The sequence below is a fragment of the Mucilaginibacter ximonensis genome, from assembly GCF_042686265.1.
Taxonomy (GTDB): Bacteria; Bacteroidota; Bacteroidia; order Sphingobacteriales; family Sphingobacteriaceae; genus Mucilaginibacter; species Mucilaginibacter ximonensis.
This window is the reverse complement of the sequence record NZ_JBHUPD010000002.1, coordinates 1,038,089-1,095,759: the sequence shown is the minus strand read 5'-3', so window position 1 is coordinate 1,095,759 and position 57,671 is coordinate 1,038,089. Positions and strand designations below refer to the sequence as shown.

Sequence of the window (57,671 nt, the reverse complement as noted above, 5' to 3'; positions counted from 1 at the left end):
TCAACGCTGGAATATGCTTATGACGACTGGTGCATAGCCCAAATGGCGAAGAAACTGGGTAACGAAGCCATTTATAAGGAGTTTAGTAAACGTGCCGAGAATTACAAAAATGTGTACGACCCAAAATCGGGCTTTATGCACCCGCGCAATGCTGACGGTAAGTTCCGCAAAAACTTTGATCCGTTTACCACCATTAACCAGGGCTTTATTGAAGGTAACGCCTGGAACTACACGCTGTATGTTCCGCACGATCCGGCTTCATTAATCAAGTTGATGGGTGGCAATAAACGCTTTGTGACTTATGTTGACAGCCTGTTCAGCTACAACCTGCCCGACAAGTATTTTGCAGAGACTGAAGACATCACCAAAGACGGTATCATTGGCAACTACGTGCATGGTAATGAGCCATCGCACCACGTAGCCTACCTGTACGACTGGACCGACAAGCCTTGGAAAGCACAGGACAAGATCCGCATGATCTTACCTAAAATGTACAAACCAACACCCGATGGCTTAGGCGGTAATGATGACACCGGCCAGATGAGCGCCTGGTACATTTTCAGCTCATTGGGCTTTTACCCGGTAGCACCGGCGTCTGACCAGTATGCCATAGGCAGCCCCGCGGTTGACGGCGCTGTGGTTCAAGTGGGCAATGGCAAAACGTTTAATATCCACGTGAATAATCAAAGCGCCAAGAATGTTTACATCCAAAAGATAATATTGAACGGCAAACCGTTGAACAAACTGTTCCTGAGTCATGCAGATATTATGAATGGCGGCGAGATCACTTTCTTTATGGGGCCGAAACATAAATAGCGGTTATTGACATAACAAAAACGCCCGCGCCAAATGGCGCGGGCGTTTTTGTTATACATGAGTATAAAACAAGATGAACAGTACGAAAAATAAAGTGGCTCAAGAATCAATCATATCTGTTATAGAAATCAGAATTACAAAGCGAGTAATAACAGGTGGTTTTACCTTTTCTTAAGGAAATTCTTCTCCTCATCACCATATTTTGCCTGTAGCGCAGTTAAATGCTGTTTCAAAATAGCTACGGTTTGCCGGTACCCGGGCTTATCATAAACATTGGTCATTTCATGCGGATCTTTTTGCAAATCATAAAGTTCCCAACCGTCAACCGGTTGGTAAAAATGCATAAGCGCGTAATGTTTGGTGCGTATACCATAATGAGCCGTGGCATTGAATGACAGTTCGTAGTAATGATAATAAATTTCATCGCGCCATTTCTTGACAAGCGGCTGACGGGTAAGCAGCGCTTTCATCGACTCGCCTTGCATATCAGCCGGCGGTTTAATGCCGGCCAGGTCGAGTAAGGTAGGCGCAATGTCTAAATTCAGGACAAACTGATTTAATTTTAGTCCCGGCTTAATAGTGGTAGGATAACGTATCATCATTGGCGTGCGAAAAGCCTCTTCATACATAAAGCGTTTATCGTACAGCCCATGTTCGCCCAGGAAAAAGCCCTGGTCTGACATATATACCACGATGGTGTTTTTTGCCAGCCCGGTTTTGTCCAGATAGTTTAAAACGCGCCCGACGTTATCATCAAGCGACATGACGCAGCGAAGATAATCTTCCATGTAGCGCTGGTACTGAAAGCGCGTAATCTCGGTTTTAGTATGAAGCGTTTTAAAAATACTATATTGCTTTTGATAGGCGGCATCCCAGATCTTGCGCTCGGCCGGGGTAAGGCCCGACAGCTCTTTTTGATACTCACCCGGCGCCCAGGCATTTATTTTGCCAACGGCACAGGTATCGCAAGGAATCTTGCTGTCATAACGAATGTCCAGATCATTTTTTATGGTAAGGCTTTGGCGCTGCAAACCAGGCTTATTCTTGTAATCGTCATAAAAACTAAAAGGATACGGAAACTTTATATGATTAAACTTATTTAAATATTTAATAGGCGGCATTACATTACGGTGTGGCGCTTTATGGTGCACCATCAGGAAAAATGGCTGGTTCTTATTTGAGTCGATCCAGTGTATAGCCAGGTCTGTAATAATGTCCGTTACATAACCATCGTAATGCACCGTATCCCTCATATTGATAAATTCAGGATGATAGTAATTCCCCTGATCGGGCAGGATGTTCCAGTAATCAAAACCGGTAGGCTCGCTAAATAAATGCCACTTGCCAATCATAGCTGTTTGATAGCCATACTGCTTAAATAACTTAGGCAAGGTTTGTTGCGCACCGTTAAAATAAGTGCCGTTATCTTTCATGCCGTTAATATGCGAGTACTTACCCGTCAGAATCACCGCGCGACTGGGGCTACAAACGGAATTGGTCACAAAAGCCTGCTTCATTAAGGCCCCTTCGCGCGCAATGCGGTCTATATTGGGCGTTTTAATGAATTTAGAACCGTAGGCACTGATAGCCTGATACGCATGGTCATCGGCTAAAATGAATATAATATTAGGGCGGGCTTTTCGTTGCGAAAAGGAGGTGACCCTCAATGCCATTATCAAGAGCAGTAGCAAGCCAATTTTCCTTTTTATCGCCATGTGTTTTTAAAGACTTACCGTAATCAAAATGGCGTCGCTTTTTGGCTGTAAATTTACTTTTGTACTGTTTGCTAAACGCGATGTTCCGCTTTCGCAATCAAATTGCGTTACCGGGCCGGTGGCACCTTTAAAGCTCAGGTTAATAGTTTTTGCTGTGGATGTAGGGTTGTAGGCATACACAAATATTTTCCCATTGCAATTCACGCCATAAGTGATTACGTCTGCATCCGATGTTTTTACGTCAACCGCTTCAAATGATCCCTTGCCGTCAGCCAGCATTTTATCTGATATAGCGCGCACCCTTTTCAAATACTCGTCCGTTTTGCGATTGTCAAAATACTCCCACCACCAGCTCATGGGCAAAATGGGCGTGGGCGAAAACAGTCCGTACCACAAACCACGTTTGTAATCGCTGTCCATTTCGGCGGCGAAATCATCAAAGTTTTTCGACCAGTCCCATTCATAACTGTACTCGCCAATTACATATGGTTTTTTGAAATCGCGCTCGTAGCGTATAATATTAGCCGGTATTGAAGCAGTGTTTTTGTAAATATGTTTTTGGTTGAAATCCATATGAGGCAACCCGTCCATACCTTTCAAGTCGCGGTGCGATATACTGGTGGTGATCAAATGATTGTATGGGTCGATGTCTTTCAAGTACCTGCTCATTTCATCATGCCAGGCCACGATCGAATCTGCCTGAATAGGTCTGTTTTTATTGCCAAACTGCACATTATCAACTTCGTTAAAAAATTCCCAGGCGCCCAGGCTGGCACTATAACCCCATCGTGCCACAAAATAGCGCAGTCGGTTTTTATAGCGGGCCTTTGATTTTGGGTTCACAAAAAAATCGGCAGCTGACGGCGAGAAACCACCATCGCGCGGGTTGTAATTACCCGGACCTAAGGTGAGCATCACATACAAACCCAGCGAGTCGCACAGGTTAAACATACGGTCAGTTTTACGAATGGCGCTTGGGTTATAATAAGCTTCTGATTCCTCGTAGCGGGTGCTGTTAAAATTGCGGTGCCAGTCGACCGGTAAATTAAACTGGCAAACCCAGGTACGAAAAAAATTGCCGCCATGCTTTGCCAGGGCGGGTAGCATATACTCATAATCATACTTAGGCTTTTGGTGCAACTCGCTGAAAAACCTGGAGTCGTCGCTTTTGCGAGATTCCCAGCCAATATTCTCGCCTATCCCACGAAAAGGCTTGCCGTTATCAAACTGAAGCTCCCAGTTATTTTTGGGGTGAAGGAAACCATTCCTATCAGAAACCGCAGCAACAAACGTTGCAGTTTTTGAACGGGCGACGACGCTGCCTGATTTACTCAACTCAAAAGCATATTCATATTTACCTTTTTCCTGGGGTGCAAAGCGCGCCTTCCACAGTGATGGCTTACCACTTTCGCCCTCCTCATAATAGCAAGGCAGTATGATTCTTTTACCCGATGGTGCGATCATTACCATGTCTAAAGCTATATCCTCCTGCAAATACGGGTTCTGCCAATCTGCCGTAAGGCGAATATCAAATTCCGTCTTGCTATACAATTTTGGATTCGCGGTAAGCTGTTTAAAGCTCTGGATGCTTTGTGCCCAAAGCGACGTTGCCGCCAGCATCACGCTGCATATCAGGTAAAATTTCTTGCTCATTTATACTTCCTTGTTATAAAATATCCTCGTCAGCATCTTGCGCGACTCGCCATCCGGGTCATGCTGCACCTCGCAGGTATTATTAAATACCATCATGGCGCCATTGTCATCGCTAAAGGCAGGCCATTGCGGCAGGCCGCCGTGGTTCGGGTCGCCGTGGCGGGCAAAGTTGATCCAGGCATTCGCAACTTTATCTGCCAGGGCACGCGCCTCGTCGATCGCGCCGGTATAGTTCTCGGCTTTATCGGTATTGGCAAAAGCAAAAGGTAGTTCGCTGCAATGAAACGACCTGGGGCGGCCATCCAGCTGCGGCGTATGCCAGGCAAACATATACAAAAACGTAGGAGCCGCGTTTTGCGCCGCTTTGCGACTGGCCTGCAAATAAGCCATAGAGTTTTGCGCGCTTACATAGCTATACAATTCAACCGCCTTGTCGTTGGGGTGCGAAGTACGGAGCGTTTGTACCATTCTGCCTGCTTTATTTCCAAAACGCTCGGCCAGTTTAATGGCTAAGCCTGTATCGTCCAGGTTTTCAAGCGATGGGTTATTGATGCTGTATGACGCTTCATTGCGGCATGTGCCAACCATAAACGGAATACCCGCACTGATGGCCGGAGCCGTAGGGTCGAAGGGATGCACGGGCAAAATCTTGCCATCAACCACGGGCTGCAAACCCGCGCGGCCAACATCTGCCGGAACTTTGCTGCTTAGCTTTTGGTTTGCAGTATCTAACGCCGCTTGTAATCGCTCGTTGTTTACCTTGTGCAGATCGGCAATGTTATCTTTGGTGATCTGCAGATCGGCCAAAACCAATTGGGTAATTTGCCTGGCATAAGCCGGAGTTGACATTTGTACAATGGAATTACTCTGCGAAATAGCCCGGTGAAATAAACCTTTTGCCGCAGGCATGGCCATTAACGTAATTACCTTACTGCCGCCGCCGCTTTGGCCAAATATGGTGACGTTATCTTTATCCCCACCAAAATTGCCGATGTTTTTGCTTACCCATTGCAGGGCAAACACAATATCCAGCATCCCAACATTGCCTGATGACGCATATTTACTACCATAGTCTGACAGGTCGAGAAAGCCATACGCATTCAGGCGGTGATTAACAGAAACCACTACTACATTACCCAATTTAGCCAGGTTTTCGCCATCATAACAAGGCTGCTCCTGGCTTGAGCCACTTGAAAATGCACCACCGTGTATCCAGAACATTACCGGACGTTTCTTCCCGTCCAACGCGGGTGTCCAAACATTCAGCCGCAGGCAATCTTCGTCCTGGAAGCCGTCTATCCATTGGAATAAAAAGCCGTATTCCTGTGCCAGCCAACCACTGTCAGGTTTTTGAGGGCATATGGGGCCATATACTAAACAGTTGCGTATATCCTTCCATTTCTTCGGCCTTTCGGGGGGCATAAAACGGTTGTCGCCACCGGTTGGTGCGCCGTAGGGTATGCCCTTAAAAGTTAAAATTTGATTTCGGGTGTAACCGCGTACTTTGCCGTAGCGGGTATCAGCAACTGCGTTATTGGCCGAGGCAAACACTTTACCGCCTTCTTCAGCTTTTTCTGTTTTTTGTGCCGATGTGGTAGTAGCAGCTGCCGGGGCCACGTAGCTTAATCCGGCCACTGTGGTTAACAATCCGGCTTTTTGTAGAAATTGCCTGCGGCCGTTTTTTGTCATAGATTTGTTTTTAGGTAGATGGGCGATTAAGCAATAACATGCAAGGTAAAGCAATTTGTTGGGCAAATCAATTGCTCAAAGAGTATTGTCATGCTGAGCCCGTCGAAGCATGAGCGCAAAGGCCATTGAACGCGGTGCAGGCCAGCGCTCACCCTTCGACGAGCTCAGGGTGACACCCTTTTTATTTTTCATCTGGTATAGCGAAGGATCTGCCGAGCTATACAATCGCCGCTCGGCAGATCCTTCGTGTCTCAGCATGACAAATTACATTAATTCACCGCTTTCGACATCGATGGCGGTGCATCCCCCGGCTTACTGCCCCAGTTCATATTGGGCTTTGGCCCCATTACCAGCACCAAATGGCCGCCATCAACAACATCCTGATGATAGATCCAAGGTTTGGTCAGTGGCTTGCCATTAAACATGGCCGACTGCACATATTTATTTACCGCCGATGTGTTTTTAGCCTCTATAGTAAACGTCTTACCCTTATAATAGTGATTATCCAAAGTAATCGACGCTTTCGGGAACAGCGGACTGCCTATCTCATAAAAAGGCTTGACAGACGAGCCTCCGTCAGTTTCAAACAAGCCCATAGCGGCCATTACATACCAGGCGCCCATCTGTCCCTCGTCCTCGTCGCCGAGCCAGCCGTGGTATGGGGTTGAACCGTAGTATTGCGTCATGATGGCGCGAGTCCACTTTTGAGTTAACCAGGGCTTGCCCGAGTAGTTGAACAGCCAGGCCGCCTGCATATTAGGCTGGTTGCCGTGGTTTACCGGCACACGGTCATACATATCGCCATCGGCATTAAAATCAAATTGTGATGATTTTACAAAACCGGCATCAAGGCGGTTATTAAACTCGTCCTTACCCATCAGGTTAATAATGCCTTGTACATCGTGCGGTTTAAAGAAACTATACTGCCAGGCGTTGCCTTCCAGGTAACCTGGCCCGCCGAAGGCGGTGCAGCAATACGGGCTCCAGTCTTTCACCCAACTACCGTCGCGGCTTTTCATGCGGATGTATTTTACCGATGGGTCCCACACTTTTTTAAAGGCATCGGCGCGCTCCATAAACATTTTGGCCTCCCTGGTTTTGCCCAATGCCAATGCAAACTGCCCGGCGCACCAATCGTCGTAAGCGTATTCCAGTGTATTCGATACCTGCCCTTCCTCGTTAGGCACATAACCTAGTTCGAGGTATGATTTATAATATTTATTACCCGCAAAACCACCCTCAGGCGTAACTACGCCGGGTGTGGTTTGCTGATGCATAATGGCCTCAAAAGCAAGGTTTGCATCAAAATCGCGGATGCCTTTCTGGTAAGTGCTGGTGATCAAAGCAATTTCATGCGATGCCTCCATAATGCCAGAGTACTCAATGCCCGCCGGGCCTTTGGGCAGCCAACCGCCATATTTGTAAATTTGTAAAAATGAGCGTGTCCACTCACTGGCTACTTTTGGGGTAACCAGCGTCCACAGCTGGTTCAGGTTCCAAAAGGTATTCCAGAAAGCATCCGATCCTAAAATTGGGGTATTCAAATCAGACTGCCTTTCAATTTCATTCGGGTCAATCCACTTGCCATTCACATCGCTCCAGATTGTACGTGCCACGTACGATCGATACATGTTGCTGTAAAATTTCTTCTTGTTCTCTTCGGTACCACCCTCTACTTTGATCTTACCCAGCAAGTTGCTCCAAACCGCACGCGCATTGTTGTGCACCGCCGCAAAGCTCCATTTAAATGGATCCATTTCTGTTTTGAGGTTCAGGCGGGCATCTTCGATGCTTACCAGCGATATGGCGGTTTGCAGTTGAATAACTTCATTGGGTTTGGTATTAAAATCAACATAATAACCCATTTTGCCCTTGCCTTTTAATTCAGCGGCATCTTTGGTTATTTTGTTGCCTATCCATCCGCCAAAACCCTCTACCGGCCTGTCAAAACGGGCGACAAAATGTACCGTGTACTCCTGCCAGGCCCATTTTTGGTGCGAATAACCCTCAATCTCCCTGTCACTTACTTTGGTAAATTTGGCGTCAAGTATTTCGGCAGTATTTTCAAAAGGGACGTCAAGATTGAATAACACATGGGCATCCTGCGCTTTATCAGGGAAACTAAATTTAAAAAAGCCAGCACGGGTAGTAGTTGTCAATTCGGTTGTGATATCGCCATTCATCAATTTCACGGCATAATATCCCGGACTGGCTTTTTCGGTTTCTTTATAAATACGCGAGCGATAGCCGGTTTCCCAGCCGGTGGTCGGGTTATCGGCCGAACCACGTTTGATGTTCAGCACACCAACGGTAGGCATAACAGACAGGCCGGCCATCGTCCAGTCGTGAATATGGCTAAAGCCGCCAATATTGTTAATCGAATATTCATAGCCCGATTTCCATACGCCCTCCTGATTGTCGGGCGCTAATTGCACCATACCGAAGGGCATAGTAGCGCCGGGGTTCAGCATCCAGCGCGATTCTGAGGTACCCAGCAGCGGGTCGGCATAATCGATAGGTTGTTTTTTTTGTTGCGCGTGCGCAGGCAGCAGAGCCGCGCAAAATGCTGCAGCCCATAAAGTTGATTTTAGGGTCATTCCCGGTAATTTAAGTTTATAAAATGTCGCTTCTCTAAAGCAATCAGTATTTTATAACAGAAACTTTAATGTAAAAACGGATGTCACCCTGAGCTTGTCGAAGGGCGTGCGGTGGCCATCACGTGTTTCATGGCCTTTGCGCTCATACTTCGACAGGCTCAGTATGACACCTCTTTCTAATGTGCTCACTAGCACCCTAGTATTTTACAACAGAAACTTTTACAGGACCCAATAACCCCGACGATTCCAAGCCTTTGCCCATATTTGGCATCACTACAGCAGCAGCTTTACGTTCGGCCTCGGGTAACTTACTATCGCCAATTAAACGGTTAACCCAGGTGTTTACCACCTTTACCTCAATTTTATTAGCGCCCGGTTTTAAGGCACGCGTAATATCCAGCTGGTAAGGGGGCGTCCATACACCGCCTACATCAATACCGTTAATTTTTATTTTAGCAATGGCCCGGGCCAACCCCAGGTCGAGTATATAATTGGTTCCTTTTGCTAAAGTAGTAATATTAAAACTATTGTGGTAATAAGCAGTGCCCGAATAATATTTAATACTGTCATTATCGCTTTTTGACCAGTCAGTAAGCTTATTAAACACAACCGGTTTAGCCGGGCCGCGCATTTTGCTGTCAAAATTTACCGTCCAGGGTTTATTAATGGCGATGTTTTGCGTAGCGTGCGGATAGTTTGCGCGACTGGTGTCTTTCTTCATTCCCGGTTTACGGAAAACGATGAATGCACTCTCATAAGGCGCCAGCTTCATCGGCACTGTGGTAGTGCCCTTAGCCTGATAGTATGACGGCAAGGTACGGCGATCGCCATTTACGGCGTTCCATAGTTCAGGTTGCAAACCGCTGATACGGAACTTCGGCGAAATATTAACCGCACATGTTTTTTGGTTAGATATAAAATAAATGGAGCCATCTTTTAACTGCCGATGAATAAACAGAATAGAATCGCTTTGCGAAATCTTACAGTCCGGAATAACTTTTACCAGATCCAGAGCCTGCTGCATATCCATGCCCGACAGTACCATGCCCTTACCATAATGATGCACTTTTACATCATTGCCATTAATATCCCCCCAAAGCTCATAAGCCATAGCCTGTACCCGGTTATCAGCCTGCGGATACCCCTGTAAGCTCGGCGAACGTTTTGGCTTCGGCCCTAAAATAACAGCGCCTTGCGATGCCAGCTCTTTAAGCTTAGCCAATAATTCAGGACGCATGGTCTCCAGTTTTGGCAGTACCAGTATGCTGTAGTTTATACCATTCGGCAGGTAAAGTTTACCGTTTTTTACGCTAACGCGATTTTTGAGCACCTCGCCGTTGATGTAATCAAACGAATAGCCTTGGGGCAGGGCCGGGTCAACCACACCGGTCATTTTTGGGGCATCCTCACCAATAAAATAAGCAACATCAGCCGAATAAATACCTTGCTGCAACATCATATTGCAACGCTTGCTGTATTTCAGGAAAACGTCCATATCATAGAACCAGGTGTTCAAACGGTTAAACTCTACGCCGAACCAGGTATCCAGCCCTGGCCCTTTGTCGCCGGCTTGCTGTATGTAGACGTGCAGCAGCGTATTGTTAATGCCTTCAGTAAAGAACCTGTCACCGCGCTTTTTAAACATCGCCGGGTATCGCCAGAAGGCATCGCCGGCTGCCGTGAACGATTCGGCTGAAACCTTAGTCTTGCCATAAATATGTGCCGATGATGAAGCTGCTTTATTCTCGATGTCGCCCAGATCGCCCTCGCTCCAAAACTCGCCGCCTATCTCGTCGCTTTGCCCGCCATATTGCAAAAACTCACCCGGGTAGCCCCAGTGCCCATAATTCTCCAACCAGGTGGTAAGGCCATGTTTATGACTGATATCGCGTAAGCCGCCCACGTATTTATAAGAAACATCATCAGCTATCAGGCGGCGCAAATCCCACAGAAAACGGTCGGATTGATCCTCGCTGCCTACAACCTTGCCCTGCATCACGGGGATGAAAGGCACCGGGTCGTAATGATAAACCTGTTTGAACTCGTTAATCAGTTCGTCCGTCCAGTTTTGGCCGCCGGTTTCGTAGCTATCCTCTACGGTAACTTTCAGGCTCTTGCGGTCTTCGGCTGGTATACGGCGGATGATCTCGCCCAAATAAGCATCAAAATGCGAGTTAATGTGCTTTATACTCATTTTGTCCGTCTCCAAACCAGTACCTTCGGGCGTAGCCGGCGAGTTTTTAACCCCGGTAGGTGTCATGCCGCTGCGCTCTATCATCCAGTAGCCCGCCGGTACATCCCATTTCAAGGTACCGTCGGCAGCCATGTATTTGCTAATGTCGATGACTTTCGCCGGGTCAATCACCAGCGCATTATCATCCACAACTGGCTGTGACGCCCACTGGTAAGCTTCCCAGAACGGGTGAGGCGTAGGCCACATTTTCGCTTCAGTTTTTTCAATATAATTTTCAACTACAGGCGTGCCCGATAGTTTAATCTCGGCAATTTTGCAATTGTCGGAAACATGGGTAAACACAATTCTGAAATCGTTATCGGTAGTAGCGGGGATAGACACTGCTACTGGCCCAAACGGCGCAAAGCCTACATTAAGCGCGGTGTTACCCCTGTCAATTGAGAAGTGTTTAACAGTGGTGTACGCACCATTGGTTTTTACCTGGATATCAGCAGTAAAACTAAAACCCTCATGCGCCGGAATAATGGTTAGGCTGCGGGCAGTAAATTCTTTCGGCGAGCCGATGTTTACAGTAAACGGTCCGCGGCGCGGGATGGTAAATACCGTCGACTCCTTGCCATCCATCAGGTTGTTTAAATCGTCCGGTCGAGGGTCGGCATTCAGGTAAATAGTTTGCACGTCGCCAATAGAGGCACCATAATGTGCCGGCAGCGGATAGGCTATCACCCGCACATCCTGAAATATATCAATTGGCTTAGCCAGTTTCTGATTAAATTTCTGCGGACCGGTAACAACAGTTTGCGAGGAGGTTAAATAGCGCATAGCCTGCCCGGGCTTAACCCAGGGCCCGCCCGACTGGCTCCAACCGGGGCTATTGAACAAGCCGATATCGATATGAAGCCTTGTAGCGGTTTTTAAAGCCGTGTGCAGAATATCCCACCACTCGGGCGTAAATATTTTTACCTTGCCGCGTGGCATATCATCAATACCAATGTTGCCAATAAAGGCCCGGGTTATACCCACACGTTTCATGGCCTCCAAATCTTTAATTACACCCTCTTTCGAGATATTATCTGATATCCAGTACCAGTAAACGCTGGTCTGGATATTGTCAGGCACGGTGATGAAAGCACTTTCAACCGATTTAAAATTAGGCAACCGCGAGTCGGGCACGGGTACAACCTGTGCGTTAGCTATAATAGTGCCCGATAAAAGCAGGCTGGTAAAAAAGCGTTTTAAGCTCATGGATCAGATGGGTTTATGTGTGCCGGGGTGTAGCAGCATTGGTTTTAACAAACATACTATTTGTTGGAGATTAAGCTGTCATGAACTGTCTTGGTAAATCATATTTGTCATTCTGAGCATAGCGAAGAATCTGCAAACTATTCTAACCGCCCGGCAGATCCTTCGCTATGCTCAGGATGACAAAAGGAAAATAAAACCTACCTTAGCCTCAAACGCAATAACATGAATACACCTGACGAAAACTTCGCTCAAACCGGTTTGAATCTGCCGCCGGCGCCATCGCCGCTGGGGGTTTATAAACCATACCTTATAGATGGAAAGTACTTATATGTATCGGGGCACGGCCCCGTGCAGGACGACAAAAGCCTCATTATCGGCCGCATTGGCGCCGATATCGATATGGAAGCCGGTAAGCTGGCTGCACGCCAGGTAGGTTTGACCATCCTGTCGACCATTAAAACCAACCTGGGCTCGCTGAATAAAGTAAAACGGGTAATAAAAGTGCTGGGCATGGTAAACTGTACGCCTGATTTTGAACGTCACCCGTACATCATTAACGGATGCAGCGAACTGTTTGCGCAGGTTTGGGGTACCGAGAATGGTATCGGGGTGCGTAGTGCAGTAGGTTTTGGCTCATTGCCTGATAACATCCCGGTAGAGATCGAGGCCCTGTTTGAACTGGAAGATTAATACAAACATGGCCGACTGGTACCATATATCCGATATCGACGAGCTGGATACTCCCGCACTGGTGGTTTATCCCGACAGGGTTAAGCAAAACATCGCAACGCTGGTTGGTGCTATTGATGGCATAGATAGATTACGGCCGCACGTCAAAACGCATAAAAATAAAGAGGTCACGCAACTTTGCCTGGAGGCTGGTATCCGCAAATTTAAGTGTGCTACCATTGCCGAGGCCGAAATGCTGGCCCTGTGTAAAGCGCCTGATGTTTTACTGGCCTATCAGCCCGTCGGCCCTAAAATAAAACGGCTGGCCGAACTTATTATGCAATACCCGGACACGGCTTTTAGCTGTTTGATTGACAGCTACGAAACTGCCAGCGTTATAGACCAGATCGCGTTAGCAGCACAAGTACAGCTTAATGTTTATATTGATCTAAATGTCGGCATGAACCGCTCAGGCATTGCTCCGCAGAAGGCTTTTGTGTTGTATGAGCGATGCGAGTTGTTACAGGCCGTAAAAGTTGTAGGCTTGCATGTGTATGACGGTCATATTCATGACGAGGATATAAATGTTAGAAAGCAAAAATGCGATGAGACTTTCAGACCGGTTGAGGAATTAATTGCTGAATTGCGTCAGTCGGGCATTGAACCCATTGTGGTAGCGGGCGGCTCGCCGACTTTCCCGATACATGCTCAGCGCGAGGGCGTAGAATGCAGTCCCGGTACTTTTGTTTATTGGGACAGTGGTTACGCCAATGAAATGCCTGAACAGCAATTTTTGCCAGCGGCTTTGGTGGTAGCTAGGATTGTTTCATTGCCTGACGATACCAAGATATGTGTCGATCTGGGGCACAAATCCATCGCCTCAGAAAATGTGCCGGATAAGCGCGTGACCTTTCTGAATGCACCTCAATTAAAACCCGTAAGCCATAGCGAAGAGCATTTGGTGCTTGAAGCTGGTGCCAATCACCAATATAAAGCAGGCGATGTACTGTACGGTGTGCCGCGCCATATTTGCCCTACGGTAGCGCTGTATGAGCGGGCGATTACTATTCAAAATTCAAAAATTAGCGGTGAGTGGCGCACCATTGCGCGCGACCGCAAGATCAATATTTAAGCTATGTTTATCATCGATGCCCACCTCGACCTAAGTATGAACGCGCTGGAATGGAACCGCGACCTAACCCAACCCGTTGCTGCTATTAATGCCCGCGAGGTTGGCTTGAACGATAAGCCCGACCGCGCGAAAGCCGTGGTGTCACTGCCTGAGCTGCGTCGGGGCAATATAGGTTTGGTGGTGGCTACCCAGATAGGCCGCTACGTAGCACCCGGTAATCCGTTGCCGGGCTGGCACTCGCCCGAGCAGGCCTGGGCGCAAACGCAGGGTCAAGTTGCGTGGTATAAAGCCATGGAAGAGGCTGGTGAAATGGCGCAAATTCACGACCTCGAAACACTCGAAAATCATTTAAAGCTTTGGGGCGATGGCGGAGATAATACTAAAAAGCCTATCGGCTATATATTGAGTTTAGAAGGTGCCGATTCATTGGTAACGGTTGCTCATCTGGAGCGCGCTTACCAGTATGGCCTGCGTGCTGTTGGCCCTGCACACTACGGACCGGGCAGATATGCGCAGGGCACCGATGCAACAGGTTTTATGGGCCCTAAGGGACATGAGCTGCTTAAAGAAATGGAGCGTCTCAACATTATTCTCGATGCTACCCATTTATGCGACGACAGTTTTTGGGAAGCCCTCGATCACTTTAATGGCAACGTTTGGGCCAGTCATAACAATTGCCGTGCACTAGTAAATCATAATCGACAATACAGCGATGAAATGATCAAGGCACTGGTAGATCGCGGAGCAGTGATCGGCGCTGCATTGGACGCCTGGATGATGGTGCCTAATTGGGTACGCGGGGTGTCTACGCCCGAGGGCATGAACTGTAATTTAGAGGTAATGGTTGATCATATCGACCATATTTGCCAAATAGCCGGAAATACATTACACGTAGGCATAGGCTCTGACTTAGATGGCGCCTTTGGCCGTGAGCAATGCCCCTATGATCTGGAAACGATTGCCGATCTGCAAAACGTGCCGGCGCTTTTAGCTAAACGGGGGTATACTGCGCATGATGTGGAGAATATAATGCATGGCAATTTTTTGCGTTTTTTGAGGAATGCCTGGGCGTAGGCCTATTTCTATCCCCCCTAGGTCATGCTGAACGTGTTTCAGCATCCCACCTGCTGGGTAAACGAGCGATTATATGATGGGATGCCGAAACAAGTTCGGCATGACTAATTACTTTGTGATGCAGTTTACCGCTTAAACAACTTTCCCTTCAACAGCCTATCCATCACTCCTTCATAAAAACTTTGCCCCACGGTTATTTTAACCTCCCCCAAATCAAGCATACTGCCTTCAATGCTTTTAATCTTGTCCGTGTTTACAATATAGCTTTTGTGCACTTTCATGAAACTGTGGGCAGGTAGCTGCTCTTCAATGCTTTTCATGGTGAGGTAGGCCACCAGTTTTTTTTGGGTGGTATATAGTGTTATGTAGTTGGCTAAGGCTTCCACATATAGCAGGTCGTTATAGGCTACACGCTCTAGCTTGCCGTCGCATTTTACAAAAAAGTGGCCGGCAGCGGCTGCTTCTTCTTTTTCTGCCGATGTTGGTTTGCTGCGCAGGGTTTTTAACTCGAGCGCTTTTTGCGCCGCCTTTAAAAATCGCGCCAGCGAAAATGGTTTTACCAGGTAATCAACTACCGATAGCTCAAAACCATCAAGCGCGTACTGCCCGTAAGCTGTGGTCATGATCACCATGGGTAAGGTATTGCTGGAGCGCAGAAACTGCAGACCGGTCATCTTGGGCATGTTGATGTCCAGAAATATCAGGTCTATCTGGTTTTCGTTCAATAGTGTGGTTGCCTTAACCGGGTTTTCGGCGATGCCGGCCAGCACCAAAAAATCAGTCTCCCCAATGTACTCCTGCAAAAGTTTACGGGCTATGGGCTCATCGTCAATAATGATGCAGTTTAGCTTCATAATTTTTCCAGTATCAGTTCAACCTCGTAGTTTTTGTCATCATTGCTGATGTTTAATTGATGCCTGTCGGGGTATAAAATTTCTAACCGTCGCCTGGTGTTTGCAATACCCAGGCCTGACGATCCTTCGGTATGGTTAATATAGCCATCCTTAGTGTTAAATACTTTAAATATCAGCCTGTCATCCGCGTAGCGTAATTTAATGTCGACTTTGTTGGGCCGATCCTCATTAAAGCCAACATACTTAAAGGCATTCTCAATAAAAGTGATTAAAAGCAGCGGAGCAATGGTTACCTGACCGTCCACTTCATCGGCACAAAAATTCACCTCAACGCGTTCGTCAATACGGCCCTTTTGCATAGTGATGTAGTTGCGCAGGTAATTGATCTCACGGTCGAGCGAGATCTGCTCTACATTGCACTCATACAGCTGATAGCGCAGCATTTCTGAGAGTACCAGCAGCATATCGCGGGCCTCTTTGTTTGATTTGTCGATATGCCCGTAAATGGAATTGATGGAATTAAACAAAAAATGCGGATTAAACTGCGCCCGTAAAAAGTTAAGCTCGTTGGTGGCTTTTTCCTTTTCTATTTGTTCAATGTACAACTGCGAGCGCATGCGGTCGGTAACCAGTTTGGCTGCGACGATAAACACTACCCAAAAAAAGATATTGACAAACGAGTCGGCAAAAACCGTTAATGGATCAAACGGCGCATTGGACAGTTTAAAAATATGAACGGTCACCAATTTAGATACCGGTATGCGCAGTACGGCTGTGATCGCGATGCCCAAAAGCAACATCAGCCCAAATTTTACATATCTTTTTTTGTTAAGATTTTGGGGGATGTTATAAGCTGTGTTGAAATAGTAGTTGGCCGAAATAAACGCCAGATAGCAAAACTGTATGGTAAGGCTATGGGTAAATACCAGCGTGCCGTTCCTGAAAATAAAGATCCAGAACACATAGGCCAGCAGCCAGAACCCCAGGTGATATGCTATCTTTTTAGTATTCAAAATTTTAAGGCAGATAAATATATAACTATTTCTGTACACCATCCGGAAAAGGCTGGCCCTTATGGCAGGTAGTACATGATACCACCATCATGGCGTCGCCTATTCTGGGATGCTTTATTTTAAGGTACTTTTTGTTGATGCCTAGCTCCATGCGCATCATTACGCGGGTAATCTCTTTTTCGGGTTTGGCATCGCTGGCAAAGTCGAGGCCGTGGCCGTTGGCATTGTTTGCGTGGCAAAAACCACAGCTAACACCAAGGGCATCCTCAAAGTCATCGGTCATGATACTTTGCAGTTCTTTTGAGCTGATATTTTTGGGCAGCACCTTCAGGTTGGTGTATTTGGGCGGCTCGGGCCGGGTACGCAACGATGCAGCAGAAGCAACGGTGATACTCAACCCTACCCCCAAAATCACCACCAATTTTTTATTTAGTTTCATTATTTTTTTGCAGTTACGTTAAGATGAACCTCCAGCTCGTCAGATACGGTACTCGTGCCGCCTACGCCAAAGTCTTTACGCTTGATCTTGAAGTTGCCCTTAAAAACATAGGCCTCATTAACCAAATTGGCAGTAAACGGGAAGCTGATAGGTTTAGTGGTCGACTTCATGGTAAGCATCCCCGTAAAAACATATTTGCCGTTTGCGCCCGCTATTTTGTTTGACGCAAGGCGTATGCGGGGGTAGGTTTTTACTTCAAAAAACTCGTCGCGCACGTGGCTGTCGCGCAAGCTATTGTCCGTATTTACGCTGGCCGCATCAATACTCACATTAAAGGTACAGGTGGCTGGGTTTTGCGGATCGAAATTAATAACGCCATCAAAGCCTTTAAATGAGCCTTCAACATTAAAACCCAGGTTCTTAATATTGAAGGTCAGGGCTGATGCCTGCTCAACCGGTTTGTATTGAGCAAGCACCAACATCGGCAGAAAAAGTTGAGTTATAAAAGATAAGTTGCGCAGCTTCATTATTTCTGATCTGTTATAGTAGTAGCTTCAATTAAAGGCATATCGGTAATAGCCAGCGTGCTGTTGTGCTCCATATAGTTTATGTGGGTTAAGCCCAGCATGGTGCGCAGTTTTTCGGCAGGTACTTTCAATGGGCCTGGGCCGGGAGCAGTACCCGGTGCAGGCTGCGGGAAAGCGGTAGAGTTTGCAGTATGGAAGGTAATATTTCCTTCAACTTTCTGAATGGTTTGGTGAATATGACCGTTCAGTACCGATACCGATCCAAAGCGTTTCAGCAAAGCCAATGCCTGTGCGCTGTCTTCAGTTCCCCAGCCCCATTGCGGGTAAATGGCCCATAACGGTATATGTGCAAAAACAACGATTGGCGTGCTGTTTGACAATGGTTTCAAATCGTTCTCCAGCCATTTAAGCTGTTCAGAGCCAATATAGCCCAGTCCACCGTCCACGTGGTTGGTTACGTTTATTAAAGCAATAAAATGTACGCCGTTATAATCATAACTGTACCAGCCGTCGCCAAGGGTACCCTTACCGTAGCGTTCCAGGTAAAGCTTGCCGTTGTCGGTCATATCGTGTTCGCCGGGAACGTAAAATATTTTATCAGTTTTAACCGCTTTCAACGCTTCGGCCAAAGTATCAAACTCTTCGGCCTGGGCCAGGTGCGAGAGGTCGCCCGTGTGCAGCACAAATGACGGTGCCTGCGGCATATTGTTAATTTTGGCAATGGTAGCGTTAAGTGTGCCTAACACATCAGCATTAGCCGGTTTATTAAAGCCGATGTGGCTATCGCTGATCTGTACAAAGCTAAAATCAGATTTAGGCATCACCAGGCCCTCTTTGAGCTTGCCGGTGCTGCGGTCAAGCATATTGCTCATACCGAAAGATTTCATGACCCCGCCCGACATCATCCATAAAACGCCGGTACCGGCCCAGGCCATACATTCTAAAAATCCGCGGCGATCGATGCCGTCATGCTCGTTCAGTTGATCGTGGCCGTGGTGGTCGTGATCGTGGTGAAAGTGTTTTCCCATAATGTTTGTTTTAAGATTATGGTTCAAAGCAACACAACACCGGGCAAGTGGTAAATTTATTTACATGAGACGGGGGAATTTCTTGACGAACACCGATTTTAAGGTGTTTTATTGCAGGGTGACATCCGCTTTTAGCTTTGTCATCCTGAGCGTAGCGAAGGATCTTATAAAGGCGATCAGCAAAGCGCATAAGATGTTTCGCTACGCTCAACATGACAAAATTTTAGATTAATTTATTTAAACCTCCTCAAATAAGCTGCACTAATCAAATCGCCATAAGGCAAATTATTGGCCCGTACAAGACTAAACCAGGGCGAACTGTCCTTAACTACCTGAATGTTTTGCGCTGGCATAAAGCTTTGCGCCAGCAGGAACTGCTTTTGATGATGCACGTCTTCAACCACGTCCATCACTATAAAACAATGGCCGGGTGAGCCGCCGTGAATAAACACATCGCCGGTTTGCAGGGTGCTAACGTCTCTAACCGGTTCAAGCTCTTTTTCGAGCGACAGGGTGCCTGCGTAGCTAAACACCAGTTTCATGTAGCTCATAAAAGCTGCATAGCTGTAATCTTTACCGGCTTGCTTTACCCATTGCCCGTTTTTGTAACGATAACCGTTGGCGTAATGTAAATAATCGCACTTAAAGCCGCTTACAAAATTAAAGCTTATGGCATTATACTTTTTCTGCTGATACAGGTATTCGCCGCGCAGGCGCATTACGGCGTCGGCACATTGCTGCAGGTCATGTTTGCCAACGCTCATGTCTACCACGGCTGCAGTATAGGCATCGGTTCGGGCTATATCGCCATTAAAAAGCAGCGTGTGGCTGCCAGCCGGTTTTAAGGGCAGGTTTTGCAGCCAGGCGCCAAAACTACCTGTAGCGACAAATTGTTGGGTATAGCCTGACGGTGTTTTAAATCGCGTCATCACGTTATCGGCGTGTATAAAACTACAGCAGATAAGGACTGTAATAGCACCTGCTAATTTTTTCATGACAAAGGTTGGGTTTACCTTTTTAACGGCTTTTCTTAATCCGCAGTATCCTTAGCGGCGGATAGGCCGCTAAATAATACGGGTTAATCATTTCAACCTCGCAGCCAGCGGCTTTAAAAAACTTTTGGTACTCCGCCATATGCGTATGGTCAGAGATGATGGCCGTACCGTGGGGTTTTAAAACTCTGATTATCTCGGCGCAAGCCCGCGCACGGTCTGCTGCTTTGGCAATATTGTGTATACATTCATTAGTGAATACCAGATCAAAACTCTCATCATTAAAACTCATATGCATGGCATTTTCATTGAGTACTTCCACCTTATCTGCCACGCCTTCTGCGTGTGCATTTTGGTAAGTGTTGTCGGCGTTGTTGGCAGAAAGATCCTGAGCATTCCAGACATCAATGCCTGTTGCCTTACCCGTGCTTAAACGTTTAGCTATGCCTATCAGCAGCAAACCGCGCCCGGTGCCTATATCCAGTGCATGTTCATCGCCGCGCCAGCTAACCAGATTCAGCATGCGGTCGCGGTGAATATACTTGCCATAAACCGAGTAAACCAGCATCCACAAGCCGCCCAAACCTACAGAAAGGCCCATCCAGATAAAGCCGTTCGACTCAATCTGTACAGCACCCAGTTTAATAACGGCCGGGCCGAGCAAGCCAATGAGCAATGCCGCAAATGCTGCCACAAATAAATTTCTGATCACTCCGGGAGCGTCAATGCCATAATTAACTTTCACTGTTTGTTGCATGTAATTAGTTCAGGATTTTAGTTCAATAATTCGGGCCGGTATTCAAAGTGCATGGTGTCATAATGATACCATTTGCCGCCCCAAATAAAGCCGTGTTTCTCAAATATAGCTATTATAATTTGAGGAATTCTATTCTGGTAGCTAGTATTGATGTCCTCGTTAGTGCATTTGCAGGTCCACTGCCAATAGTCCGAGTACTTGGTGTTAATGTCAACCGTTATCCCAAAGCTGTGCAGGCTAAGCCGGTGCGTGCCGGCAATGTTACGCCAGTTAAAGGTGCCGCCAATGCCTGTCAGGTACTTTTTGAGTTCGGGGTGCTCATCCAGTTCGGCCGATACTTTTTGGAGTTGTTGAGCCACGCTGTTTAAGCGGGTAACTTTAACTTGCTGCCCGATGGTTTTAGGGCACCAGGTTACCGTTACCAGATTCTTTTCCACATCGGGTTTAGTTGCTCCGTATATTTTTCTGAAAAAAGCTTCATTACGCACACGCCCCGGGTCGAAGTTTTTTTCTGGCGATTGTGTTTGTGCATTCTTTGAATACGCCTGCCTGAACATGTCCTTAAGATCGGGCCTGTCCAATAACTGCTGATAAGTTTTGTTGGAAATGCCGTCATCCCATAACAATTTAGAGCCATCTTTAAATATCAGGTGGTTATCGGCATAGCCTGCAATAAAATCAGGATAACATGCTACCAGCTTTTTTGCCGAAGGCGGGACAATATCATTTTTTTGCGCCGAAAGCTTATCGGCACAGAAAAAAATAAGTAGCAATAAAGGCATAACAAACCTTGCAAATGGCATGGCTAAATATATTCATAAAAGTCTTTCAAAATCAGGCTGGTGCCTACCCATAAAATAAAAGTTTTTTAACTGCCACATAATTACGTGAATAACTATATTAGTAATCTAATTACTATTGATTGCCCCTATGTCCGCATTTTTACAACGTGTTGTTGTGGCTGTGCTTTTTGTGCTGTGTTTTGGCACAACAAAGGCGCAATTACCTGTGCAACATGCTAATAAGCGCTATACTTCGGCATATTTAGCGAATGTGAAACCCGGCAAAACCCTGAGGCTAAGCGTTAACGGAGGTGTTAAGACAGCGGAAGCCCCCGGGAGTAATAGCCCAGTAACCCCGGTTGTAAAAATGGTTTTAGTAAGCGGTAAAATTGTCGCTTGCATGGGTGTTCCGTCTGCAGCTCCAAATGTACTTCAATATACCGTTACCGGTAGTAATTTAACGTCCGATGTAGTTCTTCAAACATTATCGCCCAATATTGAAATTTCAACGGTATCATCAACAAGCGGTTATATTAATAGAATTTTTGTACCGCAAATGGGCGGGAAGGTATCATTTGTAGTTTATGTACGCTCATCTGCATCAGCTATTGCCCCTACCCTGTCCGCTGATATCAGGATTACTTCAGGAACTGAAATTGATCAAAATCAGCATATCACCGGAACGATATATACGCAAAGCAGCGTTAATAATCCGGGGCCGCAAACAGCTACGGTAAACACGGTAAAAGATATTGTTTTTACAGGGGCCGCCAGTTCATATAGCTGGACAAACGATAATACGAACATTGGCCTAGCGTCATATGGAACCGGCAATATTCATTTTACAGCGGTAAACAATGGTGACACCAATCTTAAAGCCAATATCGTGGTAACACCCTCTAATGCCAATGGCTGTACCGGCATACCTGAACATTTTACGATCACCGTGCCTACCGTTGGTCCGGCTACCATCAACGTGTCAGGTAAGGTTGCCCAGCTAAATACGGTGTATGGCACGCCATCAACATCGGGCATTTTTATTGTCTCTGGCGATAATTTGAAGGCTGGGCTAACGGTGACGCCGCCTCCCGGCTTTGAGGTTAGCGATGACGGTATTACTTTCAGAAAAACACTCACAACAGTCCCGGCGGATGCTGTACCACCAACCAATATCTACATCAGGCTGGCCAAAACTACTCCGGCAGGTATACACAGCGGCACAGTAGTAATTAGCAGTGCCGGCGCTGCTGATGCTAATATTATTTTAGATGATAATAATTTTGTAAAACAAGCGCCTTTAACAATTACTGCCGATAATAAAAGCAAGTATACCGGCGACCCAAACCCGGCGCTCACGGTTACTTACACCGGGTTTGTCAATGCTGAAACCGCATCAGCACTAGCTACACCGCCAACTTTGGTCACAACGGCCTTGCCTGGTTCTCCGCCCGGTATGTATCCCATAACAGTGAGTGGAGCAACTGCAGCTAATTATACAATCACTTTTGTGCCCGGTACACTGACTGTTAAGCCCCAGCCCGCCAATATTGTGCTAAGCAACTCGTTTTCGCCCAATGGCGACGGAATTAACGATACCTGGATTATTAAAAATATCGAGGGTTTTCCAAATTGCGTGGTGCAGGTATTTAGCCGGTATGGATCATCGGTTTTTTATTCTGTAAACTATCCTACCCCCTGGGATGGGAGACTTAAGGGAGTAGATTTACCTGTAGGCACCTATTACTACATCATCGATCTTAAAAATGGCAGCAGGCCTGCTACCGGCTGGTTAGCCATTATCAGATAAAAAGCCCGCTTCCGGTTTTCGCAGCCAAAATACCCTGTATTTATGGTTTAAAAAATTACCCCAGTCACCATTTATTCAACTAATCTATACTTATTGAGGTGTCATATAGTTTTTATCGATTACACATAGAACTAATTGATTGTGATTTGTTTTTTACATACCATAACTTTACGTAAGCAACCCTGCCGATGAGCAGCTACACCATTCAAATTATAAACTTACGAACTATGGAAAAAGAATCGAATGACATCAGTAAATGTCCGTTTCATAACGGCAGTATGAAGCATAATACCGGCGGCGGCGGCACACGTAACCGCGATTGGTGGCCAAATAATCTGAAGCTAAATATTCTTCGGCAGCATGCCCCGGCATCAAACCCAATGGGCGAAAGCTTTAATTATGCCGAAGAGTTTAAAAGCCTGGATTTGGAAGCGGTAAAGCGAGATCTGCATGCCTTAATGACCGACTCGCAAGACTGGTGGCCGGCAGATTTTGGCCATTACGGCGGCTTGTTTATCCGCATGGCCTGGCACAGCGCCGGTACTTACAGGGTAACCGACGGCCGTGGTGGTGGCGGACAGGGTTTGCAGCGTTTTGCGCCGCTAAACAGCTGGCCCGACAATGTGAGTTTAGATAAAGCCCGCCGCTTGTTATGGCCCATCAAACAAAAATACGGGCGCAAAATTTCATGGGCCGATTTGATGATCCTGACCGGTAATGTGGCGCTGGAATCAATGGGCTTTAAAACCTTTGGTTTTGCCGGCGGCCGTGAAGATGCCTGGGAAGCTGACGAATCAGTTTACTGGGGTTCAGAAACTACCTGGCTTGGGGGCGATCTGCGTTATGCACATGGCTCGCCAGGTGTTGAGGGGCGCGGTGTTTTGGTGTCTGATGACGACGCCGATGGCGATATCCACACCAGGGACCTGGAAAAACCATTAGCCGCCGTGCAGATGGGTTTAATTTATGTAAACCCTGAAGGCCCTGATGGTAACCCCGACCCGATTATGGCTGCCAGAGACATACGTGATACTTTTGGCCGCATGGCTATGAACGACGAAGAGACCGTTGCATTGATAGCGGGTGGCCACAGCTTTGGCAAAACTCACGGCGCGTCAACTGCAGACCACGTCGGCAAAGAACCTGAGGCCGTTGATTTAGAAGCACAAGGTTTTGGCTGGCATAATACATATGGCACAGGCAAAGGGGCCGATACCATAACCAGCGGCCTGGAGGTGATCTGGACCACTACGCCGACCAAATGGAGTAATAACTTTTTCGAGAACCTGTTTGGTTTTGAGTGGGAGTTAACTAAAAGCCCTGGCGGCGCCCATCAATGGGTAGCTAAGGATAGTGCAGAAATTATTCCGGATGCTTTTGACGGAGCCAAAAAACATAAGCCCCGAATGTTGACCACCGACCTTGCTTTGCGGTTTGACCCGGCATATGAGAAAGTATCCCGTAACTTCCTGAACAACCCGGATGCGTTTGCCAATGCCTTTGCCCGCGCCTGGTTTAAACTTACACATCGCGATATGGGGCCACGCGCCCGATACCTGGGCCCGGATGTTCCGGCCGAAGAATTGCTTTGGCAAGATCCAATCCCCGAACCTGACCACCAGTTGGTAAGCGAGGCTGATACTGAAAGCCTGAAAGCAAAAATACTAGCTTCTGGTCTGAGTGTATCCGAACTCGTCTCAACGGCCTGGGCATCCGCTTCCACTTTCCGCGGATCAGACAAACGAGGTGGCGCCAACGGCGCGCGTATCCGCCTGGCTCCGCAGCGTTATTGGCAGGTAAATAATCCGGCGCAGCTGCAAAAAGTTTTGAATGTATTAGAAGGCATTCAAAAGGAGTTTAATAGTGCACAAGCAGGTGAAAAGAAGGTGTCCTTAAGTGATCTTATTGTACTCGCAGGTAACGCCGGGGTTGAAAAAGCAGCCAAAGATGCCGGACAGCCGGTGACCGTTCCTTTTGCGCCGGGCCGTATGGATGCGTCGCAGGAACAGACCGATGTCGAATCGTTTGGTTACCTGGAACCGGCTGCAGATGGCTTCCGCAACTACCGTAAATCCAAAGCTCCGGTGGCAACCGAAGAACTGTTGGTTGACAAAGCAAACCTGCTTACTTTAACGGCACCTGAGTTAACTGTTTTAGTAGGTGGCTTAAGGGCCCTGGACACCAACTTTGATGGGTCAAAACATGGCATATTCACTACCCGTCCGGGCCAGTTAACCAATGATTTTTTTGTTAACCTACTGGATATGAACACTGCCTGGAAAGCGGCAGATCAAACCCGCGAGATTTACGAAGGAACAGATCGTGCAACAGGGCAGCAAAAATGGACTGCCACCCGCGCCGACCTCGTATTTGGCTCAAATGCCGAGCTGCGCGCAATTGCCGAAGTTTATGGAAGTGCCGATGGGTTGCAAAAGTTTGTAAATGACTTTGCCGCCGCCTGGGCCAAGGTAATGAACCTTGACCGGTTTGACTTGAAATAAACATTGCAGATGGTAAAAAAACCGGGCCGGTTTAATAATAACCGGTCCGGTTTTTTTATTTAGGCTGATTTGTAACATCGGTGTAATTTTCAACCTTTATTTCAAATAAACACTATTTTGAGATTAACCGCGCCCGCCCAGTTTAAATCAATAATTTTGACATCCCTAGATTACTGGCGGCAACCTATATTATGGCTTGACTGTTATTTTCGAAAAAGCATTCATCAAGCGTTAAGAGAAAACTATTAAAGGCGCAGTTAACTAATTACTTGATTATCAAAATATCAATCAGTTTCCTACTTTTAAATTTATTTACAAGGAACCAATTATCATTTTATAACCTCGGCATGAATAAAAAGTTAAGCTACCTGGCCGGCATTATGGCTGTTATTTTGATACCGGCCATCGGCTTTGCCCAAAATACTGGTCAAGCCAAAATGGATCAATTTGTAAGCGCATTAATGAAAAAGATGACGCTGGAGGAAAAGATCGGTCAATTGAATTTACCTTCGGTAGGGTTTGATGTCACCGGGCCGATACTAAGTAAGGACGTCGATGCCAAGATCAAAAAAGGGCTGGTTGGCGGCGTGTTTAATACTTATACGCCTTCGGCAGCGCGAAAATTGCAAGCGCTGGCTTTAACTACCCGGTTGAAAATCCCGCTGCTGTTTGGTTATGATGTGATTCATGGTCATCGTACGATATTCCCCATACCGCTCGGGCTATCCTCAAGCTGGGACCTGGCCTTAATCCAATCAACTGCCCGTGCTGCTGCCGAAGAAGCGTCTGCGGATGGCATTAACTGGGTTTTTTCGCCCATGGTTGACCTAACCCGCGACCCCCGCTGGGGCCGCGTTGCCGAAGGCGCCGGCGAAGATACCTGGTACGGCTCAAAAGTTGCAGCCGCAATGGTGCACGGATATCAGGGCAACAACCTGGCTGCCAACAATGCGGTAATGGCCTGCGTAAAACACTTTGCGCTGTATGGCGCCGTCGAGGCCGGTCGAGATTATAACGTGGTAGATATGAGCGAACGCAAGATGCGCCAGGATTACCTGCCACCTTACAAAGCCGCTATCGACGCGGGTGCTGGTTCGGTAATGAGCTCATTTAACGAAATTAATGGGGTGCCTGCTGCCGCCAACCAATGGCTGTTAACAGACCTGCTGCGCAAACAATGGGGCTTTACGGGCATGGTAGCTACGGATTATACAGCGATTATGGAATTGACCAACCACGGTATAGGCGACAGTACAGAAGCAGCCCATTTAGCTTTAGTTGCCGGCAATGATATGGATATGGTGAGCGAGCTTTATCTGAATAAGCTGCCTAAGCTGGTAAAAACGGGAAAACTTAACATTTCCTACATTGATCAGGCCTGCCGCCGGGTACTGGAGGCCAAATACAAGTTAGGTTTGTTTGCCGACCCTTATCGTGGTATCAGCGAAGAACGCGCTCAGGCTGAGATCATGAATCCGCAGAAATTAGAACTGGCACAGCGTGCGGCCGAAGAAAGTATGGTGCTGCTCAAAAATAAAAATGGGACACTGCCGCTTAAATCAAATGCAAAAATTGCTTTTGTTGGCCCGTTGGTGAAAGACCAACGCAACCTGATAGGCAACTGGAGTGGGGCCGGCGACTGGAAAAAGGCTACCAGTTTCTGGGATGTGGTGAACGCGCAATACCCTGGTGCACATTTTACTTACGCCAAGGGCTGTAACTTGTTAGATGATACTGCCCTGATTAATAAGCTTAATCCGCACGATGCCCAAATAGTCCTTGACAGCAAATCGGCGGAAGAGTTAATTGAAGAAGCGGTAAAAGAAGCTAAAAACGCTGATGTCGCAGTAGCTTTTTTGGGCGAGTCGTTCACCATGTCGGGCGAAGCGGCCAGCCGCAGCGATATCGGTTTGCCGGCAAATCAAAAACGATTGTTAGCGGCACTGAAAAAAACAGGTAAGCCGGTGGTTTTAGTGCTGATGAATGGCAGGCCGCTAACGCTTAGTTGGGAGGATACCCGCATGGACGCTATTGTAGAGAGCTGGTTTGGCGGTACACGTAGCGGTGAGGCGTTAGTAAATACGTTGTTTGGCCGTAGCAATTTTTCCGGTAGGTTAACGATGTCTTTCCCACGCAGCGTTGGGCAGATCCCGATTTATTATAATGAGAAAAGTACCGGACGACCATTTGACGCTAATCAAAAATACAGCTCCAAGTATCTTGATATAGCTAATACCCCGTTATATCCTTTTGGTTATGGTTTAAGCTATACCACATTTAAATATGGCCCTATAACTTTAGACAAGAAAACCATTAGAACAAAGGGTAACATTACCGCGACCATAAACGTAACCAATACCGGCCAGCGTGATGCTATTGAAACTGTACAGCTTTATATCAGGGACATAATAGGCACGGTAACGCGGCCAATGAAAGAACTGAAAGGCTTTAAACAAATAGCTATCAAAGCGGGTAATACACAAACCGTTTCGTTCACTATCAGTACAGACGACCTGAAGTTTTACAACCTGCAAAATAAGTACACTTATGAGCCCGGCGATTTTGAGCTCATGATTGGCCCTAATTCGCAAGATTTGCAAAAGATACCTTTTAAGGTAGAATGACGGCTACTTGATGCGACCATCCGGCGCTGCGTTTTTGTTACTGACCGAATCTTTTTTGCGGCTTGTGGTGTCGCTCGCTCCTTTTAAAGCTGACGTATCGGTACGTACAGTATCCGGACCTTTTTGTTCAGCCTTATTGCCATTACCTGGCGAACAAGACATGGCTAATGTACTTATTAAGATTGCAGGAATGATTTTATAGCTTTTCATAGAAACTCACTTTTAGGTTATAAAGCTTATTACGTATTAATCAACAATAGATACTGCTTACTGTTTGTCGGTTTTGTGTATTGCAATGCCTCAATTAATAATAATTTAAACCATTGGGGCATCCGGTGAGTTATTATTAAACGAAGCAATATTAAAGGCTATGAAAAATCAAATTAAAATTTTGTTAGTTTTATCAGCAATTAGCATAGGCACTTTAACCTGTAAGGGCAGTATTAATAGTGGCGACGCAGGTACTACACCGCAGGATTCTGTAAAGACCAACCGGGATATGAACACGGATACAACCGGTAGCCAAACCAACATCGTTTCAGACACAGAACGGGTTAATGGCAAAAAAGTCGACACCACCAATAAACGATAAATTATTGTCCACCTGGCAATTACACTAGATATTTTTGCTTACCGGAGACGAATAACGGCACTTTTTTAATTTGTATATTTCTGATATACATTATACAGCACATTCAGATCCAGTTGGCTTAATTGGGCGGTACTGTCATCTTGCACAAAATGCCGTTTAAATGCTATGATGGCCGCATTCAGGTCAGCAGTATCGTAACCTATAAGTTTCAGGGCAGTTTTGTAGTCAAAGTCAGGCGGGGCCACTTCCAGTACATCATCGCTCCAATAGCCAAAGCCATTTTGTGCTAATAATTTCCATGGAAACAGGGGGCCCGGATCAGGCTTACGTTTCGGAGCAAAATCCTGATGCCCCAGGAAATTCGCGGTCGGAATATTATAAGCCTTCTTGAGCTGCGCCAAAAGCTGCAACAAGCTTTTAATTTGGGCATCAGTGAATGGTTCTGAGCCGTTGTTATCCACTTCTATACCCAACGAGATGCTATTCATATCCGTAACGCTGCCCCACTTGCCTAAACCGGCATGGTTTGAGCGCAGGTAGTCGTTCACCATGTGATAAACCTTGCCATCTTTGGCCACTACGTAGTGCGCGCTCACCTCGGTACTTTTAATAGTAAAAGTGCGGATGGTTTGCTGCACCGAATCCTGGGCAGTAAAATGGATAATCACGTAGTTAGCCTTTCGGATACCGAAATTGGTGGAACCCACCCATTCAGATGGTGTCTGAATTAAGCCGGTGCTATCCATTAGTACGGCCGGCTGTTGCTGCCTTACAATGCCGATAAGTGAGTCTGTCTTTATGGTATATATACTATCCGTTTTAAAATGCGGCCCACGCACTATCGGCACTTTAAAGCCGCCCGGCGTAGTTACAATAGTAGTGCTGCCTGTTTTAGTGACCTTGTGCGAGCATGCAGCCAGCAAGAGAGCGATGGCTGATAACACAATATAATGAGATGGATATTTTTTATTTCTTACCATTTAGCTAAATTATGTTATTGGGCCCTCGCTGCACTAATCCTCGCAAGGATATTACATTTTGCGGGCCTTATCGTAATAGTCTTCCAGCCTGTACTTGTAGCTTTCCTGGCTAAACAAATCCATAATCTTTAAGAATGATTTGTAATTAGTAGTGTAAGGAAAAGCATACTCGGCACATTCTAATTTGGAATCGTCGGTTAAAAACTGGTTGAGCAGGGTTATCAGTTGATCGACAGTAAGCGCTTTATTGGTCACTTCGGTTTTAAGTGTCGTGATCTTATCCTGGTCGTTTTTACCATGACGCATTTTATTTAAAATACTATTCAGGTCGTCATCGCTCATTGGTGTCTTAGGATGAACGATCTTCTTTTTTACCGTATCAACTAAAACATTATTGTGAATTGCAGCAACCGATTTAAAACTTGCACCGGCTATGCCAGCAAGCAGCATCGAAAAACAAAGTATCTTTTTCATAATCAATCAGGGGGTTATCTTCTTACTCAAAAATACAATGCACTGGTTTCGGCGCCAAAAATTACGTCCTAATCCGCGATTTTTTTACTCAAAATTTAGCAATAATTAACCCTGCTGATATTATTGGTTAAATCTGTCGTCATCTATGTCGGTATTAGCGAAGGTGTTGCCTTGTTTAATGTCGCCGGTATCATATCCTTTTTTAAACCAATAGGCACGCTGTGCGCTGGTTCCATGCGTAAAACTGTCGGGCTCTACGTGTCCCTGATATTTTTGCTGCAGGCGGTCATCCCCTATCTGATGCGCAGCGTTCAGGGCCGAATCAATATCTGCGCGCTCAATAACTATGTTGTTATAATGATGCAGGTTTTCGTAGTGTGCCCATACCCCGGCATAAAAGTCGGCCTGTAACTCCAGCTTTACCGATAATTTATTGTACTCCTGTTCGCTCAGATTTTGGCGGGCCTCGTCCATTTTTTGCGATACACCCAGCAAGTTTTGTACATGATGCCCAACCTCATGTGCAATTACATAGGCCCAGGCCGACTCGCCCGGCGCGCTGAATTTATCCTGTAATTCCTGAAAGAAGGAGAGATCAAGATAAACCCTTCCATCCGCCGGGCAATAAAACGGGCCGGTAGCCGACGTTGTAAAACCACATCCTTCGGCATCAACGGCATCAGTAAAGGTATGTAATACAGGGTGCTGGTACGTTTTACCCATGCTGCGAAAAATACTGTCCCAAACCAAGGTAGTGCCCTGGAAAACCACACGGGCAAATTGCTTCTGCTTGGTCTCGCCACCACCGGGCACGGTATTGATTTGCTGCGAATTTGGTGAGTTATTGCCGTTACTAAACAGCTGTGCCGGGTTTATCCCCGTAAAAATATAGATCACAAAGCCAATAAGCCCCAAAGCACCGCCGCCAAATAGCAAACCCCGGCCACCGCCACTGCTGCTGCCTTCTTCGTAGTCGTTGCTTTCGTTACCGCCTTCCCATTGCATAGTTTCTCTGTTTTGATGATTTGATTAACAGCGCGTGCACGGGTATTGTTTGGCTACAAATAACTTAACCACCATTGCTTGTGCGTGCGCTTATAATTCATGAACCAACGGCACGGGAAGTATAAAATAACAACCACGCAAAGCCAAACTAAATAAACGCCGGCCAAACTAAATCCATCAGGCCCCGGCCCCGGCAACAGGCTTTGGGGTAAACTAAAGAAATATCCCAATACAATAGCCATTAAATGTATCAGGTATATATGCAGGATGTAATAGAACAACGGCACGCGACCAAAAATCACAAAAATATCAGTTATCTTGTTGCTTACACCTTCAACAAAGGCAAGGAACAACATGCCCGGCCCAAGCGTGATCAGCAGGTAATCTAACGATGGCGGGTATTTGCTTACGTCGATAAAAGACAGAATAGTACGGTGTAAATTGCCCTGATAAGTCCAGGTGGTGCGATCGCCGTAGATGCCAAAATATCTGATGATAATAAATAAAGCAATGGCCGACGAACCTAATATGATCAGTATATGTTTACGCTTTGCAGCATCAATAGTAAACAGTTTACCAAAAGCATAACCTGCAGCCATTACGCCTATCCACGGTACAAGCGGGTACAGCACAAAAACATCCATTCCAAAAATGCGGCCCATGCCTTGTACATGTAAAAATGTCCACCAATTTTTTTCGCCTGCTGACATGCCTGACATGCTTATCCCGTCTAACAAATCATGGCCAAATATTAATATCACGCCAAAGACGCCTACTACTGGCAGCGGAAGGTAGATTAACAGCCCTAAAATCATCATGCTGATACCAATGGCCCATATCACTTGCAAAAACTGACCGCCGCCCCAAGCCCAGTGTATTACGGTAAATTCTAAAAACACCAACCATAATCCGCGCGATAGCAAAAATTTAGAAGCCTCGATTTTGGTCTTGCCGCGATTGAGTGAGAGGAAAGCCCCCGTGCCGGCAAGAAAAACAAAGGTGGCAGCGCAGTAATGCGTTATAAAACGGGTTAAAAACAATGCAGTCGATGCCCGTGTAAGATCTGTAGGGTCAAAATGTTCGGCCATAAAAAAATCGCGGGTATGATCAATGGCCATGATACACATCACAATGCCACGCAAAATATCGATGGAGTCGATACGCTTTTTAGGGGATTCGGCTAATAAATTCATTGATAAGTTATGATGAAACTAACTTACGCATAAAATCGCGGATTATCATATAGTACAAATAATCAATTGGTTATAAAGAAAGAAAGCATCCTGATGGGATGCTTTCTTTCTTTATCGTAGAGACGCGATACATCGCGTCTCTTTACTGTGCATTGCACAAGACAAAAATATTGCGTCTCTGCATTACCCTATTAATTAGCCTTTGGCGTTGCATGTGCAAAATCAAACGGTACAATCACTTTAAAACTGATGTTACGGCCCATGTTAAAAATGCCACGCTGTACACCCGGTGCAGTATACTGGTTATCAAAGTATTTTAAACGGCTCATATTTGATTGATAGTTTACATCGGCCAGGTTGGTGCCTTCAATAAATACCTGCAATACTTTGCGGCCTTTTGAGTTTACCAAATCGCCACCTAAGCCTGCACTTAACAGGTTGTAGCCTGCGGTATACGTCTCAGTTCCGTAAGCCGAGAAGAAACGGTCCTGGGCGTTATAATGGTCAAGGCCCACAAAGGCATAAAAGTTTTTAACGAACCCAAAGCCTTTGGCAAAAGCTCCGCGTAATTCAGAGTGCGTATGCAATGGGGGTATAAAAGGCAAATATTTCAAACTGTCGGCAACGGGGCCGCCGTTACCCAGGTTTTTGCCATAAGTAAGCGCCATGTTGTTTTCAAAGTGTAACCATGATACCGGGTGGATATCTAAATTAAACTCGCCCCCGCTAATGCGCGCCTTACTTTGTGTATAGGTAAAAATGGTATACTGCGGATAATTAGGGTTAATAGCCGGGCTGCCGTCCGGGTTTAATACCTGCTGCTGATAGATGTAGTTCTGTATGTTATTATTAAACAACTCAACACTGGCTGACACATTTGGCAGGGTCAGGAAAGCGCCTATATCTTCCTGCACGCTAAACTCTGGTTTAAAGTTAGCATTACCGGTATGGTAGATCTGCGAACCCGGGTCTGGGCCGTTAGCCGATAACTCAGCAATGCTTGGCGCTCTGAAACCGCGCGACACGTTAGCCTTCAGTAAAAACTGAGGCGAGAAATTATAAGTGGCACCGGCACTTCCTGAAAAACCTGTAAACGTTTTATTTAGAGCCGCAAATTGTTGGGTTACGCCGTTGGCAGATGCCGGGTTAGCGGCGGTATACAGCTGCGGATATTTGTTGTTCAGGTTGTCAATGTAAGCTGCCTGCCCGTTGAATGAACGGTAATCATAACGGCCGCCCAGTGATATATCCAGTTTGCCAAAGCTCTTTTTAACTACTGCAAACGGACCTACATCGAACTGATGATAAGCCGGGATAGGAAAATCGGTAGCATCGCCAATGGTATTGTTTTGATACTGGCCATTTACACCAAAAGTAAAATCATAACCGTCGCCAAAAGTCTGGTTGTATTTAAAATCGTAAGTATAAGTGCTCAGGTGCAAATTTAATCCGGCCACATCGGCGTCCTCAGGATGGGTAAACTCACGACGGTGACTAAACTGATAGCCTAAGTTCACCAGCAAGTTAGCACCATTGCCTAAAATAAAATTGCTGTTATTATAAATGCGGTATAACTGTACGTGCTGGTGTAATACCGGAACTTTATATGCGTTTAGTTCGCTGTTTGGAACAATCTGATAGCCGCCGGCCTCGGTGGTTTGCTTGGTAAATCTGCGGCTAACTGAATCGCGCGAGCCGTCAGGTATAGCCTGCTGATCATCAAATAAGGAAGCATTGAAGTACGAATATCCCCATGATTTATTCAAGCCAACCATCAGGCGTGCGTCGCGCTCTTTGTAGTTGGTGCCGTAAACCCGGCCGTCGTGCTTGTTCTGATAGTCTTTTGATTCTTTGGCTGACAGTATTGTTCCCCATATTAAACCGTTGTTGTTGCCCTGTAACCTTAACGAGTTGTTAATGGCGCCGGCATTAGTTCCGTACGACATCATAGTGGAGCCTGCTACGGTACCTTCAGGTACCGGCGGCGGTGATATCAGGTTCACCACACCGCCAATAGCGTCTGATCCATAAGTTAAGCTGGCGGGGCCCTTGATGATTTCTACACGATCAATCGAATTTTGATCAACCTCAATACCATGTTCATCGCCCCATTGCTGACCTTCCTGTCTGATACCATCCATCAAGGTGATCACCCGGTTGTAACCTAAACCATGAATAAACGGCTTAGAGACGTTGGGCCCTGTAGTAACAGCACTTACACCGGGTACGTTGGCTATCATATCAATAACGTTACCGGCAGCGGCATGCTGGTCAATAGCCAGTTTACCCATAGCTGCCATAGGTATGGGGCTTCGTTTTATCTCGGTGGCGCGGCTAACCCCGGTTATTACTACTTCGCCTGCCTCAATAGCCGAAGATTCCAACTGAAAATTCAAAATATGCGATTTGCCGAAATCTACCCGTTGCGTGATGCCCGCATAGCCAACACAGGTAACCTGTATCAGGTAGGTTCCGCGGGATATATTGGTTAAACTAAACTTACCATTTACATCGGTAATAGTCCCCGTTTTCAGGTCGGGTATGCTGATGGTTGCACCCGCAATCGGCGAGTTATCTTTTTTGTCGGTAACAATACCGGTTATAGTAGCGGGCGCTGTATCGGCAGCTTTTAAATATATATTATTGGCCAGCAAAATAAATAGCAGGCTTAGTATTTTAGTGTAGGGCTTCATTGCAAATAAATGATAATTGGTATATCCTCTCGATTAATGATTGGCGCATACCGGTTGCTTTAAAAATGTGACTATGATAAGATTGTCGAACCAATAGATAAGTTGGGGCCTGATGGTTAACAGGCAGCGGCAACCGGGGGGGCTCGTCCGGCGGCAAGTATTAAAGCAATGCTTACAAAAGCATAATGGTAAGACTTATAAAAATGCTTTGTAACAATATTGGGACGGAAGTAATGATAATGCTCTATTACCGCATTAATGTGGTGCATTGCATCGCAAACTGAACATTTTTCCTGTATTGTACTGCGCGATGTGCCATTGTTTTGATCTTTAGCCTTTGCGGTAATGCTGGCAATAATTCTGTGCTGGTGCGTATAAATAACATACTGCCCGGCTATAAAACTGAACAATAGCGCCCATGCAAAAATTATATTTAACCTTCTTTTTTTCAAAATAAGCCGATGCATCTTCTAAACCGTGGCAAAATTAAGCATAAAAACCAAAAGTTAACAGCCAAAAGCAATATTGTTGCAAATGGTGTCATTTTTGGTGCGTATTTAGCGCCTGCTTCCACGTATATTTGTGGCCATGACACCGGCAGAGATAAACAAAAAATGGACCGAATTACAAGAGCGTATAGCTGTTGATTTTGACAGTGAAAAGCCCGATGTTAAAGTAATGCTTTTTTTAATAGGCGTACAGGAACTTGGGCAAGGCCCGCGCAAATTCAGCAAGCGCCAAAAAGAAGAACTGATGCACATTGCTACCTGCAAACTCATGAGCATGATGGGTTTTTACGAGCTTGAGGGGTTAGACCAGGATGGCTGGCCGCATTGGAAACTGGTAAAAACCATACCCAGCTATACATTACTTGAACAGGAGCTGCTTATCAAATCGCTCATTGTAAACTATTTTAACGAAGAGGTAAACTGATATATGAAAAAAATACTTACGCTGATTGTTTTGTGTATTACTACCATCGCGGTAGCAAAACCACCTAAAAACCAATACGTGCGCATTAGCACGGCGTATGGCGCTTGCATCATTCGCCTGTATAATGAAACACCTAAACATCGGGACAATTTTATTAAACTGGCAAAACAGGGTTTTTATAATGGCACGCTGTTTCATAGGGTAATACAGAGCTTTATGATACAGGGCGGCGATCCTGATTCAAAGGACACTACTAAAAACAAACCTGGTGCCGAGTTGGGTAACGGCGATTTAAAATATACCATACCTGCCGAGTTTAACGACAGCCTGTATCACAAACGCGGTGTGTTAGCCGCTGCGCGGGATGATAATCCGGCGAAGGCTTCAAGCGGTTGCCAGTTTTATATTGTGGAGGGTAAACGCTTTACCGATGCCGATCTGGATAAGCTGATTGCAGGCCGCCGCATGGGGCGCCCAATACCGGCTTCGCAACGCGAGGTATATAAGAGTATAGGCGGTTCTCCGCATCTGGATCAAAACTATACCGTCTACGGCGAGGTGGTTACCGGCATTGATATGGTCGACCGTATTGCTGCTGTTAAAAAGGATGAACGTGACCGACCGTTGGCAAACATCCCTATGACGGTGACCATGTTGTCAAAACATGATTGCAAGGAATTGGACAAGTTGTTGGGATTGGATAAGTAATGGCTCGTATAATAGTTTCAGGCTTAGAGTTAACAATTCCTAAAGCAGAGGAAAGGCTCCGTATAAGTGGACCATATACTGGCGACACTTTCCTTGGCTCTGAACTAATTGCTAAAGATTGTGTTGTAGGCAATTTTGTTTATCAAGAAAATACGGGATTCCTGTTTTTTGTAAAGTATCACGATCTAAATTACTTTACCATCAACTTTTACGATGTGAATAATAAAAAAGAGTATGAGTTTGACCGCCAGTTTAGCATTGTGCATATAGGCGATTTCGTCAGTGATACCAAGCTGCAAATCTACCCTGCCTTTCACGCCGAATTCAAAAATATTGTTCAAATATTTGACTTTGATCAAGAAAACTTCACGCTTGTGGAATAAATACAATTAATCTATCATGAAGATTATCACCTACAACGTCAACGGCATTCGTTCGGCGATTAATAAAAACTGGCTGGCCTGGTTGCAAGCCACCAACGCAGATGTTGTTTGCCTGCAAGAAATTAAGGCTACACCTGATGTGCTGACCGATTTGCATTTGGTAGAGGCCTTAGGCTATCAACACTACTGGTATCCTGCCGAAAAGAAAGGCTACAGCGGCACCGCCATTCTTACTAAACACACGCCAAAACATGTGGAATACGGCTGCGGTATTGCTGATTTTGACCGGGAGGGCCGCAACATCCGTGTTGATTTTAAGGACGTATCGGTAATGAGCGTTTACTTTCCTTCAGGATCAAGCGGCGAGGACAGGCAAGCTTTTAAATTCAGGTTTCTGGATGAGTTTGGTAAATATTTAACGCTGCTAAAAGTTGATTGCCCTAAACTGGTGATCTGCGGCGATTACAATATTTGCCACCGCCCTATTGATATCCACAATCCAAAATCAAACGCCAACTCGTCGGGCTTTTTACCTGAAGAGCGCGAGTGGATGGAGAACTTTTTAGAGTCGGGTTATATTGATACCTTCCGCCATTTAAACAAAGAGCCACACAATTATACCTGGTGGAGCTTTCGCGCCAATGCCCGCGCCAAAAACCTGGGCTGGCGTATTGACTATGCGTTAGCGAGTAAAGAGTTAGAAGAGAATATTAAGCGCGTGGCCATTCTTCCGGAAGCAAAGCATTCAGACCATTGCCCGGTATTGCTGGAACTGGAATTTTAGAAAGTAAACAATAACCGTAGAGACGCAATATTTTGCGTCTGCAATGCGCCCAAACCATAAAATAACCGGATGGTGTGGAGACGCGAAGCATCGCGTCTCTACATGAATCTTAATATAAGATTCGGGTCTGGAATATTTTGCAGCCATCTTTCTTTTTCAGAAAACCTAGCCACACCCGGGTAATCGCCCGCCCAACCTTCCATATCAAACATTAATTGAAAATGCAGGTGCGGTGGCCAATGGCCGTTCTCGTCAACTATACCGAACTCGGCTATTTGCTGATTTTTAGTGATGGGCTGACCAATGGTAATTTCATTTAAACTTTGCCGGCTCAGGTGACCGTAAAGTGTGTATAGCGTCAAGCCATCCAGATCATGTTGCAGAATCATTGTGGGGCCGTAATCACCAAAGTTATCGTTGTCTTTAAAGCTGTGGACAGTACCATCCAGTGGCGCATAAACTGGCGTGCCCGCCTTCGCCCAAATATCTACACCCAAATGCAGTCGGCGTGGTTCATCATCCGCGTCAAAAAGCGGGCTGCGGGCGTAAAGTGTACGGTGTTCCATATAACCGCCAATACCGTAACGGCTGCCAGTTTCACCGAGTTTGTTATCAATCCACCTGCTAAAGCGCGTGCTATCAGTTATGGTATCAATATCCAGTTCGATATTGGCCGATGTAAAATCGAAGGTATACAGTTTATCTGCCGACGGATTGTAATCAACCACCTTACCAATAGCTTTTTTGTTTGCTTTGATCCAGGCAACCAGTGTCTCGGGGCGGCTCATGAACTATTGAGTGCAGTGGCTACTCCTTCCGGTGCTGGCTTTCTTCGCGATGTATTTTATCGAATATCTTGTCCATACGGTCAACATACTCGCTGGTATCATCTACAAAAAACTCCAGTTGAGGTATTACCCTCACCTGGTCTTTAATGCGTGCACCCAGTTTATAACGTATCTCTGCGGCGTGTTGTTTAACGGTTTGCAGCGCTTGCATAGCGTTAGTATTGTTAAAAAAGCTTAAAAATACTCTTGCGATTGCCAGATCAGGTGTAACCCTGACTTTGGTAATAGTTACCAATGTATTCGGTAAATAGTTCATGCCCTCGCGCTGAAAAATAGCGGCAAGATCTTCCTGTATTACTCCGGCAAATTTTTGTTGACGTTTTGATTCCATAACCGTGATATTTAGTTTAACGCCAAACAGGCAATTGGGTTTGAATTTAATGTTATTGACAATATTTTACTAAAAAATGCTACTTGCAATCGGCAGGCAGGTCCTTAGTTAATTTTAAAACTTTTTTTACGACGATAGTGCTGTCGTAGGCTGCGGCATCTCCTGTGGCTGCCGACTTGATTTTGTAACCCTCAACCTCGGTATAAACCGGCGTACCCGATTGCTCAAAGGTAATTAATTGCGAATACTTTAGCTCCAGCTGTGCAGAACTATCCACCGCCCAAAACTGCTTGGTCTGGTTGCAAAACTGGAAGATTTTGGCACCCGGCGCAAAGCTGTAGCTGCCTTTAAAAGTTACCGGCGCATTGGGCTTACCACTGGCTTGGGTCGCTGTGTCAGTAGCATCCGAACCTTCTTTTACATCGGGCTGGCAGGCAGCCAATGCCGTCATCGTCAACAGTAATATTATTACAGAAATGTTCTTTAATCGCATATTAGCAAATATTATAGGTCCTGTTTAATATCGTCGAGGCCTTTTACACTAAGCCTTGCGCTTATAGCCGAGGCGATAACCGCAATAGCCATTACCGTAAAGAACACCATCACAAAATCGCTGCCTTTTAGGGCAATAGGATACGCATTGTTAGGCACACTCATACCTTGTACAGGTATCATTCCGTACGTTTGTTGCAATATACAAAATACCCATCCTAACACAATACCTACCAGGCAACCAATTACCGATATCATCAACCCTTCAAAAAAGAAAATACCCTGAATAAGGCTTTTACCTGCACCCAAACTGGTTAATATGGCGATATCCTTTCGCTTATCAATAACCAGGATAGTGAGCGAGCCTATGATATTGAATGCCGCTATCACCACCACAAAGGCAAGGATCATAAACATGGCCCATTTCTCATAACTAAGCGTGCGATATAGAGCAGTATTTTGTTGCTGCCGTGTCTTTACCGTAAAATTTTTACCCAACTTATCCTGCAACTCGTCTTGCAGAGCAGATACGTCTACACCTTTCTTCAGGTTTATATCGATGGATGAAACCTCGTCAGGTTGCTCAAACAACTGACGGGTGAATTCAATGGGCACGATCATCATGTCATCGTCCTCTTGCTGAATAGAAAACACACCCGACGGATAGATCGTCTTGGTAATGAACTCGTCGCCAGGGTTAATAGAATTCACCTTGCCGCGCCGTGGCGAGAATACCTGCATCGGGAAATCGGTATTGCCTACGTTTATCATAAGGTTGTTATGCACAATAACACCAATAACGGCCGCAGGCTCGCCGTTGGCATGTAAAGTAAACTGACCTTCAATAATGGCGCTGTCCAGGCGCTTGTTCTTCAAAAAATCATCGCTTACACCTTTAATGCGTCCTATGTAGGTTTTATCGCGATATTGAATAACTACCTTATCCTGTAATTCTTCAGTGTAAGAAAACAGGCGATCATCATGATGCAGATTAACAAAAAATGTAGTGCGCGGGTCGAAAGTTTTACCCACGCGGGCCTCAATTTTCAAATCGGGCGAAAAGTTGCTGTTTAACGATACAATCACTTTCTCCAGCCCATTAAAAACCGAAAGCAGGATGATCATGGCAGCAGTACCAATCAACACACCTAACATAGATATCCCCGAAATAATATTAACCGCATGCATTTTCTTGCTTGAAAGCAGGTAACGGCGGGCTATAAAAATAGAGGTATTCATGTTTTCTGTCGATCTGTTTGCGTGGCGGTAAAGCCTTTAGGTGTAAAAATAAGCAAAACGCTTTACGCCCGGTGTTATTACACTAAAAAAGGATTGGTCAGTTTTTCCTGCCCGATAGTAGTTGAAGGGCCATGCCCTGGGTACACCCGGCAATCATCTGGCAATACTAATAGCTTCTGTTCAATATTGTCAATCAGCGTCTTGAAATCGCCGCCAGGTAAATCTGTGCGACCAATACTGCCGGCAAACAACACATCGCCCCCAATTAAAAAGTTATCTTTTTCATTATAAAAGCATAAATGAGCCGGCGAATGCCCGGGTGCAAAAATGAGTTTCAGGGTAGTATTGCCAAAACACACCGTACCCTCGTCGCCCAAAAACACTTCAGGCACCGGCGACGGCTCATAACGTAAGCCAAACTGCGGCGCGTAGGCAACACCTGCTTCCAATAAATGCACCTCGCCTTCATGAAATTGCGGCTTCAGGCCATACATGTCAAATATAAATTTGTTGCCCAATATATGGTCGATATGGCAATGGGTATTGAGCAGCAGCGCCGGTTTCAGATTATGTTGCTTAATAAAGTTAACCACCGCATTTTGCTCGGCAGCATTATCCATACCCGGGTCAATGATTGCGCACGCTCCGGTTTCGTCATAAATAATATGTGTATTTTCCTGGAAAGGATTATTGGGGAATACTTTTACTTGAGACATTTTGATTTACGAATTACGAGTTTAGATTTACGATTTGGTGGCTTGTGTTTACGCGGTTGATGTCTTAATTCGTAAATCGAATCACTTTTTCCACTTAAAGCTGCCTATCATCACATCGATATCCTTCTTGATAAAGTTTAATACCGGCTGTATAGAATCAAGGCGGGGCGCCGTGTTAAAATACAAAGCGGCACGTAGATAGTTTTTGGTGCTGTCGGTTAAATAAAATTGTACTGACGATGCCGAGTTACCGCCAATATCATAATACACACAATACACTTTATCGGCAGGCTTGGCAATGTTTCTTTGCTCAATATCGGTTGCTTTTACCGTGTTTTTAAACGCAAACCTATGGGCATCTTCAACCAACTCATTAAATACCTTTTTTGAGGTGATGGTTTCATAACTTAAATGCAGGGTTCCATCAAACTGCGGAAACTTCATATTGAGCAAATGTGTCATGCTAGCCAGCTTGGCCGGCACGCGGGTTTGAGTGTCTTTCTGGATAACCGCGTATTTTGGATACTTAAACGTAAAGGGATAATCAGACACGTAGTCCTGGTACTCCTTTTTGGGAAACTCAATACGGAAATAACCGCGCGGTTTTGGCGCATAATCATGGCTGTCTCCACAGGCGGCCAGCAACAAAATCCCCACTATACCCAACGCAAATTTTTTCATGGATGTTTTTCTTTTGAGTTCCATATCTCCCACGATTTCTCGGCCTGCAGTACCAACATTTCATAACCGTTTTTAGGCACAGCGCCCCTTTTTGCTCCGCGAAGCAAAAACTCGGTTTCAGGCGGGTTATATACCAGATCGTACAGTAAATGCTCGTCGGTTATGGCATCATAAGGTATTGGCGGGCACTCATGTACGTTAGGATAAGTACCCAGCGGTGTGGTATTGATAATAAGCTTGTGTTCCTTAATATGATGCGGCTTTAGTTTATCAAACAATAAATTATCGCCATGCGGTTTGCGCGTTACCACTTTAAAATTGATATCGAGGTTTTGCAAAACGCATTTCACAGCCTGGGCGGCGCCCCCATCACCTAAAACCAACGCATCGGTATGCTGATCTTTCAGTAATGGGCGCAATGACATTTCAAAACCATACAAATCGGTATTAAAACCTTCCAGCCTGAAATCATGGCCTTCTACACCTACCTCACCATTAAAAGCAGCCAGTACCGGGCTTTCTTTAGTAATACGGATGCAATTGACGGCGCCGGCATTTCGGGCATCATGCTCAATCCAATCTAAAAACCGCAGTACATTTTTTTTATGTGGTACGGTGACATTTAATCCGCATAGGTTAGGGTTAGCATCTAACAAGTCCTGCAGGTCCTTAATATGTTCAAGGGGATACAGATCGTATACTGCGTCGGTAATATTCTCGTTAGCAAACTTTTCGGTAAAAAACTTTTTTGAGAATGAATGCGAAAGCGGAAAACCGATTAGTCCGTATTGTTTCATGCTGTAATATTAATAACAAACAATGAGGATTTTAAACTTTTTGTTTAATGCGATGGGGTTAAAACAAAAAAGCTGCTCTGTTTTGAGAGCAGCTTTTAAATGTTTTTTGTGCCGATTAGCGTCTACGGCCGAATACACGCAATAACATGATAAACAGATTTATAAAGTCAAGATATAAAGTTAACCCGCCCATCAAAGCATATTTCTTTGAATTTGCATCGCCATATTCAAGGCCGGCGCCAATGCGTTTTAGTTTTTGAGTATCGTAAGCAGTTAAACCAATAAATACAGCTACACCAACATAAGCAATAGCCATATCTAGGCCGCTGCTGTGCAAAAACAAATTAACTAGCGTAGCGATGATGATGCCGACAACCCCCATCATCATTAATGAACCAAACTTAGTCAGGTCCTGGTTAGTAGTGTAACCGGCAATAGCCATTACACCAAATAATAACGAAGAGCTTACAAATACGCTCAATACCGAGCTTGTTGTATAAATTAAAAGTATAAAGCTTAAACTAATACCGGTTAATGAAGCATAAGCTACAAACAGCAATGCCAGCACCGGGTATGAAAGGCGGTTAAGACCATAGCTCATCAGCATAACAAAAGCTAAAGGCGATAGCATAACGATCCATCCAAGGCCAGAAAGACCTCTAGCTTCTTCATTGATCAGCAAACGTATTAATGACGGAGTAGCAGCAAAGTAATAAGCGCAAAAAGCTGACACGCCTAAAGCGATAAACATCCATAAAAATACGTTAGCAATAAATTTCCGGGATGCAGTTGCATCGTCAATTTGCATTACGTTTTCGTAAACGTAGTTTGGATTATTATTTTCCATTTTATTAATAATGATTAATTATACGAATGTAGTATATAGATATGAGATTTGGGAATTAGTTTATTTTAATCTTGAATATGACATTTAACTTAATCGCTTTGTCAGCTGCTCCTCAACTTTCTTAAACAATTGCAATGGTTTAAGCGAGCGCCAGTTTAATTCGTCCAATTCGCCGCCAAAGTTAATATAGTAGTCTATATTGCTGCGTTTAAACTCTTCGATAACATGCTCGCGAAAATTGATGCCCGCTATCCAGCCGTCTTCAACGTCCTGAAACCATTCTTCATAATAGCAATCGTCTGACGAATGAAAGTTCAGCACATTTTCGCCTATCAATATAAATTGATTAATGCCGTTATCTTCCATCAGCTCGATAACCTCGCGCTTCAATAGCATGATGTCGTTGCTTATTGCGTCGTTCCACTCGCCTATAAATTCAATGATCGCATAGCCACGGTCATAATCTACAAACAAAACCTTCAGGTACAAGGTATTTGACCCAAACGAATCCCATTGCGGATGCAACAAGAAATTATACACCTGTTTATCAAACTCAAATTCACTGTACTCCGTAGCATAAAAAGGCGAATATTCGTCTTCTGCTGCTATGTAATCATCCCGCCATTTGTAATATGGTTCTATTTCGTGCATTTGTCACCCCTCTAAATCTCCCCAAAGGGAAGACTATTATTTTTTGTTTTCAAAACGCCCTCCAGATAAAGCCCTCTCCTTCTGGGAGGGTTGGGAGGGGTCTATTCGTTATTGTTATTATAAAAATCAACCGCCTTGCGCACACTGCCTTGCTCTTTCAACAATTGCGATGCAGTAGCTTCATCCACACCGGTTTCGGCCATTACCATGTTTGCTGCTCTATGTACCAGCTTGTTGTTTGATAGCTGCATGTCAACCATCTTATTGCCTCTTACCCGGCCCAGCTGTATCATTACCGTGGTGGTAAGCATGTTTAACACCAGCTTTTGCGCGGTGCCGGCTTTCATGCGGGTGCTACCCGTCAAAAACTCCGGACCGGTTACCACTTCAACCGGATATTGGGCTACAGCGGCCACAGGGCTGCCCGCGTTACATACAACGCAGCCGGTAGTTATTTTATTTTCATTAGCTTTTTGTAGTCCACCGATAACGTAAGGGGTGGTTCCAGAAGCGGCAATGCCCACCAATACATCTTTTTCATTAATGTTATAAGCCTTCAGGTCTTTCCAGGCCTGCTCGGTATCGTCCTCGGCAAACTCAACGGCCTTGCGTATGGCCCCGTCTCCTCCGGCTATGATGCCTACCACCCAATCAAACGGCACACCGAATGTAGGCGGGCACTCAGATGCGTCAACCACACCCAGCCTGCCGCTGGTGCCCGCGCCGATATAAAACAGGCGGCCGCCATTGCGCATCCTGTCGGAAACTATGGTGGCCAGCTTTTCAATTTGCGGGATTGCTTTACTTACTGAGATTGCAACGGTTTGATCTTCCTGGTTAATGTGATGCAGTATCTCGCTCACACTCATTTTTTCAAGGTTCTGGTAGTGCGAATCTTTTTCGGTAGTGGTTTGCATAGTGCTTTTTTTAAACAAAAATCGGTAAAATAATCGAAACTGGATTAATTATTGGTGTTGTTTAATCGCCACAAAACACAACATGATTTTTACAAACACATGTAATTTTTAAACGATAAATACCAAAAGCTTGTTAGAGCAATCAGTGTAAATGAGTAGATTTGTGGATATTCTATGAAGAGAGCAGCAGCAATAATATTCAGGTCGGTTATCCTGGTTTTGATGGGCGTGGCTATTGGTCTTTTTATTAGCGACAATCACATTACTGAACATATAGACTTTAATAACGACAAAGTTTCAAAAGTACTGGACCTTGTGCGCCACAACTATGTCGACTCAGTAAATGTGGACAGTATTGAGGGCAGCACCGTGAACAACCTGCTGCAAAATCTCGACCCGCATTCATTATATCTGCCGCCGCAGCAAGCCACCAGCATTAACGAGAAATTGGAGGGTGGCTTTACCGGCATCGGCGTTGAATATGTTTTGCTGCGCGACACGTTGGTGTTTACACAAATAACCCCGTTTGGCCCGGCCTACAATGCGGGCTTACACCCAGGCGATAAAGTGATTGAAGTTGATCATCAACCTTTTTCGGGGACTCATTTAAACACGCAAAAAGTGGCCAGAGCTTTTCGTGGCACTAAAGATTCGCAATTGCTTATGGCTGTGATACCAACTGGCGGTAAAACTACCAGGTTTTATAACCTGAAGCGTGACCATGTTGACCTAAGCAGCCTCGATGCAGCTTATATGTTAAACTCATCAACCGGCTATATTAAAATAAGCAAGTTTGCATCAACTACCGATGCCGACTTTAGAAAAGCTTTAGCCAAATTAAAGATCGACGGATTGCAAAAACTGGTACTTGATATTCGCGGTAATGGCGGCGGCTACCTGAATACAGCTACCGCCCTGGCTGACGAGTTCCTTCAGAAAAAAAAACTTATTGTATATACCAAGGGGGTACACGAACCACGTACCGACTATTTTGCAACAGATTCTGGCAATTTTCAACAAGGTAAACTGGCGGTACTCATCGACGAGTATTCGGCCTCGGCCAGCGAGATCTTAGCCGGTGCATTACAAGATCTGGACCGGGCAACAATCATCGGGCGGCGATCGTTTGGTAAAGGTTTGGTGCAGGAGCAGTTTCCATTTGCAGACGGCTCGGCAGTTAACCTTACCATTGCCAGGTATTATACGCCGTCGGGTCGATCCATCCAAAAATCATACGCCGGCGGTGTGGATAGCTATCGTAATGAACTGGCCCAACGCATGGCTAAAGGCGAGCTGTTCTCTGAAGCTAATACACTAAAAGATAGCGTATTTAAAAAACCGGCTCGTTACCATACGGCCAGTGGGCGCAAAGTATTTAGCGGTGGAGGTATTATGCCCGATATTTTTGTACCGGCCGATACTGCCCACAACACTTACCTGACGCATCAGCTCAGCAACCTGCAATTATTTTCGGCCTATGTGGTCGATCATATGCAGCCATTATTAAGTAAATTCACCGAAGACGAGTTTATCAAAAACTATAGCGTAAGCGATGCCGACCTGGGTAATTTTATGCGCTATGCATCGCACAGCATAAAGGAGATTGACCCGCGCGAAGTTATGATAGCCAGGGACGAACTAAAAATGGTACTGAAAGCCTACGCTGCCCGCTTTAAATGGGGTGACAACGCTTATTTCAGGACAATCAATACTAATGATCCGGCTATTAAAAAAGCGGTGGAAGCGGTGAATTAATTTGTGGAGTTTTTCAATTTAAATAAACTTGTCATCCTGAGCATAGCGAAGGATCTTATCAAAGCGACTTATAAAGCGAATAAGATCCTTCGCTATGCTCAGGATGACAATTAGGTGTAAATATGACTATTTCTGTCTAAACCAAACCTGTACCGGCGCACCGCTCAGGTCAAAGTTTTCGCGAAGCTTATTTTCTATAAAACGATAGTATGGCTCCTTAACATACTGCGGCAGGTTACAGAAAAACGCAAACATTGGCGAGGTGCCTGCTATCTGCGTAGCGTATTTAATTTTAACGTATTTGCCTTTGGTTGATGGCGGTGGATAGTTCTCGATGATTGGCAGCATCACCTCGTTTAATTTTGAGGTAGATATTTTGCGCGCGCGATTTTGATAAACCTGGTTAGCCACATCGATTACTTTCAGTACGCGTTGTTTCTCCAAAACAGAGGTAAATACAATCGGAACATCAGTAAACGGTGCTATTTTTTGTCGAATCATGTCCTCAAAAACCTTAACCGTTTTATTGTTCTTTTCGATCAGGTCCCATTTATTTACCACGATCACAATACCTTTTTTATTCTTTTCGGCCAGGTGAAAAATATTGATATCCTGCGACTCCATGCCCTCAACAGCATCAATCATCAAAATCACCACATCGGCTTCTTCCAGTGCCTTGATTGTACGCATAACCGAGTAAAACTCAATATTTTCTTTAACCTTGGTCTTTTTGCGCATGCCCGCCGTATCAACCAGCATAAAATCATGCCCGTACTGATTGTAGTGAATGTGAATAGAATCGCGCGTGGTACCTGCAATTGGCGTAACAATATTTCGGTCGCGGCCTATCAATGAATTGATGATAGATGATTTACCCACATTAGGGCGACCAATAATAGCGTATTTAGGGCGGGTATTATCCTCAAGCGGCTCATCGTCAAAATGTTTGATCACCTCATCTAGCAAGTCGCCGGTGCCAGAGCCGGTCATTGATGAGATATTATAGATTTCGCCCAAACCTAAAGCATAAAATACCGAAGCCTCTGTGTGCTGATTATTGTTGTCGACTTTATTTACTACCACAAATACCGGCTTTTTGCTTTTACGCAGTAAACCGGCTATATCATCGTCCAAATCAGTAATTCCGGTGGTGACATCAACAACAAACAAAATAACGCTTGCCTCTTCAATAGCAATAACCACCTGCTCTCGGATAGCAGCTTCAAAAACATCGTCGGAATGCGCCACGTAGCCACCTGTATCAATAACGGTAAACTGGCGGTCGGTCCACTCGGCTTGCCCGTAATGGCGGTCGCGGGTTACGCCGCTAAAGTCGTCCACGATTGCTTTACGACTTTCAGTTAAACGGTTATATAAGGTCGACTTGCCCACATTCGGGCGGCCAACTATGGCTACTATGTTACTCATTTTGATTTTGGATTTTAGATTTACGAGTTACGATTTAAAAATCGCGAGCCCTAAATCAATGCAAATTTACGAACCGATAAATCTAAAATTGTAATTCGTAAATCGTAATTCACTATTTTATTCGTATCCAAATTTCTTCAGATAGTTCTTTTTGCTGCGCCAGTCTGGTATAACTTTAACAAACATTTCCAGGAAAACTTTTTGCTGGAAGAAATCTTCCATATCGCGGCGGGCGTAGGTACCTACAATCTTCAGCATCTTGCCGCCCTCGCCAATGATAATATTTTTTTGTGAGTCGCGTTCAACGATGATCTCGGCACTGATACGGTACAACTTTTCGCCCTCAATAAATGAGGTTACGATCACCTCACAGCTGTACGGAATTTCTTTTTTATACTGCTTCAACAACTGCGCACGGATCATCTCAGAAGCAAAGAAACGATCATTACGGTCGGTCAGTGCGTCTTTGTCATAATAGGCCGGGTGCTCGGGCAGGTTTTCGATCACAAAGTCCATTACCGCCTGTACGTTGTGTTTATGCAGAGCCGATATGGCGAATATGGCTTTTGGCTTTAATTTCTCCTGCCAGTATTCTATTTTTTTCTTCACCTCTTCTTCACTGCTTTGGTCAATTTTATTAACCAATATACAAAGCGGAGCTAATGAACCTTCTAGCTTTTTGAGGACATCCTGCTCGTCGTACTCTTCGTAAATATCGGTCACCAGCAAAATCAGGTCGGCATCAACTATTGATCCTTCGACAGAATGCATCATACTTTCATGTAAAGCATAGTGCGGTTTGATGATACCAGGCGTGTCAGAGAACACAATCTGATAGTCGTCATTGTTCACAATACCCAGAATACGGTGCCGTGTGGTTTGGGCCTTAGGCGTTATGATAGACATATTTTCGCCAACAAGCGCATTCATCAAGGTTGATTTACCTGCATTTGGTTTACCAATGATGCTTACAAAACCTGCTTTGTGACCCATGTGAAATTAATTTAAAATATTTTTGGACTGCAAAGAAACGAATTATATCTTTGCAGTCCAATAAAACGAAGCACAAAACGCTTTTTTTACGATTGGAACAAAACATTTCGGAGTTTATGACCGTTATGTAATACACAAAAATAGTGCGGGATGGAGCAGTTGGTAGCTCGTCGGGCTCATAACCCGAAGGTCGTAGGTTCGAGTCCTGCTCCCGCTACCGAATCGGACAAGCTTGAAAAATCAAGTTTTGTCCGATTTTTTTTTGCCTGTATCTTATTGTTTATTAGGTAGATAAGAGCGGCAGCTTCGTTGATTTTTCCGGTTCGATAAACTAAACCGTCAAAACAGAGTTTTTCGGGAAATATCGAACCGATAAGGTGCCTTTTTTGGTTCACATTTATTTGTTTATAGAGTAAATCAAGCCTGTAGAGCGTATTTAGGGCTTTTTCAGCGAGGTCGTCGATATCTATGGTTGCTTTTGTAGTTCCAAGCAGTTTTGCCTCAAGGCTAAGCAATTTTTTTTCAGCTGTTGATTTTATTGCCTTGTATTCGGTGCTTTCAATAGCACCGTCCAACAACAAATTTAGTCCCTTTGCAAGGCGGTCATTTTCGGCGTGGATCTGATTGAGTATCGCTCTTCTGCCGTCGCATTGTGAACCGGACTCCAAATTATATACGTCTTTAATTACCAATGCATATGCTTCTGACATTCCCGGCTTGGGGAGAAATTTTTTCAGTTCCTGAACAAAGAGGTCGTTAGCATTTAAAGCATTGAACCGGGTACGGCAAGCTGGTGTGCAATGGTAGTAATAGAAATAATTGTTGCGTCCTCTTGACGAGCTGCCGGTCAGGTGTTTTCCGCATTTAGGGCAGATCAGATAATTCCTGAGCGGCAGGTTGTCCAGTGAAGTTATTTTTACGAGCTGTTTTTTGGAATGGGCACATAGGCTTCCACCTCTTTTTGCAAAGCCTCATGGTCGTTGAGAATTTCGCAGTGAAAGGTTTTGAGGTCAATTTTTTCTGTTGGGTCATCAGCCACTGCGCCAACGAACTCACCTGATGACAGCGTTGCGATACGCGAGGGTGGAATAGCCGCCTCTAACTGTTTAGACCTGCTGATGGATGTATCCTGGCTGTTGATAGACAGGCTTTCACGGTCCTGCATGATCTTACCAAAACGTTCACTTAACTGTCTGGCGGTATCGCCGACTACCTGGCCACTGATAATGTTACCAACGATGTTAGCAATTACCTCCGCCTGCTCTCTGCCGTAATCCTTTTTGAGCTGTGAAAAATCCTGCACGCCCAGACAGGTAGCCACTTTGTTGGAACGGGCAGTAGCGATAAGACTGTCAATAGCATTAAAATAAATCGTAGGAAACTCATCGAAGATCAGGCTGCTCTTCATTTGCTTTTTGCGGTTGACCAATTTGATCATTCTGGAAATGTATAGTGATAAGACCGCACCATAAACCTGTTGTTTTTGTGGATCATTACCGGCACAGATAATCTTCGGCGCTTCAGGATTATTAAGATCCAGCGTAAAATCATTTCCGCTCAAAACATAATAGAGCTTAGGCGAAGACAGACGCGCCATACTGATCTTGGCGCTGGCAATCTGACCCTCCAGTTGCTCCATGGCGCCATTAACGTAAGCAGTGACGAAAGGATTGATGAGTACTTCAATCTCCGGCTCCGTTCTGAGTACCGGAAATAATTGCTCATAGTTCATTTGCATCAGTTCAATAGCATGGGGCAGTGTACAGAACATGCCATTCTTATATTTCTTTAAGAACCAGATAACGCTGGTCACGAAATTGATCGGCGACTCTACAAAAAAATCCCCCTGCTTTTTTATCCATTCCCGGTTCAGGCCAAGCATGGTGGTACGGCTGCTTTCAGTAGCGTCAGTAATGTCTTCCATACTTTCTGGGTAGAGGGGGTTGCAGCGATGATGAATATCATCAAAGTTGATAACGTAAAACTTAGGCTCTACCGGATAGAGATGTTTGTATTTCAGGAAAGTGTTATAAGCTATGATCGAAAGATCATCATATTTAAAATCGTAAATGAACATGGTAAAGCATTTTTTCAGGTGCTGAGTGATGACATGCCGTATTACGAAGTACGATTTACCCGCGCCCGGAGTGCCCGACACGAGCAGGGCGCGGAAAGGATTAATAATATTGATCCATGACTTTCTGATCTTGCCTTTTAAATTATATTGAGCGGGCAGGTTGATGGAATATTCATTTTCCAGCAAACGCTCTTCCTGCGGGAAGGTCTCCTGCAGGCGGTTAAATATATCACCTCCCAGCTGCTGTTTGATCAGACGCGACAATAACGCGCCACCGTTCATGGTCAGGAGGTAACCTGCACTTGTGATGCCAATATAAAGCAAAGCAATTATCTGTGGCTGAATATAGATTTCCAGCGCAAGAAAACTCAGCGTATAAATTATCAGGCCGCCCAGAAAATATTTGAGGGCTCTGCTCAGTTTTAATTTCTCGTCTTTCTTTCCGCGATATCCAATCAGCGAGATGAACAACAATATCAATGAAGCCGCTTTTGAAACGTAAAAGTGACCGAACAGGCCTGTATGGGAAAGATTTAACAAAATCTTCAGCAGAAAGGGCCAGGTTAGATGCCAATGCTCAAATGCCGAATAGCAGTAGATATAAAAATGCAGGCATAATAAAATTATGCTGCACTTCCTGGTCAGGTCAGTTATTTTTCTTAAAGCTTCTGTATTTTCTCCGGTATTCATGCGCTATCTCTTAATCGATCTGCAGCCGTTTTTTCTTTTTCTTTCGATATGGCACTTCATTGTGTTCGCTATGCTTCGCGGACAATAAAATGTCAGCAATAATTTCTATTACCGGCTGATTATGTGCTGGATAATTTTTCTGAGTGGCAGCGCTTGTCTGCGGAGTAGTGTTAGCCGTGGCAACCTTCGGCAGCCGGGCCATAAACGCTTTGGCGCTGTAATTTTTCCCGAGATCTGATCCGTTGTAGACCACCCGCGTAGCATTGTCAATAAATGTTACCCCGTAAACATTGCCTTGTATGTTTTCGCGAAAAAGCATACGAATACCTTGCTGCTGCAACTGCTCTTGTAAGGCTATTGATCCGCGGGTGGTTGCTATGGCTTTATCCAACAAGTGCTTCAGCCGCTGTCCATAAGGCATGCGGCTACTTTCGTTCGGCGTATATTTTCTTTCGAGATTTTTTAAGGTAGGACGGCCATAAATCGAACTGGCCTTAATGGGTATACCAATGGCCTGCCCCTGTTCATTTAAAACCTGGTAAACCAGCCCGCTCTTCTGAAACATTTGCGAACCTTCGGTGCCACGGTATGCTCTCACATTGAATTGCCTGAGCGCAGCATTTAGTTCAGGAAGCGACGTGAATTTATAAGAATCGACCACCTCACGGACGATGGCCGATATCGCGGCCTTGGTAGGCGTTTTGCCATACATAATTTTATCCAGATTGACAGGCTGGAGGGTGTAGGCCGTCTCTTTGGCCTGGTCTTCAGCCCTAATCAGATTGTAACTGGTTTCAATTTCTTTTCTGGCTTTTTCGGATTGGTGCCTGCCGATGTTATGAGTTTCTATGCGCCGGCCGCCATCTGCAATATTCACTGTCGCGATATGCAGATGCGGATGCGCGGCATCGAAATGCTGGTAGACCAGGAATGGCTGCTCTCCGAAGCCAATGCTATTCATGTAGTCGAAAGTGATGGCTTTCAACTTGCCTTCGTCCAGCTCATCCCGCCTTGAAAAATTAAGCATAATGTGGAGTGTATTCGTTCTGGTATCCGTATTCTGCCGGGTCAGCATCTCGAACCTATGCAGCTTGTTTTTAAAAGAAAGGTGGTCAGGATCGCGCGGAAAGCCAGCAGCCAGTAGTAATGATGCTTCCGCATTCTTCAGTTTGTTCTCGTTATAATTGAGCACACCCCGGATACTTTTTCCGCAGACTATTCTGGCAACCATTTTTCAGAAAGCTGATCGATCAGTTTAAAAAGAGTTTCTATTTTTGCAGATGTTAGGCTGAACTCTTTGAGAACGTTCTGCGACAATGCCAGCTGCTCATCCAGTGTTCCTGCTTGATGAAATCTGCGCGTCACCTGGTTGATATTTACGCCAATCGCCAGCAGCTCTTTGCGAATTCCGGACAGTTCTTCCATCGCCTTGTCAAGCGTTGTATCGCGCGTGTTAATGACAATTTTTTCGTGCTCAAGTACATCGCGCAATAAGGCGCTCATGGTTCTGCGGTTGGAATTATTGAGCAATGAAGTCATCTCATCGAACTTCGTTTTTCCTACCCGCGTAAATATTTTATAATCCAGCCTTTCCTCGTTCTGCCTTCCCATATCTCACATTTCAACACATCATGATTAAAAAAACCCGACTCCGAAGGGTTTTTCTTCCGGCGCACCCAACGGCAGCGCCCGGCAAGATGGGATTGTTGTCAACAATCCTACATCTTGCCGGACACGCAAAAAACAGTGTCCTGGTCAATTTCCTCCGGAATTGCGGAAATCAGATGCCTCTGCCTTTTCTTATCTGTTTGTTTTTCTTTACCGCCTCATGTTGTTTCGGAGCGGCATATTGTTTTTCATTGAGTCCCGCCTGCTTCAGAATTTTCTCAGGTATATTGGTATTCATGATGATCTCGCCTTCCTTCAGGTTCGGCACAACACGCTTGATTAAAATGTCGCTAAGTATGTCAGGACCTTTGGGATGGATAAGCAGCATGTCAACCGGAAATTTCAGCCCGAGAGTTTTAAATGACTGGTCAGGGATACCTACGACGATTGATTTCTCTCCTGCGCGCTGAGCTTTATTTCTGAATTGCTGAAGGTCTTTCTGGCGCAGATGCTCATTCAATAAATTATCGATATGGTGTTCCAGATTCATATCAATGGTGTATTCTTTTCCATCAATATTGAACTTATCCGGTGGTAATGTTTTGCAGTATGCTTCAGCTTCTTTGATAAGACGTTGGCCTTCTTCATGGTAGGCTAAATAATCAGTTGCGCCGCCGTAGCCGTGATTCGATGCGGCACCGACCTTTACATCATTAATATACAGGTTTGCCGAGAACGCGTTGGTTTCCTGGCTTAGCTGCTGACTGAAATGGATATTTTTTAATTCGATTTTCATGGTGTGTCATTTTGAAATTGTTTGTCCAAAGTTTTTATAGTTCTAAAGATCTGAAGCGCAACCTGGGGGACGATCGCGTTGCCTCCGGCCTTTATAGTTTCGCTGCGCCATTTAGGAAAGGTAATACCGTCCAGTCCGCCGGGAAACCCATCATTTCCATAACAAACAGGGGATTGAGCCGGGAACTGCCGCCAGTCAGATGGTTGATCGTATCCCCAAGCGTGTTGGAGGGAGTGCGGTTCGCTTTTATTAATGTTTCCGGAAGCCTGCCGCCCTTGTGTTCCCGCACCGTTGGCGTCGGCAACATGGGAAGTAACCGAACCAATCTGGCCAGACCTACGCTGCCGTCCTTCCCGTTCTGATTGATCTTTCGCGGCAACCCGCTGGTCATGATGAACCTGTCGTTGCGCCCTATGATAGCTCCCGTCGTTGCATCCGAAGCCAGCGGCGTTGGCAGGAGCCTTTTGTAAAAGTCCGGTATCTGATTCCAGCTGTCGAATTCCTTCGGGAGCATCCCGCCCGATATCTCGACCACCTGCGCAAGGCCCAGTGCTACTCCATGTTTCTGGTGTGCTTTGCCGATCTTTTGAATCGCATTTCTGCTGTTGCGGTTGCTGCCTGTGGTCGGCGTCGGCAGCAAACCCGATTTGGCCAGGTCGCTCAGGTTCGCTGAAAATGTCTGTCCCGAGTGCCGTGTTTTGGTTTTGCCATTCACTGTTTCGCCATTCCGCGAGCCGTCCGATAAGACCACTGTAGGCAATAAACCAGACCCTTTCCCGGCGGTGCGGGGCATTGACGCCTGCAGCTGGAAGTACGAACGGTTGAACCTGGTAACCTTCAGCTTCCAGGTCAGACTGCACCTCCTCGAATACCATCCCGGCATTCCAACTAACAAGTCCGAGAACATTCTCTGCCACGACCCAGCGCGGCCTGATCTCGCGAATTGCTCTAAGCATGCTTGGCCACAGATGGCGTTCATCTTCCTTTCCGAGACGTTTTCCGGCGAGGCTATATGGCTGGCAGGGGAACCCGCCGGTGAGGATGTCGATATTTCCTTTTTGGATGCTGAAATCCGTCGTCCTGATATCTTCATAACTAATTGCTTTTGGGAAATAGTGTTTAAGTATTCGCTGACAAAATGGATTGAACTCGCAATGAAAGATATTGTCCCAACCTATCCACTCAGCGGCAAGATCAAATCCGCCTATGCCACTAAACAGGCTCCCATGGTTTAATATTTTTATACCATCACTCATACCGACTTCCCAAATTTGCAGATGACAAAGTTGGGCCAGGCAGAATTGCGTTTATGCTACTGTGGTATTAGCTAACAGAATTATTTAAGAAAATAAAGCTTACTGACTATTTTAGACAGTATTTGTTATTGCGCCTGCAACAAAATATTACGATATTACTTTATATAGGTATGGCTGATGTACATTCGAAGGAAACCAGAAGTTTTAATATGTCCCGTATCCGGAGTTCGGGTACAAAAATTGAATTGCTGCTGGCAAAAGCCCTCTGGAATGAAGGCATCAGATACAGAAAAAATGATAAGACAGTATACGGGAAGCCTGATTTCGCCTTTAAAGGAATCAAGCTTGCCATATTTTGTGACAGCGAATTCTGGCATGGTAAGGATTTTGCTGTTCTGCAAAACAGGATAGGGACGAACAAAGAATTTTGGATAACTAAAATTACAAAAAATATAGAGCGGGATATTAAAGTAAACGGTGTATTATCGGAAGCAGGATGGACAATTCTACGCTATTGGGAAAAAGATATAAAGAAGGATATCGTTCCGGTTGTTGCGGAAATTACAACAACAATAAAGCAGTTGAAAGAATTAAAAAACAACAGGCGTTTTGATCAAGCGGCAACGACCTGCTCCATAAATGAATCCAGAAACTCCTGATTTATACCTTTGATATTTCTTCTTTTACAAAGCGAATACAGTTCATTTACAGCAGAATAAGGAAGGTATTTTGTGTTGAGACTTTTAAACTGGACTTTATTGGCTTCCTGAATAACTTTCGCTCTGTCTTCATCAGGGGCGACGATAATATAACTCGTCGGAAACGGCGGAAACAAATCCTGAAAATTTTTCATTCTGGACAAACCCGATGTAACACCGGTAGAATGCTCTACTTCTATTACCGCAGGCATCAGCTTTCCGTTTTTGAACCATATACAGTCAATCAGAAGAGCTGCTTTAATTGCATCAGCATGTGATTTTAAAAGAGGTTCATTTTTAAGGGAATGAATAATACCCTCATACTCAATTATCCTTTTTCCGTTATAGATAATGCCTTTATCGTTTTGGGCTACCCATGTCCGGTAATCTAATTGCTTTCCGATATTGTACAATGCTATTTGCATTAATGCATGTGTACGCTTAATATCAGCGTCGATTCCGGTTATTTCACCTATGCCCGAAGGATCTATGATCTTAAGCGCATCATAGGTATCCACGGAAGCAGCTTCGCTGATAACAATATCAGTATCTACAAGACGAGTAACACCCAGGCTGTGTGTGTCATCAGGAGTCCATATGATATGTTTATGCCCGTGTTTGATTGTCGGGTTTCCGCCAGTCATTTGTATTCGTCCGGGATAACAATATGAAAATTGCGGTGTATGGACGAGTAGTGCTTCTAATACACTCCTCGTATTATAACTGCCTGCAAATAATCTGTCTACATTAATAGGCTGATCGGGCACAAGCGCATTTGCGAGTCTCCAGATTTGTTCTTTTGAAATAGACGCAGTCTTACCCGTAAGTTCTGTTTCTCCGCTTTCAGGTTTCCATCGTTTGATAATGATTGGCCCTTCCGGCAACTGGACACGTTCTATTTTTATTAACCCCGGATTTGAAGGATCAAGATAGTTATAAACATTGTCTTTATTCAGACGGTTTATTTCCCTTACCAGGTTACTCGCTGTCAACTGTTG

General features: G+C 45.3%; 54 protein-coding genes and 1 tRNA gene (3 of these 55 only partly in view). 15 read left to right on the top strand and 40 right to left on the bottom strand.

Annotated elements, in window-relative coordinates; translation table 11 throughout:
- On the top strand, positions 1 to 816 hold the final stretch of the coding sequence (locus ACFS5N_RS12470; RefSeq protein ID WP_377185868.1) for a GH92 family glycosyl hydrolase. 1,473 nt of this gene lie to the left of the window's left edge; only the last 816 of its 2,289 coding nucleotides appear in the window; its start codon lies off the left edge, out of view; it ends in the stop codon at positions 814 to 816.
- A 161-nt stretch (positions 817 to 977) separates the two neighbouring features.
- Here ACFS5N_RS12470 and ACFS5N_RS12465 read toward each other — a convergent pair whose 3' ends face one another.
- From ACFS5N_RS12465 to ACFS5N_RS12440, 6 genes are all read right to left on the bottom strand, one after another.
- Complete coding sequence (locus ACFS5N_RS12465; protein ID WP_377185866.1) at positions 978 to 2,489, bottom strand: sulfatase family protein; 1,512 nt, start codon at positions 2,487 to 2,489, stop codon at positions 978 to 980.
- Positions 2,490 to 2,537: 48 nt separating this feature from the next.
- Positions 2,538 to 4,184: a DUF5060 domain-containing protein gene (locus ACFS5N_RS12460; RefSeq protein ID WP_377185864.1), complete on the bottom strand. Its 1,647-nt coding sequence runs from the start codon at positions 4,182 to 4,184 to the stop codon at positions 2,538 to 2,540.
- A complete protein-coding gene (locus tag ACFS5N_RS12455; RefSeq protein WP_377185862.1) occupies positions 4,185 to 5,873 on the bottom strand; it encodes a carboxylesterase/lipase family protein in 1,689 nt (562 codons plus the stop codon).
- A 75-nt stretch (positions 5,874 to 5,948) separates the two neighbouring features.
- Positions 5,949 to 6,131, bottom strand: a complete 183-nt coding sequence (locus ACFS5N_RS12450) for a hypothetical protein (RefSeq protein ID WP_377185860.1) — start codon at positions 6,129 to 6,131, stop codon at positions 5,949 to 5,951.
- Between the two features lie 11 nt (positions 6,132 to 6,142).
- A complete protein-coding gene (locus ACFS5N_RS12445) occupies positions 6,143 to 8,470 on the bottom strand; it encodes a GH92 family glycosyl hydrolase (protein WP_377185859.1) in 2,328 nt (775 codons plus the stop codon).
- Positions 8,471 to 8,666: 196 nt separating this feature from the next.
- Positions 8,667 to 11,909 (bottom strand): glycosyl hydrolase, encoded by a 3,243-nt coding sequence (locus tag ACFS5N_RS12440; RefSeq protein ID WP_377185857.1) that lies wholly within the window; start codon positions 11,907 to 11,909, stop codon positions 8,667 to 8,669.
- Between the two features lie 222 nt (positions 11,910 to 12,131).
- On the opposite strand from ACFS5N_RS12440, the gene ACFS5N_RS12435 reads away from it, so the two are divergent.
- Genes ACFS5N_RS12435 through ACFS5N_RS12425 form a run of 3 tightly spaced genes read left to right on the top strand, consistent with a single transcriptional unit; the run spans position 12,132 to position 14,784 of the window.
- Positions 12,132 to 12,599, top strand: coding sequence for a RidA family protein (locus ACFS5N_RS12435; protein ID WP_377185855.1), 468 nt, complete (start codon positions 12,132 to 12,134; stop codon positions 12,597 to 12,599).
- Positions 12,583 to 13,710, top strand: coding sequence for a D-TA family PLP-dependent enzyme (locus ACFS5N_RS12430; protein ID WP_377185853.1), 1,128 nt, complete (start codon positions 12,583 to 12,585; stop codon positions 13,708 to 13,710). The genes ACFS5N_RS12435 and ACFS5N_RS12430 overlap by 17 nt, the downstream gene beginning before the upstream one ends.
- A gap of 3 nt (positions 13,711 to 13,713) precedes the next feature.
- Positions 13,714 to 14,784, top strand: a complete 1,071-nt coding sequence (locus ACFS5N_RS12425) for a dipeptidase (protein WP_377185851.1) — start codon at positions 13,714 to 13,716, stop codon at positions 14,782 to 14,784.
- Positions 14,785 to 14,909: 125 nt separating this feature from the next.
- Here ACFS5N_RS12425 and ACFS5N_RS12420 read toward each other — a convergent pair whose 3' ends face one another.
- The 8 genes from ACFS5N_RS12420 to ACFS5N_RS12385 form a co-directional block, all read right to left on the bottom strand.
- Entirely contained in the window at positions 14,910 to 15,638 is a 729-nt protein-coding gene (locus tag ACFS5N_RS12420) for a LytR/AlgR family response regulator transcription factor (RefSeq protein WP_377185849.1), read from the bottom strand.
- Positions 15,635 to 16,651 carry a sensor histidine kinase gene (locus ACFS5N_RS12415; protein WP_377185847.1) on the bottom strand — a complete coding sequence of 339 codons (1,017 nt, stop codon included), beginning with the start codon at positions 16,649 to 16,651 and terminating at the stop codon, positions 15,635 to 15,637. Before ACFS5N_RS12415 ends, ACFS5N_RS12420 begins: the two co-directional genes overlap by 4 nt.
- Positions 16,652 to 16,676: 25 nt before the next feature.
- Positions 16,677 to 17,090, bottom strand: a complete 414-nt coding sequence (locus tag ACFS5N_RS12410; RefSeq protein WP_377185845.1) for a c-type cytochrome — start codon at positions 17,088 to 17,090, stop codon at positions 16,677 to 16,679.
- Positions 17,090 to 17,617, bottom strand: a complete 528-nt coding sequence (locus tag ACFS5N_RS12405) for a YceI family protein (RefSeq protein ID WP_377185843.1) — start codon at positions 17,615 to 17,617, stop codon at positions 17,090 to 17,092. The genes ACFS5N_RS12410 and ACFS5N_RS12405 overlap by 1 nt, the downstream gene beginning before the upstream one ends.
- The gene (locus ACFS5N_RS12400; RefSeq protein WP_377185841.1) at positions 17,617 to 18,645 is read right to left on the bottom strand and encodes a metallophosphoesterase family protein; all 1,029 of its coding nucleotides are present in this window, start codon (positions 18,643 to 18,645) and stop codon (positions 17,617 to 17,619) included. The genes ACFS5N_RS12405 and ACFS5N_RS12400 overlap by 1 nt, the downstream gene beginning before the upstream one ends.
- A 233-nt stretch (positions 18,646 to 18,878) precedes the next feature.
- On the bottom strand, positions 18,879 to 19,640 hold the full coding sequence (locus ACFS5N_RS12395; RefSeq protein WP_377185839.1) for a DUF4846 domain-containing protein: 762 nt from the start codon (positions 19,638 to 19,640) through the stop codon (positions 18,879 to 18,881).
- Between the two features lie 22 nt (positions 19,641 to 19,662).
- Positions 19,663 to 20,394, bottom strand: coding sequence for a class I SAM-dependent methyltransferase (locus ACFS5N_RS12390; protein WP_377185837.1), 732 nt, complete (start codon positions 20,392 to 20,394; stop codon positions 19,663 to 19,665).
- Positions 20,395 to 20,411: 17 nt separating this feature from the next.
- Positions 20,412 to 21,197 carry a M15 family metallopeptidase gene (locus ACFS5N_RS12385; RefSeq protein WP_377185835.1) on the bottom strand — a complete coding sequence of 262 codons (786 nt, stop codon included), beginning with the start codon at positions 21,195 to 21,197 and terminating at the stop codon, positions 20,412 to 20,414.
- A 127-nt stretch (positions 21,198 to 21,324) separates the two neighbouring features.
- Between ACFS5N_RS12385 and ACFS5N_RS12380 the strand changes: the two genes are divergently transcribed.
- The 3 genes from ACFS5N_RS12380 (at position 21,325) to bglX (ending at position 28,108) form a co-directional block, all read left to right on the top strand.
- On the top strand, positions 21,325 to 22,983 hold the full coding sequence (locus ACFS5N_RS12380; RefSeq protein WP_377185833.1) for a T9SS type B sorting domain-containing protein: 1,659 nt from the start codon (positions 21,325 to 21,327) through the stop codon (positions 22,981 to 22,983).
- Between the two features lie 227 nt (positions 22,984 to 23,210).
- Positions 23,211 to 25,484: a catalase/peroxidase HPI gene (katG, locus tag ACFS5N_RS12375; protein ID WP_377185831.1), complete on the top strand. Its 2,274-nt coding sequence runs from the start codon at positions 23,211 to 23,213 to the stop codon at positions 25,482 to 25,484.
- 347 nt (positions 25,485 to 25,831) lie between these two features.
- Positions 25,832 to 28,108, top strand: a complete 2,277-nt coding sequence (bglX, locus tag ACFS5N_RS12370; protein WP_377185829.1) for a beta-glucosidase BglX — start codon at positions 25,832 to 25,834, stop codon at positions 28,106 to 28,108.
- A 3-nt stretch (positions 28,109 to 28,111) separates the two neighbouring features.
- Here bglX and ACFS5N_RS12365 read toward each other — a convergent pair whose 3' ends face one another.
- On the bottom strand, positions 28,112 to 28,318 hold the full coding sequence (locus ACFS5N_RS12365; RefSeq protein ID WP_377185827.1) for a hypothetical protein: 207 nt from the start codon (positions 28,316 to 28,318) through the stop codon (positions 28,112 to 28,114).
- Between the two features lie 160 nt (positions 28,319 to 28,478).
- Between ACFS5N_RS12365 and ACFS5N_RS12360 the strand changes: the two genes are divergently transcribed.
- On the top strand, positions 28,479 to 28,700 hold the full coding sequence (locus ACFS5N_RS12360) for a hypothetical protein (protein ID WP_377185825.1): 222 nt from the start codon (positions 28,479 to 28,481) through the stop codon (positions 28,698 to 28,700).
- Between the two features lie 65 nt (positions 28,701 to 28,765).
- On the opposite strand, the gene ACFS5N_RS12355 is transcribed toward ACFS5N_RS12360, so the two are convergent.
- The 6 genes from ACFS5N_RS12355 to ACFS5N_RS12330 form a co-directional block, all read right to left on the bottom strand.
- Positions 28,766 to 29,680 (bottom strand): N-acetylmuramoyl-L-alanine amidase, encoded by a 915-nt coding sequence (locus ACFS5N_RS12355; RefSeq protein ID WP_377185823.1) that lies wholly within the window; start codon positions 29,678 to 29,680, stop codon positions 28,766 to 28,768.
- A gap of 51 nt (positions 29,681 to 29,731) precedes the next feature.
- Positions 29,732 to 30,154, bottom strand: a complete 423-nt coding sequence (locus ACFS5N_RS12350) for a DUF4476 domain-containing protein (protein WP_377185821.1) — start codon at positions 30,152 to 30,154, stop codon at positions 29,732 to 29,734.
- Positions 30,155 to 30,274: 120 nt separating this feature from the next.
- Positions 30,275 to 31,159: a KPN_02809 family neutral zinc metallopeptidase gene (gene ypfJ / locus ACFS5N_RS12345; protein ID WP_377185819.1), complete on the bottom strand. Its 885-nt coding sequence runs from the start codon at positions 31,157 to 31,159 to the stop codon at positions 30,275 to 30,277.
- Positions 31,160 to 31,212: 53 nt separating this feature from the next.
- Positions 31,213 to 32,352 (bottom strand): DUF1624 domain-containing protein, encoded by a 1,140-nt coding sequence (locus ACFS5N_RS12340; RefSeq protein WP_377185817.1) that lies wholly within the window; start codon positions 32,350 to 32,352, stop codon positions 31,213 to 31,215.
- 191 nt (positions 32,353 to 32,543) lie between these two features.
- Positions 32,544 to 35,045, bottom strand: coding sequence for a TonB-dependent receptor (locus ACFS5N_RS12335; RefSeq protein ID WP_377185815.1), 2,502 nt, complete (start codon positions 35,043 to 35,045; stop codon positions 32,544 to 32,546).
- Positions 35,046 to 35,161: 116 nt separating this feature from the next.
- Positions 35,162 to 35,497, bottom strand: coding sequence for a hypothetical protein (locus ACFS5N_RS12330; protein WP_377185813.1), 336 nt, complete (start codon positions 35,495 to 35,497; stop codon positions 35,162 to 35,164).
- Between the two features lie 136 nt (positions 35,498 to 35,633).
- On the opposite strand from ACFS5N_RS12330, the gene ACFS5N_RS12325 reads away from it, so the two are divergent.
- The 4 genes from ACFS5N_RS12325 to ACFS5N_RS12310 are packed head-to-tail and all read left to right on the top strand — an operon-like array spanning position 35,634 to position 37,853.
- Positions 35,634 to 35,978, top strand: a complete 345-nt coding sequence (locus ACFS5N_RS12325) for a hypothetical protein (protein ID WP_377185811.1) — start codon at positions 35,634 to 35,636, stop codon at positions 35,976 to 35,978.
- Positions 35,979 to 35,981: 3 nt separating this feature from the next.
- Entirely contained in the window at positions 35,982 to 36,686 is a 705-nt protein-coding gene (locus tag ACFS5N_RS12320; protein ID WP_377185809.1) for a peptidylprolyl isomerase, read from the top strand.
- A complete protein-coding gene (locus ACFS5N_RS12315) occupies positions 36,686 to 37,069 on the top strand; it encodes a hypothetical protein (protein ID WP_377185807.1) in 384 nt (127 codons plus the stop codon). Before ACFS5N_RS12320 ends, ACFS5N_RS12315 begins: the two co-directional genes overlap by 1 nt.
- 16 nt (positions 37,070 to 37,085) lie before the next feature.
- Positions 37,086 to 37,853 carry an exodeoxyribonuclease III gene (locus ACFS5N_RS12310; RefSeq protein ID WP_377185805.1) on the top strand — a complete coding sequence of 256 codons (768 nt, stop codon included), beginning with the start codon at positions 37,086 to 37,088 and terminating at the stop codon, positions 37,851 to 37,853.
- 98 nt (positions 37,854 to 37,951) lie between these two features.
- On the opposite strand, the gene ACFS5N_RS12305 is transcribed toward ACFS5N_RS12310, so the two are convergent.
- The 10 genes from ACFS5N_RS12305 to murQ form a co-directional block, all read right to left on the bottom strand.
- Positions 37,952 to 38,641: a peptidoglycan DD-metalloendopeptidase family protein gene (locus ACFS5N_RS12305; protein WP_377185803.1), complete on the bottom strand. Its 690-nt coding sequence runs from the start codon at positions 38,639 to 38,641 to the stop codon at positions 37,952 to 37,954.
- Positions 38,642 to 38,660: 19 nt separating this feature from the next.
- Positions 38,661 to 39,032, bottom strand: a complete 372-nt coding sequence (gene rbfA, locus ACFS5N_RS12300; RefSeq protein WP_377185801.1) for a 30S ribosome-binding factor RbfA — start codon at positions 39,030 to 39,032, stop codon at positions 38,661 to 38,663.
- Positions 39,033 to 39,111: 79 nt separating this feature from the next.
- Positions 39,112 to 39,525: a hypothetical protein gene (locus ACFS5N_RS12295; protein WP_377185799.1), complete on the bottom strand. Its 414-nt coding sequence runs from the start codon at positions 39,523 to 39,525 to the stop codon at positions 39,112 to 39,114.
- Positions 39,526 to 39,536: 11 nt separating this feature from the next.
- Positions 39,537 to 40,763 (bottom strand): FtsX-like permease family protein, encoded by a 1,227-nt coding sequence (locus tag ACFS5N_RS12290; protein ID WP_377185797.1) that lies wholly within the window; start codon positions 40,761 to 40,763, stop codon positions 39,537 to 39,539.
- A gap of 77 nt (positions 40,764 to 40,840) precedes the next feature.
- Positions 40,841 to 41,479 (bottom strand): MBL fold metallo-hydrolase, encoded by a 639-nt coding sequence (locus ACFS5N_RS12285; protein ID WP_377185795.1) that lies wholly within the window; start codon positions 41,477 to 41,479, stop codon positions 40,841 to 40,843.
- Positions 41,480 to 41,560: 81 nt separating this feature from the next.
- Entirely contained in the window at positions 41,561 to 42,160 is a 600-nt protein-coding gene (gldD, locus tag ACFS5N_RS12280) for a gliding motility lipoprotein GldD (RefSeq protein WP_377185793.1), read from the bottom strand.
- Positions 42,157 to 42,957, bottom strand: a complete 801-nt coding sequence (locus ACFS5N_RS12275) for a shikimate dehydrogenase family protein (RefSeq protein ID WP_377185791.1) — start codon at positions 42,955 to 42,957, stop codon at positions 42,157 to 42,159. The genes gldD and ACFS5N_RS12275 overlap by 4 nt, the downstream gene beginning before the upstream one ends.
- Positions 42,958 to 43,072: 115 nt before the next feature.
- A complete protein-coding gene (locus ACFS5N_RS12270; protein WP_377185789.1) occupies positions 43,073 to 43,804 on the bottom strand; it encodes a Bax inhibitor-1/YccA family protein in 732 nt (243 codons plus the stop codon).
- Positions 43,805 to 43,888: 84 nt separating this feature from the next.
- Entirely contained in the window at positions 43,889 to 44,455 is a 567-nt protein-coding gene (locus ACFS5N_RS12265; RefSeq protein ID WP_377185787.1) for a hypothetical protein, read from the bottom strand.
- Positions 44,456 to 44,556: 101 nt separating this feature from the next.
- Positions 44,557 to 45,372, bottom strand: coding sequence for an N-acetylmuramic acid 6-phosphate etherase (murQ, locus tag ACFS5N_RS12260; RefSeq protein WP_377185785.1), 816 nt, complete (start codon positions 45,370 to 45,372; stop codon positions 44,557 to 44,559).
- Positions 45,373 to 45,546: 174 nt separating this feature from the next.
- Between murQ and ACFS5N_RS12255 the strand changes: the two genes are divergently transcribed.
- Positions 45,547 to 47,127, top strand: coding sequence for a S41 family peptidase (locus ACFS5N_RS12255; protein WP_377185783.1), 1,581 nt, complete (start codon positions 45,547 to 45,549; stop codon positions 47,125 to 47,127).
- A 126-nt stretch (positions 47,128 to 47,253) separates the two neighbouring features.
- Here ACFS5N_RS12255 and der read toward each other — a convergent pair whose 3' ends face one another.
- Positions 47,254 to 48,555 (bottom strand): ribosome biogenesis GTPase Der, encoded by a 1,302-nt coding sequence (gene der / locus ACFS5N_RS12250; protein WP_377185781.1) that lies wholly within the window; start codon positions 48,553 to 48,555, stop codon positions 47,254 to 47,256.
- Positions 48,556 to 48,672: 117 nt separating this feature from the next.
- A complete protein-coding gene (era, locus tag ACFS5N_RS12245; RefSeq protein ID WP_377185779.1) occupies positions 48,673 to 49,548 on the bottom strand; it encodes a GTPase Era in 876 nt (291 codons plus the stop codon).
- Positions 49,549 to 49,692: 144 nt separating this feature from the next.
- Here era and ACFS5N_RS12240 point away from each other — a divergent pair.
- Positions 49,693 to 49,765, top strand: a tRNA-Met gene (locus ACFS5N_RS12240).
- Positions 49,766 to 50,464: 699 nt separating this feature from the next.
- Here ACFS5N_RS12240 and mobC read toward each other — a convergent pair.
- The 5 genes from mobC to ACFS5N_RS12215 all read right to left on the bottom strand — a co-directional run bounded on the left by mobC (position 50,465) and on the right by ACFS5N_RS12215 (position 55,975).
- Positions 50,465 to 52,315 carry a conjugal transfer protein MobC gene (gene mobC, locus ACFS5N_RS12235; RefSeq protein WP_377185777.1) on the bottom strand — a complete coding sequence of 617 codons (1,851 nt, stop codon included), beginning with the start codon at positions 52,313 to 52,315 and terminating at the stop codon, positions 50,465 to 50,467.
- Positions 52,316 to 52,325: 10 nt separating this feature from the next.
- Positions 52,326 to 53,546 (bottom strand): relaxase/mobilization nuclease domain-containing protein, encoded by a 1,221-nt coding sequence (locus tag ACFS5N_RS12230; RefSeq protein WP_377185775.1) that lies wholly within the window; start codon positions 53,544 to 53,546, stop codon positions 52,326 to 52,328.
- Entirely contained in the window at positions 53,531 to 53,926 is a 396-nt protein-coding gene (locus ACFS5N_RS12225; RefSeq protein WP_377185773.1) for a hypothetical protein, read from the bottom strand. The genes ACFS5N_RS12230 and ACFS5N_RS12225 overlap by 16 nt, the downstream gene beginning before the upstream one ends.
- A 169-nt stretch (positions 53,927 to 54,095) precedes the next feature.
- Positions 54,096 to 54,719: a hypothetical protein gene (locus ACFS5N_RS12220; RefSeq protein ID WP_377185771.1), complete on the bottom strand. Its 624-nt coding sequence runs from the start codon at positions 54,717 to 54,719 to the stop codon at positions 54,096 to 54,098.
- Complete coding sequence (locus ACFS5N_RS12215) at positions 54,716 to 55,975, bottom strand: DNA cytosine methyltransferase (RefSeq protein ID WP_377185769.1); 1,260 nt, start codon at positions 55,973 to 55,975, stop codon at positions 54,716 to 54,718. The genes ACFS5N_RS12220 and ACFS5N_RS12215 overlap by 4 nt, the downstream gene beginning before the upstream one ends.
- Before the next feature lie 170 nt (positions 55,976 to 56,145).
- Between ACFS5N_RS12215 and ACFS5N_RS12210 the strand changes: the two genes are divergently transcribed.
- On the top strand, positions 56,146 to 56,634 hold the full coding sequence (locus tag ACFS5N_RS12210) for a very short patch repair endonuclease (RefSeq protein ID WP_377185767.1): 489 nt from the start codon (positions 56,146 to 56,148) through the stop codon (positions 56,632 to 56,634).
- Here the strand turns inward: ACFS5N_RS12210 and ACFS5N_RS12205 are convergent.
- Positions 56,589 to 57,671, bottom strand: the 3' portion of a protein-coding gene (locus tag ACFS5N_RS12205) for a hypothetical protein (RefSeq protein ID WP_377185765.1). It continues 3 nt past the right edge of the window; only the last 1,083 of its 1,086 coding nucleotides appear in the window; its start codon lies beyond the right edge, outside the window; it ends in the stop codon at positions 56,589 to 56,591. The genes ACFS5N_RS12210 and ACFS5N_RS12205 overlap by 46 nt on opposite strands.
- On the bottom strand, positions 57,652 to 57,671 hold the 3' portion of the coding sequence (locus ACFS5N_RS12200) for a DNA cytosine methyltransferase (RefSeq protein WP_377186549.1). Its footprint extends 604 nt past the window's final position; only the last 20 of its 624 coding nucleotides appear in the window; its start codon lies beyond the right edge, outside the window; the stop codon is at positions 57,652 to 57,654. Before ACFS5N_RS12200 ends, ACFS5N_RS12205 begins: the two co-directional genes overlap by 23 nt.

Coding starts and splice junctions, on each gene's coding strand:
- ACFS5N_RS12465 (WP_377185866.1), bottom strand. CDS start 2,489: ATGGCATTGAGGGTCACCTCCTTTTCGCAACGAAAAGCCCGCCCTAAT.
- ACFS5N_RS12460 (WP_377185864.1), bottom strand. CDS start 4,184: ATGAGCAAGAAATTTTACCTGATATGCAGCGTGATGCTGGCGGCAACG.
- ACFS5N_RS12455 (WP_377185862.1), bottom strand. CDS start 5,873: ATGACAAAAAACGGCCGCAGGCAATTTCTACAAAAAGCCGGATTGTTA.
- ACFS5N_RS12450 (WP_377185860.1), bottom strand. CDS start 6,131: ATGCTGAGACACGAAGGATCTGCCGAGCGGCGATTGTATAGCTCGGCA.
- ACFS5N_RS12445 (WP_377185859.1), bottom strand. CDS start 8,470: ATGACCCTAAAATCAACTTTATGGGCTGCAGCATTTTGCGCGGCTCTG.
- ACFS5N_RS12440 (WP_377185857.1), bottom strand. CDS start 11,909: ATGAGCTTAAAACGCTTTTTTACCAGCCTGCTTTTATCGGGCACTATT.
- ACFS5N_RS12435 (WP_377185855.1), top strand. CDS start 12,132: ATGAATACACCTGACGAAAACTTCGCTCAAACCGGTTTGAATCTGCCG.
- ACFS5N_RS12425 (WP_377185851.1), top strand. CDS start 13,714: ATGTTTATCATCGATGCCCACCTCGACCTAAGTATGAACGCGCTGGAA.
- ACFS5N_RS12420 (WP_377185849.1), bottom strand. CDS start 15,638: ATGAAGCTAAACTGCATCATTATTGACGATGAGCCCATAGCCCGTAAA.
- ACFS5N_RS12410 (WP_377185845.1), bottom strand. CDS start 17,090: ATGAAACTAAATAAAAAATTGGTGGTGATTTTGGGGGTAGGGTTGAGT.
- ACFS5N_RS12405 (WP_377185843.1), bottom strand. CDS start 17,617: ATGAAGCTGCGCAACTTATCTTTTATAACTCAACTTTTTCTGCCGATG.
- ACFS5N_RS12400 (WP_377185841.1), bottom strand. CDS start 18,645: ATGGGAAAACACTTTCACCACGATCACGACCACCACGGCCACGATCAA.
- ACFS5N_RS12395 (WP_377185839.1), bottom strand. CDS start 19,640: ATGAAAAAATTAGCAGGTGCTATTACAGTCCTTATCTGCTGTAGTTTT.
- ACFS5N_RS12390 (WP_377185837.1), bottom strand. CDS start 20,394: ATGCAACAAACAGTGAAAGTTAATTATGGCATTGACGCTCCCGGAGTG.
- ACFS5N_RS12385 (WP_377185835.1), bottom strand. CDS start 21,197: ATGCCATTTGCAAGGTTTGTTATGCCTTTATTGCTACTTATTTTTTTC.
- ACFS5N_RS12380 (WP_377185833.1), top strand. CDS start 21,325: ATGTCCGCATTTTTACAACGTGTTGTTGTGGCTGTGCTTTTTGTGCTG.
- katG (WP_377185831.1), top strand. CDS start 23,211: ATGGAAAAAGAATCGAATGACATCAGTAAATGTCCGTTTCATAACGGC.
- bglX (WP_377185829.1), top strand. CDS start 25,832: ATGAATAAAAAGTTAAGCTACCTGGCCGGCATTATGGCTGTTATTTTG.
- ACFS5N_RS12365 (WP_377185827.1), bottom strand. CDS start 28,318: ATGAAAAGCTATAAAATCATTCCTGCAATCTTAATAAGTACATTAGCC.
- ACFS5N_RS12360 (WP_377185825.1), top strand. CDS start 28,479: ATGAAAAATCAAATTAAAATTTTGTTAGTTTTATCAGCAATTAGCATA.
- ACFS5N_RS12355 (WP_377185823.1), bottom strand. CDS start 29,680: ATGGTAAGAAATAAAAAATATCCATCTCATTATATTGTGTTATCAGCC.
- ACFS5N_RS12350 (WP_377185821.1), bottom strand. CDS start 30,154: ATGAAAAAGATACTTTGTTTTTCGATGCTGCTTGCTGGCATAGCCGGT.
- ypfJ (WP_377185819.1), bottom strand. CDS start 31,159: ATGCAATGGGAAGGCGGTAACGAAAGCAACGACTACGAAGAAGGCAGC.
- ACFS5N_RS12340 (WP_377185817.1), bottom strand. CDS start 32,352: ATGAATTTATTAGCCGAATCCCCTAAAAAGCGTATCGACTCCATCGAT.
- ACFS5N_RS12335 (WP_377185815.1), bottom strand. CDS start 35,045: ATGAAGCCCTACACTAAAATACTAAGCCTGCTATTTATTTTGCTGGCC.
- ACFS5N_RS12325 (WP_377185811.1), top strand. CDS start 35,634: ATGACACCGGCAGAGATAAACAAAAAATGGACCGAATTACAAGAGCGT.
- ACFS5N_RS12320 (WP_377185809.1), top strand. CDS start 35,982: ATGAAAAAAATACTTACGCTGATTGTTTTGTGTATTACTACCATCGCG.
- ACFS5N_RS12315 (WP_377185807.1), top strand. CDS start 36,686: ATGGCTCGTATAATAGTTTCAGGCTTAGAGTTAACAATTCCTAAAGCA.
- ACFS5N_RS12310 (WP_377185805.1), top strand. CDS start 37,086: ATGAAGATTATCACCTACAACGTCAACGGCATTCGTTCGGCGATTAAT.
- ACFS5N_RS12305 (WP_377185803.1), bottom strand. CDS start 38,641: ATGAGCCGCCCCGAGACACTGGTTGCCTGGATCAAAGCAAACAAAAAA.
- rbfA (WP_377185801.1), bottom strand. CDS start 39,032: ATGGAATCAAAACGTCAACAAAAATTTGCCGGAGTAATACAGGAAGAT.
- ACFS5N_RS12295 (WP_377185799.1), bottom strand. CDS start 39,525: ATGCGATTAAAGAACATTTCTGTAATAATATTACTGTTGACGATGACG.
- ACFS5N_RS12290 (WP_377185797.1), bottom strand. CDS start 40,763: ATGAATACCTCTATTTTTATAGCCCGCCGTTACCTGCTTTCAAGCAAG.
- ACFS5N_RS12285 (WP_377185795.1), bottom strand. CDS start 41,479: ATGTCTCAAGTAAAAGTATTCCCCAATAATCCTTTCCAGGAAAATACA.
- gldD (WP_377185793.1), bottom strand. CDS start 42,160: ATGAAAAAATTTGCGTTGGGTATAGTGGGGATTTTGTTGCTGGCCGCC.
- ACFS5N_RS12275 (WP_377185791.1), bottom strand. CDS start 42,957: ATGAAACAATACGGACTAATCGGTTTTCCGCTTTCGCATTCATTCTCA.
- ACFS5N_RS12270 (WP_377185789.1), bottom strand. CDS start 43,804: ATGGAAAATAATAATCCAAACTACGTTTACGAAAACGTAATGCAAATT.
- ACFS5N_RS12265 (WP_377185787.1), bottom strand. CDS start 44,455: ATGCACGAAATAGAACCATATTACAAATGGCGGGATGATTACATAGCA.
- murQ (WP_377185785.1), bottom strand. CDS start 45,372: ATGCAAACCACTACCGAAAAAGATTCGCACTACCAGAACCTTGAAAAA.
- ACFS5N_RS12255 (WP_377185783.1), top strand. CDS start 45,547: ATGAAGAGAGCAGCAGCAATAATATTCAGGTCGGTTATCCTGGTTTTG.
- der (WP_377185781.1), bottom strand. CDS start 48,555: ATGAGTAACATAGTAGCCATAGTTGGCCGCCCGAATGTGGGCAAGTCG.
- era (WP_377185779.1), bottom strand. CDS start 49,548: ATGGGTCACAAAGCAGGTTTTGTAAGCATCATTGGTAAACCAAATGCA.
- mobC (WP_377185777.1), bottom strand. CDS start 52,315: ATGAATACCGGAGAAAATACAGAAGCTTTAAGAAAAATAACTGACCTG.
- ACFS5N_RS12230 (WP_377185775.1), bottom strand. CDS start 53,546: ATGGTTGCCAGAATAGTCTGCGGAAAAAGTATCCGGGGTGTGCTCAAT.
- ACFS5N_RS12225 (WP_377185773.1), bottom strand. CDS start 53,926: ATGGGAAGGCAGAACGAGGAAAGGCTGGATTATAAAATATTTACGCGG.
- ACFS5N_RS12220 (WP_377185771.1), bottom strand. CDS start 54,719: ATGAAAATCGAATTAAAAAATATCCATTTCAGTCAGCAGCTAAGCCAG.
- ACFS5N_RS12215 (WP_377185769.1), bottom strand. CDS start 55,975: ATGAGTGATGGTATAAAAATATTAAACCATGGGAGCCTGTTTAGTGGC.
- ACFS5N_RS12210 (WP_377185767.1), top strand. CDS start 56,146: ATGGCTGATGTACATTCGAAGGAAACCAGAAGTTTTAATATGTCCCGT.